This window comes from Paenibacillus xinjiangensis (assembly GCF_059686975.1).
On the sequence record NZ_JCAALS010000020.1, the window covers coordinates 1 to 57,671 of the forward strand.

Genomic DNA, 57,671 nt, shown 5'->3' on the forward strand with positions numbered 1-57,671 from the left:
TGAAACCCTACCTAGATTGGCGCAAAACCAAGGATAAGAAGCAAGTTTCCGTGACTTAACCGTCTAACCTTACTCATCGAGAATTTTACACACAAATTTGGACTTGACCCTCTTTCAGCTCATAATGCTGACCTTTGTGCAACATTATCGGTGTTCCAGTTCTCTTTCAGCTCATAATGCTGACCTTTCTGCAACATTACGTGGGTTCAAGCTCTCCTCCAGCTCATAATGCTGACCTTTCTGCAACATTACGTGGGTTCCAGTTCTCCTCCAGCTCCGATCCAATGATCTAACCTTGTTAATTCAAGGGGGTGATCGTTCTTACCTTGTAGCCAAGCTAGTGCTTGCATAACTAATGGAGAGCTATTGTCTGCGGATAACCGGTTCATATTGATCCATTCGGCTCTAGCAGAATCATTGCTTGGTGTGTCCGCGTAGTAGTTCAGTTCACCGCTTACATATTCAATTTCGTAGTATATGGCAATGTGGTGTATATGAGTCGTCCCACGTTTTTCTAACTCAAAGGGGACAACATAATCGAGAACTCCCAAATTGCGAATAATGGTAATTTGAATACATCGCTTAATAAGAGATTGAGTGAAATTGAGGAAGGAATGGGGATTAAAATAGGAGATAGCTGGAGATTATCTTTATTATTCATGCTAGGAAGAAGTTGAAATTGAGTAAGGCCGGAGGAACGGAGAGAGGTGGATGGATTCTGGAGAAGCGTAGCGTTCGCCTTTGCTCTGGATTTCTACATTTTCAAATGTAATCAGAGGAAATCTGGGGGCAACAGCGATCGGAAGAACCATCCACTTTCGCAGTGATGCAGGCACTAATTATTTTATTCTTTCTGCACATTCAACTCAGCAATAGCCTCCGCTCTCTCTGAGCTTGCAACGACAATCAACACAATGACGAGCGCAGCAAGCGCGATGCTTCCAATCATGGCTTTAGTCACCTCGTTACCTCATATTTTCATTAAGGTATGCAGGTTCTGCTAGTTTATGCTCAATGATCTCCTAGCTGAGGTGAGTCATACGGCTCTGAAGGCATAAAAAAACGAGCTCCATAAGAGCTCGTCCATTATTAAGCTTATTCCAAAAAGCCTTTAGCCGCTGGGGAAGTAGGAAGTGCGGCTTGACTAGCTGCAGAGCCGCCTTGAATGCCAAGACGCTGTCCAACCTGCTGATTGATTTGTGTCATTTTCTCCGTCTGCTGGGAGACGGTCTGGATAATCTGGCGGTTCGAGTTCTCGTATTTGTCCATCGCAGAGAAGAGATCCGTCATGGCCCGTTCAACCAGCTCCATGCTCATTGCAGGCTTAGTAAGCGCTTGGTTCGCCTTCTCGCTTGTCTCATTCAGCAGACGTGCATTCTCTGCGAATTGATTGCCGAGCATCTCATTCGTCGAGTTGACGGCTTCAATAGCCTTCATCTGATCATCAATAGCGCTGGCAATGAGAACGGATACCGACATAAGATGCTGCGTTTTGTCAATCGAGCTGTCGAGCGCATCCATCAGCTTATCGTTGGTATCATTAATAATGTCTGTAGCAGCAATTGCCTGCTGATACAGCATAATCATCTCTGTATACGTCTGAATCTTCGTGACAACCTTCCGAAGTCCGCGCTCCAGCTGTGTTTTTCTAAGCTCATTCTCAGGCTTAGCAATTTCATCCTCGAACATCTTCTTAAGGCGATTGCCATATTCGACAAGCAGCTGCAGATCATAGACATTGTCTAAGCTGCTGCGCTTCAAATTCCGCATATGCACGACGTTCTCTTCGAGATTGTCACGGCCATCGCGCAGTGACTTGACGATAACCTGCACATTCGTTTTGGCCGACTGATATTTATGAATATAAGCCTTCATCGGCGCTTTGCGAAGAAGCTTCTGCACAAGCGTCAGCTGTTTGCTTCGGCTAAGGTCCTCGACCTCGCTCCGCAGCTTGAGCATATTGCTCGCGACTTCGTTGCGCTTGCCGGACATCAGATCGGATAATGGCCTCTCGAGCATCGTAAGCGTCTGTCCGGAGCGCTCCAGCGTCTTCTGGCCTTTCTTCGTGATCTCGTCCATGAGCATATCGAGATTCATCACATCCGTAGTTGCTACCTTGTGCATCGTGCTCTGTACTTCTTGCTCCAGCTTCTGGAGATCTTCATTCTTTAACTGTACAAGCTGTTGAGCCATCGTTCATTCCTCCATTCATTAGTCGGTAAGACGATAACGCTGCTGCATTAATTCGGCCTTCGTGCGCAGCTCCATGAGGTCCTTCTGTTCAATCGTTTGCGTGTAAAAGGTAAGCTTAGAATCGACATCCTTAATGCCATCGAGCAGTAGTCGTCTGTTCTGACGCTTGGCTTCGCCGCTAAGGCGTAAGAACGGATTAATGGTCGAATTCAGATCTTTTCTGACCAAGCGGACGATATTGTGATTAATGCTGGTGTCTCCTAAAGCGACTAAATCTGGAATGAGTCGGTTGAGCCGGGATAGGAGAGCCAGCGTCTTCTGAACAATCTCATCATCGAGATTATTTTTCTCGCCTTCCAGCAGAACCATATCTTCAATAATACCAATATATTCCAGTGCAGAGGCAAGCTCGGGATCTTGAATGCTAGGTGTAACCACTGCAGGAGTAGATGGTGAGTCCACTTGAGCTGGTGCTGAAGGGAGTGGTGAACCAGTAGTTGATGGGTTAATCTGTGCAGGTGCTGGCTCCTGCTCTCTAGCTGCTATTGCCTGCTGCTGCTTCGTACGCTGATTCCACCATAGTGAGATGAGTAATCCGACTGTGGGTATAGCAATAGCTATATACGGGGAGGAGACCAAGTATAAAATAACGGAAACGACGTAACTGCTAACTGCGATGCTTAATGGTAATTTCATTGCATTCATTGCGGCACCTCCATTTTAACATGACCAATCTGAATGTCTGTGCTTGCCCATCTCTAGTTAATTATCCAGTTAGTGGTGTATAGAAGTCAAATGAAATTAAAAAGGAAAGAAAGACCAACATGTCCCTCTCTCCTCTTCAAGCAAACGTTTATTTCATAATAAGAGGCTGCTCCACGTAGCCTGCCTGTATGCCGAACTGCGGAGCAGGAGGGGTAATAGCCTTGCCCTGAAGTGCTTGTACGGCCATATATGGCATATTGACGCCGGAGAGACAAGTGATATAGAGGCCGCCGGACATCCGCGGATTGATCTCAAGAAGCTTAGGAATGCCGTTGTTATATCGCACTTGAATATTGAAAGCGTAAGGAATTCGCAAGCTCTTCGCGATGCGATTAGCAATGTCCAGCAGCTCCGTGGATTCCTCCAGCAGGTAGGTTCTTCCCGTTGATTTGCGGCGCGGTATGGCTGTCAGCATTTCTCCTTCAGCAGTTGCCACGCAGTCGATGCTGTATTCTACCCCGCCTAGCAGCTCCATGACCATAATAGGCTTGAAATGCTCCGTTAGAGCCAGTGTTTCATAGGCCTGCTGAAAGGTCGTCGACAGGGTCACATAGCCGTACAGGTCGCTGAGCGGATCACGCTCATTGTCGATAATTCGGAAGCCCATGCCACCCTCAGATATTGTAGGCTTGAAGCAAACCTTATGTCCAGCTGCTGTAAGCTCCTCATAAGCCTGCTTGAATTGCTCTGCCGTAGTCACGACACGGTAATCTGGAATCGTTACAAGCTCTTTATCCTGCAGCGCTTCATAGAACTTATCCTTCTCGATCATTGAATCCAGCAGCTCAATATCTCGACAGACCATCACCTTCGTGCCAATCTCATCGAAGAGATGGACATAGCGTGATATTTCCTCCATATGAAGCCGAGGAATAAAGATGTCGATCAGGTTTCTTTTGCAGAAGTCCACGCAGAACTCCACGTATTCCAGACCATGGACGTCCGGTTCAGTTTCAATATGATCGGATGCAAGCAAAGACATGTGGTTAATATCCGGATGTGTGCCGTAGAATTCGAATGGCTCGCCATTCGGATTGTTCCGAATCATATTGATATAATGATAAGCTACAGAAAACCAACGATTCATATACACACGAGTCATCTAAATACCTTCTTTCAAATAGTAGGAGGAATGGATGCAGCTAAGCTAAGTTAACCTAAGCGGTTATTTATTTGCGGATATGCGCAAGAATGGAATCTAGCAGCTCATCAGAGGCAAGCGCGCCTCTGGCCTTGGTGAATTGTATATGTGGATGAGAGCTATAAGAGCGGCCCAGCTCTCCATGTACTGGCGAGATCGCATAATCGGCAGCGAGCAGCAGGCTTTCATCGAGCAGGCTATCGCCTGCTGCATAGACATAATTGGAAGCGAGCTGCTCTTTGACATATTGGATAGCAGAGCCTTTGCTTACTTTTTCGGGAACTAGATAAATTTTGCGGCCCTGGAGAGAATAGCTCCATCCGAGAGGGGCAAGCTGAAGCTTCAGCTGCTCCAATTCCTCATGGGGTGCATACTCTCTATCTACAACAATGGAGTAGAACAGCTCATCACAGAGGTCATTCGATTTCACCCAATGGGTAGAGGAGATCGTAGAGAACAAATTAGCAATTTCCGTATGGTCAGCACAATGCTCTTGAACAGCCCTGCGGATGAAGCTGTTCCATTCCTGATCGACCTGTCCATTCCTAAGGATGGTACCGCCATTGCTGACGATGATGTACTCGGGATTGAATCTTTCTCTGATTCCGAATATACGATGGAACTGCTCCGGAATACGCGTCGTGACAGGCACGAATCGAACGATACTCGCCAGCTCCTGCAGCTTGGCTATAGCAGGCTTGGTCATATAGGATATATATCTGTCCTTATACAGCTCCACAGGAATCATATCTTCTAGGGCAGTCTCTCCGCGTGATCGATCTGAATAAATAAGTGTCTGGTCTAAGTCGCTTGCGAATATCATTCCTTATCTCCCTTCAAGGCTTGTATAATGCCGCAGCAGGAATAAGTCATGCTCGGATATTCCTCTGCCGGTACGCCGCGCTCCTTCGCCAGCAGGAGAATATGCTTGAGAGCGGGATTATCGAGCTTGTCGACAAGAATCTTCCAAGGTACTCTCCGCAGCAATACTCGCGTTGTCTCGCCGACGCCTGGTTTAATAAAGTTAATATCAGCAACATCGAACTCCCTTTGGATACGGATAATATCCTGCATGCCCTGCCAAGTAATCTGGTTACTAGCTGCATGGTCTAGTCTCTGCCTCGCCTCTAATTGGGAGTGGGGGGCTGTCTGCTCGAAATAGGCTGAGATCGTGTCGACGAATAGGCGGGAAAGATCGCTTGTCTCCCATTCCTTATAATATTTGGCGCCATGGAAGTCTTGTGGGCCAATGAGATCACTGCGCAGCACAGTACGGCTTAAAAGCCCCGAGACGGTGGAATTCAGGCAAGCATTCGGAATAAGGAAATCCGCTCTCGTCCCGAATATCCGTGTGCAATGGCCCGGATCTGCAAGCACAGCAAGCTCATTATCAAAGGAAAGTCCGTACTTATGCTTCATGGAGCTGCACGCCTCGATGAGCACCTTCTGAATAGCGCCTTTGCCCGTCCAGCCGTCCACGAACTGGATCTGCTTGCCCGGATGGTTCTGATGCATGTACAGCAGAGCATTCTCATCAATACCCTTGCCTCTTATGATGGAGAGGCTGTAGTGGGGCATGTCGATTCCATAGATCTGCTTCATGTATCTATGAATAAGAACGCCGATGGGGGTGCCTCCTCTTGCAAGTGATGCAAGCACCACGTTCGTTCCATGCTTATGAATGATCATCTCGGATACGGTTCCGACCGCAGTGGCAATCTGAACAGCCGTGTCGCTCAGCGTATCATGGAACAGCTGAATGTATTCAGCTGTTGGCTGACGCTCAATAGGCAGGCTCTCCGAATAATGCCCGCCCGTCTGCATAGCGGCCTCACGGTCCTCGGTTCGCTGCTCTAATGAAACATGGCTAAGATCCTTCAGCAGGAAGGTTACATCCTCTGGCTTATAGCTGCCTATAGGCGTAGGAGGGGAGAGCTGAGTTCGGCTGCAATAGACGATATGAATATGCGGAATTCCTAACGAGAGCAGAACCTGCCTGAATTCCTCTAATTGGGCGGCAGCTACCTCACGTTCCATGAATACAAACAGCTCATCATAATGGCCATGCGGAATGTTATAGACGAAATTCGCAACATCCTGATGCTCGGGTGAGGCGAATCGATAAGCGGAATGAACGGCGTACGGTGATTCCGGATAGGGGTGAATAGGACTGCGTGTACTCGATTGATAGGAGATGCCAGAACCCAGCTCTGCGGCTATCCGCATAGGGACGTACATGAACTCTCCTGTACCGAGACACAGCGTCCTGCTGCCAGGTGCTCTATGCTCTCTTAGAAAAGCGGCTGCCTCAGTCACTTCCGCATCAAGCACAAGGCTCTCCTGTGCGGTAAGCCCGAAGCGTCCTGTATGCTTGAGATAAGCCACATCCTGATTCAAAGCAGGGAAGCTGGAAAAATAATGATCAACATGTAGAAAATCGATGAATGGCTCATCTGAATGAAGAGGCTGCTCGACCTGCTGACTGGTGCTCTCAATCGGCTCGCCTTGAACGGTCATTCTTCCCGACACGAGCGATAGACAGTTAATGCTTACGCCAAGCTCCCGTTCGAGCTCGCTGAATCGATTAATATCCGCTTGTGAACGCCAATCAAGCAGGCTGGCGACGATATATTGTTTCTTGCCATAGCGCTTATGAAGGTCGTGAATAATGTTGACCGCCGTTTTGCCGCTCGTCATCTCATCATCAACTAGAACAATCGTGCCGGCGCGTTCGAATAGGGCTGGATCACTGGCATAGCAGCGATGCGTGGTCGCATGAGAATGCTCTTCCTCGAAATCGATGCGTGAGGACATGTAGCTGATGCTCTCCCTGGTCGTATGCAGGAAGCTGCAGCGGCCATCGAACATATCGAACATGCTATGTCCAAGCGCAGTCGCGGTCTCTGCGAACCCAATGAACAAGGTTTCTTCATTCAGTGTCATCTTGCTGCTCTTCATGAGTTGGTAGACGTCAGCAGCGTATTCAGGCTCCTCTAGTGCATGAAGCAGCTGCTCCATAGCAATAGGAAGCGGCTGGCCTCTGAACTGTTGATACAACAGCCCGAGAGCTGCACCTGACAGCAGGGACACATGTGGCTGCACAGGGATGTGCTTGCCAAGCACTTTGCTTACGAATAGGAAGCTGCGTTTCTTATTCATACGCGCAGCCATCTGGAACAGACGCTCCAGCGGGAGGTTAAAGGCGTTGCCGGTCACTTCAATCGTAACCTTCAAATCTCCGATAATATTATACGATTGCGGATTCTCGTTCTTCTGCGAGTAAGCAGGTGAAGTTCTGGTTTTCATTTAGCACCCCGTATATGTTCGATCTGATCAGCATTCGTTTGGCCCAAGTCATATGGGGCTTGAATTCATTCATTTTGTTCGCATAACGGCTCTTCATCACGCCCACATCACCATGGTTATTCTGTATGATATGGAGGGCATCCATGTATTCCTCATGAGTAACCGCAAGCATGGATTGCACGGGCTTAATGTGAGTAGGATGAATAATCGTTTTTCCAATAATGCCGTTTTCTTTGTCCATAGCTACTTCGCGAATGAGACCATCCACATATTTATTAATGTAGTCCATTCGCAATTGCCGTCCATGGCGACCCATGCTTTCCTCGAATGGCGTCTGGCGAAGCTGCGGCTTGAACACTCGATCACTCTTGAAATATTCCCATACCGGCCCAGAGATGACGTACTGATTATCCATTCTTCCGAAAATGTTCACGATATCCGCAATACAATCCCGAATTACGCCAATATCATAGATCGTATGGTCAGGGCTTCTCCGAAGACCGAACAGGCTGGAGAAATCCGTTGCGCCAATCCGAACATTGAGCACATAGCGTTTGTGTTCATTGAGCAGCTTAGAGAGACCCTGCAGCGTATCGACTCTAGTCTCCCGGAATATAACTTCTGCGCTCTCTAGAATAGGCATACCGTACAGCGTTGGACTTGATGGAGACGAGCGCTCGTTATATTCCGCGAGAAGCCGCAGATACTCGCCGCCGGTCTCCACGTTGAACTTGGGGAAGACAATGCCAGTAACGAATTCGATCTCCTCGCCGAAAAAAGAGAGTAATCGCTTTAATTGATCAACAGAGCGTACTCGGATGAATATAAGCGGGATATCGTCGCTGCGCAGCAAGCCTCTGGAGATGTAATAGCCAATCTTCAATAGGGAGGACTTCAGCGTATTCTCCGCATATTCGAGCTGATTGTCACCAACGGCATCCTCAAGGTCAAGTACCATCGATACGAGCCCCTCATGTTTATTCGCTGCGAGATCATCTGCAATTGTATCTTTGGTAGCAGGCATATACAGCGCTGCACCAATAGCGTGTGCTATCGTTTCTTTATCCGTATAGTTACTGAAATGTGTTGGAAGGGAATAAAACAAACTCTGCTCTTCTTCAGGTGTAAGATAGTTGAAATACCTCAAAGCAATCCCTCCTATAAGTGTTAATTAAAGAAACGTAGATTTAAAAAATATCCCTCGTAAGCGATTGAGGGATATTTCTTTGGTAGATTTATTCGTATGACTAGACTATACGGTATGGGATTCTCTTCTTTTGCGCCAAGCGCTGAATAATAAGGTTCCTCCGAATACAGCGACGATTAGACTGAAGAATAATGCATGCGATACATGGAAGTCGTATGCGCCTGCAATCATTTTGACAGCGATAACGATAATGAGAATAAAGGCCGCTTTCTCAAGCTCTGGGAACTTGTCGATAAGCTTGAGGAATACTTGAGCAACGCCACGCATCATAAGAACGCCGAGAATACCGCCTAGGAACAGAACCCACACTTCTTCGCTGACACCGAATGCCGCGAGAACACTGTCGATACTGAAGGCAATATCCATAATCTCTACAGCAAGCACCGTACGCCAGAAGCCATAGCCTTTATTCTGAACCTCAGCATCTTCTTCCTTGTTCTTCTTGCCGATGTACGGAATTAAAGGGATGCCGCCAACACGGGCAAGCTTGAATTCGAGATGGAATAGATTGCTTAAGGCAATCCACAATAGATACAAGCCGCCCGCGACCTTGATCCACGTAATCTTGACGAGATAGACACCCACGCCGATGGCGATAAAGCGGAAAATATAAGCGCCGATAATGCCATAGAACAGGGCTTTCTTCTGCTGCTCCTTCGGCAAATGCTTAACCATAACGGCTAATACGAGTGCATTATCCGCTGACAGTAAGCCTTCTAGCAGGACAAGCGTCGCAATGATCCCCCAGTTGGTAGGATTCGTGAACACCTCGGACAGATTGTCCCAGCTGAAGAAGGTACCGAAATTCGACAGCACATTCTGAATAAAATCAACCATGCGTGAAAACCTCCGGATTGTGCGTTATTTACTTCCTTTAACCCATCGAAGACCCCAGCGATAAGCTTCATCAAGCTCCCTATGCCCAGAGTAATATTGGACAAGCCGCTGTATGCTGAAGGTCTGATCATCTACGTTCTCAATCATCGCGATGGCACACATTCCTTTTCGATTGTTATGCTCGTCCATGCGCACTTCAATATCTGGTCCGCCTGCTTGCGCGATGGTAACTACGCCGGCAGCCTCAGCCCAGTTGGTTGCACCTGAATAGATATAAGCATAGATAACGATTCTCTTAATCTCAGATACTTTATTTCCATTGATTCTAAGGTTTTCTCCAGTCTTAATAGAGCCCGTGCGATCATCACCGTCCAGTGACACATAGGGTGCACTGGTTAAGCTGCCGAAGCTGTTGCCCAGTGCCTGCACAGTACCCTTCTGACCGTTCTTAAGCTCATACAGGCATCCAACATCAAGATCGACACCTCCGCTTGAGCGGCTGAAAAATCCAGTGGATGCTTTTTTCTGATTCCAATTCAGATTAATGACGATCTCACCTAGTGAGCCAGACTTCTTCTGTAGGTTAATCGTATCTCCATGCTTCTTAAGTGAGATCTTGCTGAGGCTAATGGATGAGACTTCTGCTGCAGGTGGTATGGGCTCCGGCGGCTTCGGCGGAATAACAGGGGCTTTCACTGGTGCAGCAGGAGCAGGAACTGGAGCCTTCACATCAGCATCAGCCTTCACTTCAATTCCAAAGCTGCTGCATAGTGAAGCCAGTCCGCCTGTATATCCAGATCCGATGGCATTGAATTTCCATTCGCCGTTATATCTATATAAATCTCCTACGACAATGGCAGTCTCGGAAGAGAAATTTTGTCCAATCTCATACCGCAGAATTTCGCGGCCTGTTCCTTGGTCAATAATACGTAAGTATGCATCTTTCACATTAGAGAAGTTCTGTTTTCTCGTTTCCCCATCATAGATAGTTAAGGTGAACGAAATACGTTCAATCGTTCGGGGTACATCGCTAATACGGATATTCACTTGCTCCTTATCAACGCTGCCTGCATAGTTCTGTTTGTGATCGCCTGCCAGCTTAATAGAGCTGCTAGCATCAGTAGGGTTACTGTAGAATATCAAATCATGATCACCAGAGGCTTTCCCATTGGCCTGCAATAGAAAGGCTGAGAAATCGACATCAATGCCTGGTGAGCTAGTCCAGCCCATCCCCACTACGAGGGTGTTCAAGGCAGAATTGTTTTTGGTGATATCTGCTTTTTGGCCTTTTGTTAATGCCAGCTCCATACGTATACCACCCTTCGCTAGTTAATATTATGGAAATTGAGGATCGGCGGACCTGCCACCTGGAATTACACAGTTAGTCCATAGTTGCGGCACAGTGCAGCTAGTCCGCCAGAGAAGCCGGACCCGACGGCTTGGAATTTCCAATCCGCTCCATGACGATACAGCTCGCAGAATACAATCGCTGTCTCGACAGAGAAGTCTTCACCCAGATCGTAGCGCAGCACCTCTTGTCCCGTTGACTCATCTACTAAACGGACGAATGCGTTGGAGATCTGTCCAAAGTTCTGATGCTTGGACTCGCCATCATGGATGGTAACGCTAATCCCAATTCGCTGAATGTGAGCAGGAACCTTAAGGAAATCAATCTTAATCTTCTCATCGTCCCCGTCTCCATCACCTGTGCGATTATCTCCTGTATGCTCAACGGCTCCGTTATAGGCAACTAAAGCGTTGTAGAATACGAAATCCTTCTCGTCCTTGGCTTTGCCATCCTGGTGAAGTAGAAATGCACTCGCATCGAGGTCAATTTCACCACCGCCTGTATACTTGTTCGTATCCCAGCCTAGACCGAGAACAACCTTGGTAAGGGCTGGATTCGTTTTAGTAAGATCAATTCGTTGCCCTTTGGATAGATTGATGGACATCGTATGCATCCTCCTTTTTCCTAGCAAGCTATTGATTCTGAAGAAAGGGCCGCCACAGGCGACCCTTACGGGTAAATAACGATATTAGCTAGCAGATAGACCGAAGTTGCGAGCAAGACCAGCTAGGCCGTCTTGGAAGCCGCTTCCGATTGCGCTGAATTTCCATTCGCCGGAATGACGATACAGCTCACCTACGATAACTGCCGTTTCAACAGAGAAATCTTCTCCAAGATCGTAACGGATCAGCTCAGTGCCGCTCTGCTCATCAACGATACGAACGAATGCGTTGGATACTTGTCCAAAGTTTTGGCTGCGCTCTTGTCCATCATAGATTGTGATGCAGAAGGAGATTTTGTCAGTTTCTGCAGGAACAGCAGCAAGATCAATTGCTACTTGCTCATCATCGCCTTCACCAGCGCCAGTACGGTTGTCGCCAGTGTGAACAACAGAGCTGTTGCCGTTCTTTGGATTGTTGTAGAAAATAAAATCAGACTCTGAGCCCGCTTTACCTTGTGCGTTCAAGCAGAAGATGGAAGCGTCAAGGTCGAAGTCTTTGCCGCCATCATATTTATTTGTATCCCAGCCAAGACCTACCGTAATCTTCGTTAGACCCGGATTGGTTTTGGTAAGGTCGATTTTTTGTCCTTTGGATAAGCTGATAGCCATTTAAGAAACCCTCATTTCGTTATAGATTATTGGTATTGACGTGCAAGAATATCGACGTGGGCAGCGTGAGCGCCTTCGCCAATTGCATTGAATTTCCATTCCCCATTGTGTCGGTAAAGCTCACCAACAACGAGTGCTGTTTTGCCAGCATAGCTATCTGTAAGGTTGAAACGAATCAGCTCTTGATTGTTAGCGGGATTCACGATGCGGATAAAAGCTGATTTGATCATGCCGAAATCTTGCTTTCTCGATTCGCATTCGTAGATGTTGACCACGCACAGGATTTTGTGGATATGCGATGGAACGCGGTCAAGCTGAACAATAATTTGCTCATCATCGCCTTCGCCAGCGCCTGTAATGTTATCCCCAGTATGAACGACGGAATTACAACCACTCTGCTTGTTGTAGAAGCAAACTAGATTTTTTTCACCGCTTAGCTTGCCATCAGCATCCAACAATAATGCGGATGCATCACAGTCCACGTTAGCAGCCTTTTTCATACCGAAGAAGCCGCCTTTAACTTCTGCTGGGTCCCAGCCGAGTCCTACAATAACTTTACTAAGTCCGGTGTTTCCCTTAGTTAAGTCTACCTTCTGACCTTTCACGAGAGAGATACTCATCGTATTTGCACCTCCTTTCCAAGAATGAGGTTCTAATGCTGTTCATCCATGAATGGAAGCAGCAATGTCATAACATACCCACCAATACGCCTATTCGACAATAAAGTTCCAAAAAAAAGTGGGATAAAACATAATTCTACACATCCTTAATAGTACCTCTTTATTATGACATTTAAATGTATGTAAAACTAGTTCTCTATATGGGCTGGTGCGATTAAGGGATGATTCCAAAAACCTACGTATTTACGAAAAAAGATGTAGAAAAAATAAACAAAAAACGAGATAATTAAAAGTAAGAAAATAAGTAAGCGCGAGGTGGTCGCATGGAAATTATAAAAAGGTACAAGAATACACTTATTGTTGCTGCCTTAATCCTCATTAATGGTCTCTTTCTACTATCACTCCTTCTTTCTAATGATTAATTTATTCTAGATACATACAGGCTCGTCAAAAAGCGATCAACCTCGGTTGATCGCTTATTTTGTGCGGTCTATGCCAATTAAGACTGAATCGCATATCGGCTGCGGAGCGTGCTGATCATCTCCGCAATCTGCTCTGGCGTTGGCATGACGAAGCGATTCGCCGCGGCTTCGAGCCCAGCGGCTGTCTGCCCGCGGCGAATCGTCCGCTTCACAGCCTCAGCGAAGACAGACGCGCCATTCTCTTTAAGCCCAGCTAGCTCAGCCAAGCTGGCAGTACTGCTGCTCTCGACCATAGGGTGATCTGAATCTATGGCGTCTGCAGCGGCAATGTCATAGAAGGAGCGGACCAGCTCAGCACGCTGCTGGCCTGATCCTTCCGCGATGACGAAGGCCTGAACGATGAAGGCATGGGCCTGCCTCCGCTGCGCGATGCCGCAGAACTTGAAGCCATCGATGCTGAGATCGAAATCTCCGGGGCAATAAGCCCCAGCAATCTCACCTTTATCGACGCTGTATCCTGTTTCGTACAGGGCATGCTGAATGAGACCATACATCCGTTCGAAATCCTGATGGAAATGGAAGTCCAGCGTGCTAGGCTTCGGCAGAATAAGCGACAAATTGACAACTCCAAGGTCAAGAGGTACGGCTGCACCTCCAGAGTTGCGAACTGCAGTAGCCCAGCCTTCAGCTTCAAGCTTGCGCTGTGCTGCAGGTGCACCAGGCAGCCGGCTGTCACGGAGACCCATGACGAAGGCTTGCGGATGCCGCCAAATATGGCATATAGCAGGTCCACCCTGTCCCGTATTTCTGCATAGCAGCTCATCTAATGCAAAAGGATAGAGTACATCCTCCTGCGACAGATCATTCATTCGATCAAGCAGCAATATATGGTCTAGTCCTAATTGTTCAATAGCATTCATGCCGCATCCTCACTCGTCGTTATGATTTGAATTAATCATAACGATCACTAGAGGCCATTACAAGATGCCAGCCTATGTTAAGGAGCGATGGTCTCATCTGTCATACCGTTCGTTGCAGCAGGGTCAGTAGTCGCAGCTGGCGGGTTATTCACATTATCGTTGACATTGTTATCCGTCGTGTTGTTGCATGCAGAAGCAGTGAGTAGAATAACGGCACTCATCGCAGCAACCGCGATCCATCTGGAGCTCATCTTAAGTGTTGTTTTCATTATAAATATCCCCTTTCGACGCTTGGTCGGTTTGTTGTAGACTTTCTATCCTTTAATTAACCATGGGGCGTGGAATGAATCACTTCTCTGCATGAGAAAACCTTAAGATTGGATGCAATGGAATCAGGGTAATAAGCAGGTTGCAAGCGGTTACAGAAATTGATTTACAACCCCTATATATTGTTGTAAAATCCAAGGTGATTTTCCAGTTTACAAATAATTGTAAGTAGTCTTCTGGTGGGACAATAGCCTCCTAATTGCACACGAATAGAAGCATGTGAAGGAATGAATGTGAGGGATAGAGGAGCTGAGAATATGAGAGATTCTGCTTCAATATTGACGGATCAGACAGGCCCCTCTCAGAGAAGTGAAGAGCTTCTCCGAGTAGCTGGGCTGAAGCGAACCTTCGGGCGCGGACCTAAGGCGGCAATCGTGCTGCAGGGCGTTCATTTATCAATCGCCCCGGGCAGACTTGTGGCGTTGAAGGGCAGATCAGGCTCCGGCAAGACGACACTGCTTAATTTAATAGGCGGGCTGGACTTGCCTACCGAAGGCACCATTACATTCGCAGGTGATGTGCTTAGTGAGCTGTCAGATAAGCAGAGAGGAGATAAACGGCGAACGGAGATGGGACTTATTTTTCAATCATTCGCTTTATTCCCGCTCATGTCTGCGTATGAGAATGTCGAGTTCGCCATGAGAATTGCGGGAGTGCCTTCCAATAGAAGGAAGGAGGCAGCCCTGCAGGCGCTTGATTATGTTGGGCTCACGCCGCGCATGCATCATCGTCCCTTCGAGATGTCAGGCGGGGAGCAGCAGAGAACGGCGATAGCCCGTGCCATTGCGCATAAGCCGAAGCTACTGCTGGCAGATGAGCCTACTGCGGAGCTGGACAGCCGTACGGGACTGCATATTTTAAGCGGGCTTCGCAGCCTCGTATCCGAGGAAGGAATGACCATTATTATGACGACTCACGATCCAGCCATTATGGAGATCGTCGATGAAGTATATGAATTGGAGGATGGAATCATTGTTGAAGCTTCCTCGACATAGGCTTGCTGCGGCGTCGTTGATCGTTATTTCTCTACTGTTAGGCTGTTCACTCATTCCCCCGGAGGAGGAGGCGATTAAGCCGCCGCTTGTGAAGCCTGCTGAACAGAATTATTCAACCGAGCTTGTGAAGAAGGATGTTATTCGCAGAGAGATAAAGGGAACAGGGGTATTCGAATCAACGGAGACGGAGCTGGCGCAATTCACAGCCAAGGGCGGCAGGCTGAAGAAGCTGCATGTTCAATCTGGGGATACGGTGAAGAAAGGCGATCTGCTGGCTGAGCTGACCGTTGATGGTCTGGATGTTCAGCTTCTGGAGCAGAAGCTTGTGCTTCAGCAGTCTGAATATGCCTTGAAGGAGCAGAAGCGAAGCTCGTCTGATGAGGAGCTGCTTCGCATGGCTGAGCTGAAGCTGGAGATCGAGCAGCTGAAGGCTGATAAGCTCGCTGAGGCACTGGAGACAAGTCAGCTCCGGGCAACAATGGATGGGCTTGTCGTATTCGTCGAGGACCTGAAGACGGGGGATCTCGTTGAGCCTTATCAGACGCTGGTTGGAGTAGCCAATCCGAATAAGCTGCGCTTCGCCTATCAGTCCTCGGATTCTGGACTAATTGCCGAAGCGGAGGTAGGCATGAAGGCCGAGGTTATGATCAAAGACAGCTTCAAGGGTATTGGTCTAGTCGTGCAGACACCCTCGTCGGCACCTGCAACGACGAATGAAGGCTTAGCAGGCAAGTATAAAAGCACACTGTATATTACACTGGATAAGCTGCCTGCCGAGCTGGCAATGGGTACAAGCGGCGATTTGGCTATTATATTAACCGAGCATACGGATGCACTTATCATTCCAAGAAGCGGCCTGCGATCCTATTTGGGCCGGACATTCGTCCGAGTATTGGAGGGCAGGGCGCTGCGGGAGATCGATGTGGAGGTCGGTATTCAATCCTCTACGAAGGTAGAGATTACTGCGGGTCTGGAGGAAGGTCAGGCTATCGTATTGAATTAGTGCCGGCATCATAAGATTTCCTTAAGGAGCGGAGGCTTACCTGTGGCATTATTGTCTATGATTATTCGCAAAATGACGCAAAACAAATGGCTCGAGCTCAGCCTGCTTATGGGCCTAATCATCACCGTTGGCCTTGTATCGAGTGTTCCAACCTATACAGAGGCAATCTTGTCCCGCATGCTAGTTAAGGAGCTTGAGACGAGTATGGGCAATCAATATCCAGGTGCTATCTATGCGAAGTTCGTCTATGCAGGCTCATCCGAGGGTGCTCAAAGACTGCACAAGCAAGCAAGTGATGATCGTTTTATTGCGGATGCTGTTATTAAGGCGCTGCCCGTACCGCTGCTCGCGCAGACATCGGAGATCCAGACGAATCTATTCCAGATGAAATCCGATCAGCTGTCCGAGACTAAGCCGAATACGGTCCTAAGAGCGAGGCTGAGCGGGATTACGGATGTGGAGCAGCACATTCGGCTTATCGATGGCCGGATGCCTGCTGACGCGCCGGTAGATGGGGTCTATGAGGTGCTGGTGACGGAAAAGGCCCTTAGCTTCTTTCACGCTGTTCTTGGCACTGTATTTACGATTGAGGACAAGAATGTAAAAGGCAGTGTTCAAGTCAAGCCAGTAGGGGTATTCACCAAAATAACGGATGACGACCTGTTCTTCCAGTCGAGTGATTTAAGCAGCTTCAGTAACGTCCTATTGATGAATCGGACTTTGCTGGAGACGGATTTGCTAGAGCCCTCTGTCATCCTTATTGGCTCTAATTCTTGGTATTTTGCCCCTGATTATTCGAAGCTTGAGCTAAGTAATGTTACAAGCTATATGCAGGCTGTGGAGCTCGTAAGAGAGAGAATGAGGTCGAATTATCAGGATACTCTGGAAGCGAAGTCCATGGATGTTATTCAGCAGTATTTTGACCGGGCGGGGAGCCTGCGTGTTCTGATGTGGTCCTTGAACGTGCCTGTGCTTGTCATGCTTGCCTTGTATGTCTTCATGGTGTCCAACTTGATTACGAATAGGCAAAAGACCGAGATTGCCGTGCTGCGAAGCCGCGGAGCCTCACGCCTGCAGATTGTATTGTCCTATATCGTGGAGTATAGCGTGCTCGGTGGCATAGCCGTCGCCGCTGGTCCCCCGCTTGGACTGTTCCTCACCAAGGTGCTGGGATCCTCCAATGGGTTCATGTCATTCGTACAGCGCTCTGGTATTCGCGTTCAGCTGAGTAGCGAGGTTTACTTGTATGCGAGTCTTGCGGCCTTAAGTACCCTGCTTATCATGCTTGCCCCAGTCATTGCTGCTACGAGAGCAACGATTGTCAGTCACAAGCAGCAAATGGCGAGAATGCACCATACACCGCTCTGGCACAAATTTTATCTCGATGGGATCGCATTGGGATTATCCTTGTATGGCCTATGGATCTTCCGCCGCAGGATGGAGACTCTGCAGAGCCTAGGGCTTGGGAATGAAGATCTGCGGATTGATCCGCTTCAATTCGCTGTTCCTGCATTATTCATCATAGGAGCTGGGATGCTGCTGCTTCGTGTCTACCCTTATTTGCTGCGGCTCATCTACTGGATGGGGCGGAAGTGGTGGCCTCCTTCTCTGTATGCGACCCTCATTCAGGTTGGCCGCTCCATCGCAAGCTACCAATTTCTAATGATTTTCCTAATGATGACGATTGCGACGGGTATGTTCAGTGCTAGTGCGGCAAGGACAATCAACAGCAATGTCGAGGATCGGATACGCTACAGCAATGGGGCGGATATCGTCGTGCAGACGGAGTGGCCCAATGATGCTCCACCGCCGTCCGTAACAGGCGGCCCACCTACGTCTTCTGAGCCGGAGCTGGCGGGATCGAAGCAGATTCATTACACCGAGCCTCCATTCGATCCCTATACCGAGCTTAAGGGCGTCGAGCATGCGGCCAAGGTATTCGTGAAGGAGACGGCAAGGTTCTCTGCTAATGAAACGAATGGGCTAGCGACCCTCATGGGTATCGATACAGATGATTTCGGCTATACATCATGGTTCCGTAATGGTCTGCTTCCCTATCCTTACTATGAATATTTGAATGTCATTGCTGGGGAGCCGAAGTCCGTTCTGATTTCAAGGACACTGGCGGAGAACAGCCAATTACAAGCTGGTGATACGATCTGGGTAGGCTGGGATGGGGTAGACCAGCAGCCATTCGTCGTGTTCGCTGTCATTGATTATTTTCCGACGTTTAATCCGAACCCACAATCAGCGCAATCACCTCCGCCTAACCTTATTGTCGGGCATCGCCAGCAGATCCAGACTTATTTGTCTCTGGAGCCTTATGAGGTATGGCTTAAGCTGAGGCCGGATGCATCGCTAAGTGAGCTTTACCGTGATATGGAGGATAGGAAGCTTGCTATTACCGCTATTAAAGATACGACGGAAGATTTGCGTATAGGGAAGACAGATCCCTTCCTCATGGCGGTCAATGGCACGCTGACGCTAGGTTTCCTAATTTCACTGGCTGTGAGCTTCACTGGCTTTCTCTTATACTGGATGCTCGTCCTGCGCGGAAGAACGCTGCAGAATGGCATTATGCGGGCAATGGGGCTATCGCTGCGCCAGCTGCTCGGGATGCTGACTGCCGAGCAGCTTCTGACTTCGGGAGCTTCCATTGTGATTGGTCTAATAACGGGATTTGCAACAAGCCGTCTATTCGTTCCGGTGTTCCAGAATGCCTTCGACGCGAAGACACTTGTGCCGCCATTCCGCGTCATTGTTGACCCAGCCGATTCCATCCGAATCTATCTCTTCGTTGGGATGACTATCGTCATTGGATTATGCATTCTTGGCTATATGCTGTCGCGATTGAAAATTCATCAGGCGATTAAGCTAGGGGAGGATTAACCGTTGATTCACTGTGAAGGCTTAGTCAAAATATACAAGGCTGCGGAGTTTGAAGTATTCGCGCTGCAGGGACTTGATCTGCATGTGGAGACAGGTGAGCTGATGGCGATTATCGGCAACAGCGGCAGCGGCAAGTCAACCCTGCTGAATATGCTGGGTGGGCTTGACCGTCCGACTGCAGGAGGACTATCTGTCGATGGCAAGGATCTCATGAAGTTCAAGGAACGTGATTTGGTTCGGTATAAGCGGGAGAGTGTCGGCTTCGTTTGGCAAAATAATGCCCGTAATCTTATTCCTTACCTAACGGCCCAGCAGAATGTGGAGCTGCCGATTCTGTTGAATGGCCGGCGCAAGCAGGAGCGGGCACGCGAGCTGCTGGAGGCAGTGGGCTTGAGCCACCGCGCACACAATAAGCTGCAGCAGCTGTCAGGAGGCGAGCAGCAGCGAGTTGCTATCGCTATTGCGCTTGCTAATCATCCCAGACTGCTGCTCGCCGATGAGCCGACGGGGTCAGTCGACTCGCGTATGGCCTCACAAATTCTGGAGCTGTTCAGAGAGCTTAATCGGACGCTTGGCTTGACGGTCGTTATTGTCACCCATGATCCTGAGCTCGCCCGCAAGGTGGATAGGGTTGTGGCTATTCGTGACGGCAAAATCTCCTCGGAGATGCTTCGCCGCAGATCGTACTTGGAGGAATTGGCAGAGCTCTCCGAGCATGAGGCAGCGGAGAGAGAATCGCATGTGGAATATGCTGTTCTAGACAAAGCCGGCCGCCTCCAAGTGCCATCTGGCTACTTGGAAACGGCCGGCTTCAAAGACAAGCGCAAAGTTCGGGTCGAGCTGGAGGGCGGCAGAATCGTATTGTCTCCACCAGATGAAAGCTAGCTTACAGCGGCTGCGGCAGAGGCAGGGGCAGAATGATCTCGACACAGGTTCCGCTGCCAAGCTCACTCTGGAAGCTCATGCTTCCTTTGTGATTGGCTATAATCTGCTGGCTGACCATAATACCTAGACCATTGCCCTCTTCCTTCGTGGTGAAGAAGGGTTCTCCTAATCGCCGCAAAGCTTCATCAGTAATGCCTGACCCGTGGTCCGTAATCCGAATAATGATCTTCTGTCCATCAGCTGTGCGGGTGAGCTGGACGCCCAGCTCACCGCCTGCTGGCATGGCTTCCATTCCATTCTTAATCATATTGACGAACACCTGCTTGAGCTGGTTCACTTCACATCGGAGCGGTGGAATGTGATCGTCGAATTGAGTGATGATCTGGATATTATTGAAGTTAGCCTCTGAATGGAGCAGCATCACGATATCATTCATAATCTCTTCCAGATTGGCAAGCTGATATTTGCTTGCCTGCGGCTTGGCGAATATGAGAAATTCACTAACGATGAAGTTAATGCGGTCAAGCTCAGACAGCATAATATTCAAGTAGCTTGGAGCGAGCTTCCCATCTCTCTGGAGCAGTTGAACGAAGCCGCGCAGCGTTGTCAGCGGGTTGCGCACCTCATGAGCGACGCCGGCAGCGAGCTGACCGACGACAGATAGCTTCTCTGAACGGCGAAGCACCTCCTCGGTCTGTTTGCGTGCTGTAATATTCCTCGAGATTGTAGCAATTGCGATAATTCTGCCGCTCTCGTCCCGGATCGAAGAAACGGTGATGCTGAGGTCTAGCAGCTTCCCTTCTTTATCGTAACGGACCGTCTCAAGGTCGGTCACTGAGCCGCCTTTCATAACTGTGCTCTGAATGTCGATCTGTTCATCTACATATTCCTCAGGAACATGATCAAGAGTGCTATTGAGCGCTTCTTGCTCGCTCCAGCCATACATCGTCTCGAACGCTTTGTTTACTTGAATGATGCGTCCGTCCAAATCCGATACATGAATGGCATCTGAAGTATGGTTGACGAAGGATTCCAAATATTGCTTCGTATGTCGCAGCTCCTCCGCAGCATCCGTTAATCTCGTCGTATAGCTATGGAGATTATGACTCATCGTGTTGACGCGAGAAGCCAGCAGTCCAAGCTCATCTCTGCTCCGCAAATGAATGCGGGCTCCGAAATTCCCTGCGGCAATTTCATTCACCTTAACCAGTATCTGATTAAGGGAACGCACCATAAAGCTGACAATGAAAGAGCTCGCAGCTACAGTAAGCGCAATCAAGCCAAGGGATATCGCGGATTGCGGAATAAGCTGACGAAGCAGCGAATGCTCAATCGTCGAATGGTCGAAGCTGACGCCAATAACGAATGGTTTGGCAGCTTGGATCGGGATAAAGCTCTTCATCAGCTTCTTGCCATTAATGGTTGTTTTCGTCGTCACGACTTCTCCGGTCTCGGAGGCCTTGTGAATGTTGGCTACATCATGGAGAGTATCTGTGAAGGTATACTGACCGAATATAACACTGCGGACGTCTAGATTGTAGACAGGCAGCCCTTGCTTGATCTTGATGAGCGGCTTCTGTCCGACGAACTGCGGATCGAAGCCAGTCACCTCGAGAATCTCTGGATTATCTCTTAGCACCTGTGAGGCGATGGCCTCGCTTCCGTTCGTCTGCTCGAAATCCAGAAATTCCTTCGCATTGACAAATGGATTAATAATATAGTTGGTCGTTCCGTCGTAGTAGCTGCCCCACTTATTAATCTGATTAGGGTCAGAGGTAGAGAAGTTAATCGGTCCTGACCAGAAGTTCGGCAGCTTCTGTCCTTCAGGAATCGTTACATTATAGTTATCGAACAGCTGATTGAATGCTGTGAACCAGTAGTCCCATGTTTTGGAGCTCAGGTTGATCTCTTTGGGATCGGATGATTTCAATACAACAATGTCGTCATTTATTCTTTTCCACAGCGTTATATGGTCGACACCAATCTCTTTGCTCAATTGGACGAGCTGCTCGTTCTTGACGTTGTCTATATTGGGATCAAGCTGGTTCTTGGCAGCTATGGCGGCGAGTCTAAGCCGTTCCCCTAACATATTCTCAATTAACAGCTTGGATTTCTGCGCAGATTCCATGGTCTCCCCAATTTGCTTGGCAATAACAATCATCTGCTGTTCAGCATTGTGCTGAAGCTGGGACTTAGAGGAGAAGTAATAGATCGATATGTTCAGTAAAAGGATAATAGCTACGGTCAATGAAATGAACCATGATAGTTTCGCTTTAATCGACAATATACTTGCCTCCCGTGATATTCTAAGCTGCATTAGTATGATTAGACATTCTGCTGTAGAATTCCTTGTTTATTCAAAATATTAGATTATGAAGTATATACGTACGTTGGTGTCTGCAACTATTATAATATGTCGAGTAGATAGCTCCAAATAACTCCTAACCAAAATAAGAAGAATAAAATATTCAAAATTATGGAAAAAAAGGACATATAAACATAGGCAGGTGGCCTATTGTTTATATGTCCTTTTATGAATGTAACGCTTATACGGCTGCAGATCATGCTAAGTGTCTATCGCGTAGTTAGCCTTCTTGTCGGCGCCTAACCAGAAAGAATGAACCAGCGGCAATCAATACGACGGCAAGGAATGGACGCAGTACCGTCATTTGATTGAAGAATGTGCCGATTGAGAAGACTGCGAAGAACAGCAGGGAGAGCACGGTTAGAATATTGATCGGAACGAGCAGCCATTTGTTGCGCTTGCCGAACCAATATAATTCAAATAGGCCTACGGCGGGTGCTAATACAAATCCAGGCCACATATATACCCAGTTGTCGAATAACATCGCGATCTGGGACACGATTCCTGCGGTGAGCAGCACGCCTCCGGGAACAAGGAGGCCGATTCCTTTTCTGCCGGTCATGGAGAAATACATCCAGTGGAAGAACAGGCCTAGTGGAATGACGAACAGGCTGGGCCAGAAATAACTGAAAATCGTGCCTGGACCGAATGTCTGCCCTTGATTCAGGAACAGGTAGACACCGAACAGGATGAGGACAGGACCAAGGATCGTTCGTTTAGTCATGTATCACAAACTCCTCTACTATAGTAATGGTTAATACCAGCATACATGGAAGTTCGTTCACTGTCCTCATTCTTGGGGGGATACACCTACTGGACTAAAGTCTAGTTAAGCAGGTTAATCATAATTCCGGATAGATTTCATAGGGATGAAGCTGGCACTAACGATGATGAGCATAGCGACGCCGCTAATTGTAATGATGATGGCAGGGCCGTAGATATCGGATAGGATCGAGAATACAGCAAGACCGATCGGAGGAGCGACACTCGTTAACGAGCCTAGCAGCCCGAATACTCTTCCTTGCAGTGAAGGCTCGATGGCTAGTCGCAGCAAGACGAATACCATTGTGGTGCTGAACGAGAACAGGAACCCGACGAGCAGAATGAATGGAAGCGCCACGAAGGCTGTGCTCGATTGGGCGATGATAATGAATAGTGGTCCCATGCCGAGCAGACTGCCCATAATCCATATGCCTTTCTTACGCAGCCGGGTGTCTAATCGGATAATGAGGAACGAGCCAACGACATAACCAAGAGGGATACAAGCCTCCAGCAAGCCGAACATGAAGGGGGTAGCCTTCCACACCTGTACAGCCATTACTTGAATGAGCATGAAGGTAGAGGTGAAGAAGAATATCGCTAACGGCAGCAGCAGAATAATAGACCTGACGAAGGTGTTGCTCCAAATGTAGCGAAAGCCGGATGTGAAATCCTCCTTGAAGGAGGTCTTGGTCGCTGCCTCTGCCTTTTCTGTCTGCTGTGACGAGTAGGGGAATTGGCCTGCGAAGAAGATGAGAACAGCGGATAGCAGGAATGCGACCGAATCAATGGCTATTGCGAATACGCCACCGAAAGCAGCTACTGCAATGCCGCCCAGCGCGAAGCCTCCTATGCGAATGAAGTTATCTGCGATGGTCATGAGGCCAACGGCCTTGGTGACATGATCCTTGCCAACAAGATTAATGAGAGAAGCTTGAAAGGCAGGGGTTCGGAAGGCAGATGCCAGTGAAACTAGACCGGTTAGCAGGACAATGACAATGAATGGGCTGCCAGGCAGGTACATCATTAGAGCGATCAGGGCTACCAGAACGAAGCGAACGAGATCCGTAGTCCACATAAGGGTTCGCCGGTCCACGCGATCAGCAATCGTTCCGGCGACTGATCCGAACAGCATGACGACGATGAGCTGCGTAATAAAGACGGTGGACATAAGCTTGGCGCTGCCGGTTGTCTGCAGTACCCATAGATTCAGTGCAATGCTGTGGAACGTATTGCCTAATAAAGAAATGCCATAGCTTGTGAATACGATCGTAAAGGGACGATTGCGCCAGATGGAAGTCTCGACTGCCTGTGCTTGTTGTGAACTTCCAGGCTGGGGGGATGGTTTAGCGAGCTCAAGCATGGTTTATCCTCCTTCAGATTGGGGCACGGTTAGTCTGTGGTGCTAGAAATCAACTGCCCTTCTATTTGTATATATTTATGGGTCGGAACGTAGGCTTCATGGCGAAGCATCTGCATAATGAGCTGGAAGGCCTCATCTGTCTTGCGGTCCCCAAAGGTTAGGCGTGCTGCAGGGAGAGGGAGGATATCCGGACAGTTAGAGGTGCAGATGACAAGCATACGAGCAGGGTCCGTGTATTTGGCAGCGGTCGTCCCTATGAACTCGTTCATGATCACACCGTTCCTACCTTGATTTTGTATCAAAAAAACGGCTAATTCTTCTTCATTTTGCATGGTGTGAATCGCGTCCTCCGCTAATCCGGTCCACCGCCGGACAGCCGCAGCAAGCTCCTCGTTATGGAAGGACTCTACAACGGCGTATTGATAGGGCTGCGCCAGATAGGCCGCTGCTGTAGCAAATGCATCTGCATAGTGATAATGAACTTTGTAAAATAATTCGTCATCGATGAGTGCATCCACAATGATCAGCGGTACGCCGAAGCTGAATAGATTGGCAATCTGATAAAAGACGTTCTGCTTCACATCAATTAGAACGACGGCGTCCAGCTTCCTCTCCATAATAATGTCGAGTCTTGGGTTATCAGGATCGATGCTGGACAGCACAACATGATAGCCGCTGTCTGTGAGCCGGCCTTCTAGCTGGCTGATGAAGCGTGCATAACGGAGCTGCTGCCATAATGCCTCGTGCCTGCTGCGATTGACTAGAATGCCTATTAGTCCAGAGGTAGGCTTCGCTAATGAGCGTGCGGCCAAGTTAGGCACATAGCCTAGCCGCTTCACCACACCGAGCACACGATTTTTGGTATCCTCGGGGATCGTCTGATTAGGGACATTGTTAAGGACATAGCTGACGGTTGCGATCGAGACACAGGCCTCCTTGGCGATATCCTTGAGAGTGGCTTTTTTCATACAAAAGGCAACCTCATCTCCACTTTTACTTAAACGGTTAAGTTATTATGTCATGCGAAATAGCGATTCGTCTAGAGGGTCGAAGGAACTAATGGAAAAATAAATAGAAATATCCCAAGAATCGACAATTTACACCTCTTGTTTACTTTTATGAAAGCGCTACAATTAAGATAGTTAATAGTAGGGAGGTGATAATATGAGTCATGAGGAGGAAGTTGTTCAAGCGACTGAAGAGCAAGCAGCGGAGGAGTCCGTAGAGATCGTTGCAGAGGAAGCTGCTGCAGAAGAAGCAGCCCAAGAAGAAGCTGAAGCAGAGGAAGAAGCCGCTGCTGAGGTGGAAGCGGAGGCTGCTGCAGAAGAAGCTGCTGTTGCAGAGGAAGCAAGCGCCACTGCAGAGGAAGCATCTGAAGGTGAGACGGAATAATGATTACGATCATTTTGAATTATAAATGGTAATGCCTATGAGAGTCCCTTCTGAATAGAAGGGGCTTTTTTGCTGATTTTTTTGGAAAAAGAGCAGGATTGGATTTGCAAGCAAGCTTGTCACTGAGGTATGCTGAGGTACAGTGACTTTCGTTAGCCCGTTAGAAATTTAGTGAAGAAGGAAGAAGGAGAAACAGATGATTGTGATTAAGACAGAGGCCGAGATTAACCGCATGCTTGAAGCGGGCAAAATATTGGCTGAATGCCATAGGCAGATTGCCGGTCTGATCGAGCCGGGTATTACCTCACTTGAAATCGACCGTTATGTAGAGAAGCTCATGAAGCAGATGGGCGCGACCCCTGAGCAGAAGGGCTATAAAGGCTATCCATTCGCAACCTGTGCTTCGGTTAACGACGTTATTTGCCACGGCTTCCCGCGCAATGAGAAATTAAACAGCGGCGATATCGTAACGATAGATATGGTTGTCAACTTGAATGGCTGGTTAGCCGATTCCGCATGGTCCTATGCCGTAGGAGAAGTGTCGGAGGAAGCAAGGCGGCTGCTGCAAGTGACGAAGGATTCCCTCTATAAAGGTATCGAGCAGGCGGTTGCAGGCAATCGCATCGGTGATGTATCCCATGCTATTCAAGCTTATGCGGAAGCTGAGGGCTTCTCGGTCGTGCGTGACTTCATTGGGCATGGCATTGGTCAGGATATGCATGAGGACCCGCAGGTTCCTCATTATGGACCGCCTAACAAAGGCCCCCGCATTAAAGAAGGTATGGTGTTCACTATTGAACCGATGCTGAACGTTGGGACGTATCAGACTAAGATTGATTCCGATGGTTGGACCGCTCGTACAAGAGATGGCAAGCTATCGGCACAGTATGAGCATACGATCGCCATCACAGCGAATGGACCAATCATTCTGACTGAGCAATAAAGCGAGTGCAGGAAGACCTTTCTATAGATGTCGTTCTTCTCTTATGAGAGTTGGATTGGCGCCCATGGAGAGGTCTTTTTGATATGCTTGCCTGCCGTATTGTTACATATGTTCACGCCTTCCATTGAACCTTTGAACTTCTTACATAATGTGTAATATTTTAACAAAATAATTGCGTGACAATTCAGTCTTCTTGACCTAGAATAATACAAATGATGCCAAGACAATACATAATTATGGATAAAATTGGTGCATCATCGGCTGATTATTCAGCACATTAAGGAGAGGTAGAGAGGGAGGAAATGACATTGGGTAAAGCAGGTAAGCATGGTTGGAGAGGCACGCTTTCGGTTGTTGTAGCAGTTGGCTTGACTGTCATGCCATTCTCCGCTTGGGCAGCAGCTGGAGAGGAAGGCACGGTGCAGCTCCGTATCATGGAAACGACGGATTTGCATGTCAACATGATGAATTATGATTATTTTGCGGACAAGCCTACCGATGAGTATGGTCTAGCCAAGACGGCGACGCTCATTAAGCAGGCCCGTGAAGAGGCGCCTAACAGTCTGCTATTCGACAACGGTGATCTGATTCAAGGGAATCCCCTAGGTGATTACGTTGCCACCATCGATGTCCTGCAGCAAGGCGAGGTGCATCCGGTCTATAAGGCGATGAACTTGCTGGACTATGATGCAGGCAATCTCGGCAATCATGAATTCAACTATGGCTTGGACTTCCTGAATGCTTCGCTTGCTGGCGCTAACTTCCCTTATGTGAACTCGAATATTTATGTGGATGATGGCGATGATGATGAGTCTAATGATGAGAATCTATTCACGCCTTATCTGATTCTAGATAAAGAGGTGAAGGATGAGAGCGGTAAGACGCATCAGCTTAAGGTTGGTGTAATCGGCTTCGTACCGCCGCAAATTACACAGTGGGACAAGGCCAAGCTGGAAGGCAAGGTCGTTGTGAAGGATATCGTTAAGACGGCAGAGAAATTCGTTCCTGAGATGAAGGCTGAGGGCGCTGACATTGTCATTGCTATTCCTCACTCTGGCTTCGAGGATATTCCGCAGACAGATCGCATGGAGAATTCTGTTCTGTACTTGAGCAAAGTGAAGGATATCAACGCAATTCTATTCGGACATGCTCATAAAATATTCCCTGACAAATCGTTCGAAGGCAAGCCGGGCGTTGATCTGGAGAAGGGCACCATCAACGGCGTCCCTGCTGTTGAACCGGGCTTCTGGGGCAACAATCTGGGTGTTATCGACCTGACGCTTGAGCTTACGGATGGCGAGTGGACGGTAGCCGATTCGAAAGTAACCGTTAAGCCGATCTATGATACGGTGAACAAACAGCCGCTTGTCGAAGCGGATCAGGAAATTGTCGATGCTGTAGCGGACGATCATCAGCATACACTGGATTATGTGCGCGGCCCAGTAGGGACGACAACCGCCCCAATTAACAGCTGGTTCGCACTTGTTCAGGATGATCCGTCTATTCAGATCGTAACGAACGCCCAGAAATGGTATGTAGAGCAGCATCTGCAGGGCACCGAATACGAGGGGATTCCTGTATTGTCGGCCGGTGCGCCGTTCAAGGCTGGCGGACGACAAGGCCCGAACTATTACACGAATATCCCGACTGGCAGCATTGCAATCAAGAACGTTGCTGACTTGTATCTGTATTCCAATACAGTGAATGCGGTACTCGTAACAGGCGCAGAGCTGAAGGAATGGCTGGAGTGGTCAGCGGGACAATTCAACACGATTGATGCGGCAAGTACAGAGAAGCAAGAGCTTGTTAACCTGGACTTCCCAACCTACAACTTCGACATAATTGACGGAGTGTCCTATCAGATTGATGTGTCCAAGCCGGCCAAATATGATGCGAAGGGCACATTGCTCAATGAAATGTCCAGCCGTATCGTGGTCCTGCAATATGAAGGAAAGCCGATTGATGCGAGCAAAAAGTTCGTCGTAGCCTCGAATAACTATCGTGCTTCATCGAGCAAATTCGCGAACCCCGATGGCAAGCGAATCATTCTAGCTTCGCCTGATGAGAACCGTCAGGTCATCATTGATTATATTCGCTCGTTCCAAACCATTGATCCAGCAGCGGACGGCAACTGGTCACTTGCTCCAATCAACGGGAAGGTCAACGTATCCTTCCTGACTTCTCCTGATGCCAAGGCGCTATCGGAGACGATTGATACGTTGTCCTACGTTGGAGATACAGCAGAGGGATATGCAGAGTTTAAGCTGGATCTATCCGTTCCAGCTGTAGTGAAGCCAGAGCCGAAGCCTGACCCGAAACCAGATCCGAAACCAGATCCGAAACCAGATCCAGAGCCGAAGCCAGAGCCGCCTGCTTCGACGGATATCGTGTACACGGTTAAGAAAGGCGATACGCTGTGGCATATTGCGATCAAGCACGGTACGACTTGGCAGAAGCTTGCCGCATATAACAAGCTGAGCAATCCGAACTTCCTGGCAATTGGTCAGAAAATCCTCATCCCTGCCAGCAAGTAAAATCAAGATAGCAGCAGAGAAAGGGCCCCAATGGGGCCCTTTCTCTATGGGTGTGCAGATATGGCGGCGTTGACGGGAGACTGCTGCCCGAGTAAGCTATTCGTAATGAAATGAAACCGCTATCCTAATAGGATTGAGACGATAGAACAGGAGAAATACGCTTATGGTACAGGGCAATGCGAATCGACGCAATGTGGGAATATTTGCTCATGTCGATGCAGGCAAGACGACAACGACCGAGCATATGCTATTCACAAGCGGCAGAACTCGCTCGCTTGGCAGTGTAGATGCAGGTACGGCGCTAACGGACTGGATGGATGTGGAGAAGGAACGAGGCATTTCGGTAAGGGCCGCTACGACTTCTTTTGTATGGAGAGATACGAATATCAATCTAGTGGACACGCCCGGACATGTCGACTTCCTGTCGGAGGTGGAGCGTTCTCTGCGGGTGATGGATGGCGCAGTGCTTATTGTGTCGGCTGTGGAGGGTGTTCAGGCGCAGACCGAGATGATCTGGAATGCTCTGCGCAAGCTGCGAATCCCAACTCTAATCTATATGAACAAAATGGATCGTGTCGGAGCAGACCACGAGGCTGTTCTACAAGATATCCGAAGCTATTTGTCTGAGGAACTTCTAGAGGTGCAGAGCCCGATAGGCATGGAGCAGCAGTTCGAAGGAGTTAATGACTTATGGGGACCTCAAGTGGCTGCGGATACACGGACGGCATTAATAGAGATGGTGGCTGAGCGGGATGAAGAGCTTCTGCAGAGTTATATTAGCGGAGAGCCGCTTACAACGCAGGAGTGGAAGCAGCATGCTGCACAGATGGCTAAGCAGGCGGAGCTGTATCCAGTGCTGTATGGCGCTTCAGGAAAAGGCATAGGTGTAACACAGCTGATGGACGCTATGATTGATTATTTGCCTGCCCCAAGCAATGATTCACATGCTCCGCTGTCAGGCATCGTATTCAAAATCGAGCGGTACAAAACGATGGGGAGAATGGCATTCGTTCGCCTATACGAGGGGTCGATACGCAATCGCGACGTGATTCGCAATTATTCGCAGAGCCTTGACGAGAAGGTGACGCAGATCCGCAAGGTTGAAGGGGGACGCTCGGAGGATCTCGGTATGCTGGAGGCGGGAGATATCGCTGCCGTATGCGGCATGTCCCATGTGCGCATTGGAGACATCTTGGGCGTCCCCGATGCGGTTCCAGAAGAGGTTCGGCTGGCTGTGCCTTTATTGACGGTGCAGGCTCATTGGACTGACCAGCAGCAGTATCCGGCGATCGTACAGGCGCTGCAGGAGCTGTCGGACGAAGACCCGCTGCTCGATATGCAATGGCTGCAGGAGGAACGAGAGCTGCATGTGAAGGTAATGGGGCCTATTCAGCTTGAAATATTGACCAATGTAATGGCAAGCAGATTCGGTCTGAATGTACAGTTCGGACAGCCATCTGTTATTTACAAGGAGACTCCGAAGCAAGCTGGTGAAGGCTATATTGCTTATACAATGCCGAAGCCTTGTTGGGCAATTCTGCGCTTCAAGATCGAACCTAGTCAGCGTGACAGCGGTCTAAGCTATGAGGCATTCGTCCGCTTTGAGGAGCTGCTGCCGCAATATCAGAATGAAGTAGCTCGCCGTGTTCCAGAAGCGCTGCAGCAGGGGCTATACGGCTGGGAGGTTGTTGATCTGAAGGTGACGCTAACCGAGGGTCAGCATCATGTGTGGCATACGCATCCACTCGATTTTGCCGTTGCGACGCCGATGGGCATTATGAACGGCTTGGCGGCTGTAGGCACTCAGCTGCTGGAGCCTGTTCTGCAGTTCCGAATCGTCGTCCCCGAAGAGAATGGAGGACGGGTCATGAATGATCTTGTGATGATGCGAGGGGTGTTCGAAGCGCCAGTGCTGCAAGGTGATCGCCTCATTAGGGTAGAGCTGCCTGATCGAACACAAGGCTTGCCATTCATCTATCCTACGATGATTGGCAAGCCTTGTGCGTTATAACCTATGGATTGGTTGGTGTATCTGCATTGATTGCAATGATTCCAACCTTCTGAGGATCATCGGTAGTGGCTCCGAACCACACTTGTCCGCTGCCTGCCATTACACCTTTATAATTGACGAATAGCGTCTGGGTGTCTTGGGAAGCGAGAGCTGTCTGGACATTGCTGGTCACTATGCTCTCGTACTGCTCTAAGAATTGCTCTTGGTTGTCAATGGTGACAGAGGCAGCCCCTTCATGGTTAACCGTGAGCGGATACAGGACATATTCGGCCAGAGCTTCTTGATCATTGGTTGCAACGGCTAGCTTCACAGCTTCGAACATCTTATTGAAGGCTGCAGGGTCGTTGATGCCGGCTGCTTCGTATGGATTGCCTTCCGTGACCGTTGCAGGTGTTGCTTCAGGCGGAGGATTAGTTGCAGTAGGGGTAGCTGTCTCACTCTGAGCAGGTGGAGCAGTAGGGCTGGAGTTTACATTGCCCTCTTCATTATTGGCGGTAGAGCATCCTGCTAAGGCAAGGCATACAGCTGCTGCGGCCGCGAAAAAAGTAATGGTGTGTGTCATACGTCTTTGCTTCATGAGGCTCATCCTTTCAAGACCAACTTGTGTAGAAATATATGCTGCTAATATAGTTGACGAGAAAAACGGTCAAATGTTGCAGGTAATGTGGTAGTCGTCCACTGAGCACTAAAACATAATGGCATACAGCAGTGTTGCGAGCGAAAGCAGGACGGATGACAATGTCATGGCTAATAGTGGACGAAGGGCTTTTGTACGAAGTGCCTTCAGGTTCACATTCAGACCAAGCCCAACCATGGCCATTGCGAGCAGGAATGAAGTCGATTGGGCGATCAGCTCCATTGCTTGTTCAGGGATTGCAAATGAAGTCCCTGCACTGAAGCTTCCGAAGCTGCTCATGGCAATGAAGCCAATAAGAAACCATGGGAATGCAATCTTCGTGCCCGGCTCTACTGCACCTCTGTGCTTCATTACGAACATAAGAAGGAAGCATAGCGGCACAAGCAGGAATACTCTGCTGAGCTTGGCTAACAAGGCAAGGGCGACAGCATCCTGCCCGCCCGGACCAGCTGCAAGAGCAACATGTGCAATCTCATGAAGACTGATTCCAGCCCAAATGCCATATTGCTCATCCGTCAATGGCAGGAGTGGGCGGATAGCGGTATAGCCAATCGCGAATATCGTACCGATTAGGGCGATAAGTCCAGCTCCGATTGCCGTATCCTCATCTCTTGCTTTCACAATCGGTGAGACAGCGGCAATGGCGGCCGCTCCGCATATGCCAGTCCCGATTCCGAGCAGCAGAGAAAGTGAGAAGTCGGCCTTAAGCTTGCGCGCCAGCCAGAGCGTCAGTCCTATGGCGACAAGAACGGTGACAGCCGCTTGAAGAAGAAGGCTCCAGCCTTCTTGGAGGATCGTTCCAATATTAAGCTTCAAGCCGAACAATATAATAGCGAGCCGCAGCAGCTGCTTCGACGAGAATTGGATGCCGGTCCGCAGCCGCTGGGGATAGCCCATTAGTTGCCTGTATATAACAGCGCCGATCAGTGCGACAGCCATCTGGCCAGCACGGTCCATGATAGGCAGCTGTGCGAGTAGATAAGCCGCCCCAGCGATCAAGGCAGTAAAGGTAATTCCGCCCAGCCAGCCTGTTAATTTGGTCGTATGTCGTCTATGGTCGTGGAGATAAGCGATAGCGTAATGAGTGAGAGCTCCCAAGTGGTATCACCTCGTTAGATTGTTCTAATGGAATTAGCATAATGGAATTGCGATGATAAGAAAAATAAATTGTTATAATGGATATGATAATGAATCACTTATGCAAGTCCTGTAATTGATCGAGAAAGAGAAGGAAGGTCACAGATAATGGATCAATCGCTGCTCGTATTCATGACTGTAGCAGAGAAGATGAGCTTCACACGTGCGGCTGAGGCGCTTCATATGACGCAGCCAGCTGTCAGCCAGCATATTCAGGCGCTCGAGAGTGCAATTGGGACGAAGCTGCTGGAGCGCAGTAATAAGTATGTGAGACTGAACAAAGCGGGAGAGATCGTCTATCGCCACAGTAAGGAAATAACTGGACTGTACACTCGAATGCAGTGTCTGGTTGATGACTTGATGCATACCGCTAGCGGAACGCTCGCAATCGGGGCCAGCTATACGTTCGGAGAATATGTGCTTCCCCATACGATTGCCTATTTGCAGACCCATTATCCGCTAATTAAGCCAACGATTACGATAGGCAATACGAAGGATATCTCAGCACTTGTAGCAGCTAGACAGCTGGATATTGGCATTGTTGAAGGGGAGCTCGAGCATGGCAAGCTGCATATCGAGTCTTTTGCCAAAGACCGTATGTATGTTGTTGCAGCAGCCACCCATAAATTCGGCGGCCTTAAGGATATTGATGCCGCAAGCCTCAATAAGGAGATATGGATTGTGCGGGAGGAGGGCTCCGGAACAAGAGAGGCAACAGATAGGATGTTCAAGAGCAAAGGGGTGCACCCTGAGCACCAGATGGAGTTCGGAAGCACCCAGATCATTAAAGAATCGGTGGAAGCAGGTCTAGGCATATCGTTATTATCCCATTGGGCGGTACGGAAGGAGATCTCACTTGGGACACTGAACAGGCTGACCATTGAAGGTCAGCCTGTTGAACGGGATTTCTTGCTGCTGACCTTGGAGGATCAGCTTCATACGAAGGCGGCAGAGCTATTCATAGATATTTTGCGCTCCCATAAGGGCCTGCCAGATAATCTCTATTACTAGAGTCGGTACAGTGCGAAGGGCTCTCCGCTGCGGAAAGGCTGGCTGATGACATCAAGCTCATGAAGGGTTGAGGAATCGAGCTTCAAGGAGATGCTCCTGCTGTTATGCTCAAGCTGCTCTACGCTGGATGCTCCGACAATAACAGTCGAGACGATGGGCTGCTGCATGAGCCATGCCAAAGACAGTATACTGGCCGAGCAATCGAGCTGCTGCGCGAGCTGTCCTACATCCTGGCCGAGCTTCAAGTTCGCCTCCGTGAAGAACCGGCTGAATTTCGGGTCTTTGTCGGCCCTTGACCCAGCGGGAGCTGATTGCTCTGCACGGTATTTGCCTGTTAGAACACCGCCAGCAAGCGGAAAATAAGGAATGATGCCGACCCCTTGATCGAGGCACAGCGGTACTAGCTCTCTCTCGGGTGTGCGGTCAGCAAGGGAATAGCTCGTCTGTGTCGATATGTAACGGCTCAGTCCAAGACGATCGCTTATGCCCAGAGCCTTCATCAGCTCCCAAGCTGCATAATTGGATGCGCCGATATAACGCACTTTACCGGAGCACACCATATTCTCCAGCGCGCGGAGCGTTTCTTCCAGAGGAGTGTCTGGATCGAAGGTATGAATCTGATATAGATCCACATAATCCGTCTGGAGTCTCTTAAGGCTGCCCTCTAGCTCTTGCTCCAAATGGTAACGCGAGGAGCCGCGGGAATTAGGGCCTTCTCCGCGGACGAGTCCTGCCTTAGTAGCGAGCACAACCTCGCTCCGTCTGCCAGCAATCGCTGCACCGATAATAGATTCGGATCTTGTGCCAGCATAAATATTAGCTGTATCGAGGAAGTTGATTCCGCTATCCAGTGCGTAATGAATGATTCGATCCGACGCGGCTTGATCTGCACGAGAGCCGAAGGAATTCGTGCCAAGTCCGAGTGCGGACACTTGAAGGCCGCTGTTGCCAAGTCGTCTATATTCCATAATGATTCACTCCTCTTGTCATAAGCCTAAGATATAGGGGAAGCAAGGATATGAATAATAGTATAGGTACTCTTAGCGCGTTTGGGAAGATTCGCGGAGTGCCTGCTTCTTCGGTTGGCTAGTGCCTTTGAGTAATACCTCGGTCTGGGAATAAATATGTTAATTAATGTAACATTGTCCAAACATTTTTATGCATTTTGGCGAATAGACAATTGTGATGCGATATGGGATCATTTTTAATGAGAACGTTTCTGTTTCTGAAGTGATGCTGAAGCGGAGAGGGACGGGAGAGCGAATGAGTATTGCACGTGTAATCATGCATGCGCAGCTGACAGAAGGTATGGAGCAGGAGGGACTTGCAGCTATAGATGAGGGACGGCATATACAGGCTTATCTGGATGCAGGTCAGCTCATGACCGCAGCTGCGTTCCTATGGAAGAGGAATGTATTTATATATTATGAGTGTATAGACGGGTTCGAGGTTCATCCGGAGGAGCTGCTGCACGGTCTCACTCTATACTTGGCGGACTGGCCTGGTCAGGATTCGCCTCGCAAATGGATTCCAATGATTGACGTCTTCCACTTCAATGAACCAGCAGGCCAGGAGCATTGGCGACGGAAGGAGCCGGTCGAGCGAAGAGTAGGAAGAGTTGCACATTTGAAGCCGGAGATGATGAGCAGCTATATCTACTATCATTACCAGCTGCAGGAAGAGCATGCTTTCTACGGGCCGAAGTATGAGATCATCGCGATGCATGAGAATCTGCTGTTCGGATATCAGGAGTTTCCTGCTGTTGTGGAGGAGCCAGTCGTTCCGAGAAAGCTGCAGACCACTGGGACACCCGTTAATTGGGGAGATTCGCGAATGGAGTTGCATTTTCAGCCGTGGGAGGACGGTCATCTCTATTTCAAGCCGGTTGAGACGTTGTTTGCTTTGTATGCAGATGAAGGATAGAACGCTACTTGAGTCGAAAGGATAAAGCTATTTTGGTTAGGAGAGCATTATCCACTTCATCGCTCTGAAAATAAAAGGCATAAGAACGCTCTAGTTCTTCTATAGATATCAAAAGATGGGTCTGCTGATCTGTCCATTCAGAATCTGAATCGGCTACGGTTAGTATATATTATGGGAAATACACTAGACAACGTAAATGAATACAGTATTAACCTGATTACGATCTGTGTGGTAAAATAGGTATTATAATTGCAGTTAATCATTAAAATTTAAGGGGCTTTTAAGATTATCGGATTATACTAGTGGTATAGCTGATCGATTGAATCGATTTAATCGGAGGGGACCATGATGCTTGAACCAATTACCTATTCCGTGATCATTCCTGTCTATAACGAGGAGAAAGTGCTCTATGACGCCTACAAGCGGATAAAGCGAATTGTAGCGCCAATTGGTGAAGGGTACGAGCTTATCTTTGTCGACAACAACAGCTCTGACCGATCGGTGGACATGCTTCCGGTGTTCTGTGCAGCTGATATTCGGGCCAAAGCGATCTATTTGTCCGAATGCTTCGGGTATACAGCAGCAGTAAGGGCAGGTGCGGATCATGCATCGGGTTCACAGGTAATAATCATGGACATTTCCATGCGCTCCTTGGTATGGGAGCAGAGTAGAGCAGGGGAAGAGCGTTATATCATCCGCAGATTAGATGGCTTTACTCATTCCCCCTTGTGGGACTACGTGCCTGAAATGCCTGCTGTTTCATAAAGCTGCTGCCGCAATTGTTCAGAGACAGAGGTAAGCGGCAAGCGAAGCGTATCGGAGGAAAGGATGCCTTGCGCTGCCAGCAGCGCTTTAAGCGGGGCAGGGTTCGGCTCTTGGAAGAGCAGGCGAATAAGCGGGACAAGCTTGTTGAAGGCCGTTCTGCTGTCGCTCAGCCGCCCTTGCTGGAACAGGTCGAACACCTCCAGATAGGCTGGGGTGTTAATAGCGGCAGATGCCAGCATCCCCCCAGCAGCTCCATAACATAGCATCGCATAGAAATAAGCATCATCCCCGCACAGAATGGGCTTGGTATCATAGAGAGACAGCTCAGCAAGGAGATCGATTCCTCCTGAGCTGTCTTTCATACCGATGACCCCGTCGATGGACAGAATGGTACGAACGGTATCGACGGTTAGCTTCACACCTGTGCGGGAGGGAATCTCATAAGCGATAATGGGAACACCAGTCTCAGCTGCTTGTCTGAAGTGGGCAATGATGCCAGCTTGAGAGGGCTTGCTGTAATAGGGAACAACGACGAGCGCCGCATCCGCTCCAAGCTGACCAGCGAGCTCTGTTCGTCTGACGGTGGAACGGGTATCGTTAGTTCCTGTACCAACTACGATCGGGGTATGCTGCTTCGCTCCAGCCTTTACAGCAGCACTTGTCAACGCACGAAGCTCTCCCACCTCGATAGTAGGACATTCCCCTGTCGTTCCGTTGACGACTAGACCGTGAACGCCATCGTTTAACAACCGCTCAATATGCCTCCCGAAGGATTCCAAATCAATTGTACCGTCCCCATGAAAAGGGGTAACAGCTGGCACATATATACCTCGCACATTGTGTTCCTGCAGCATATCGCCATCTCCTCTACTGTTGGATAGCTCTAATATTAGCATGCATTTATTATTGCAATTATCTATAATAATTGATCATAGACATTAATAATATTGATACTTCAGAGGAGTGGTCAGCGTGGATCTTGTTTATCTGCATACCTTTCGGGAGGTAGCCAGAAGACGCAGTATTACAAGGGCTGCTGAAGAGCTTGGTTATGCGCAGTCTAGTGTGACCATTCAGATTCAGAAGCTGGAGAAGGAGTATGGGGCTACGCTGCTTGAACGCTACGGCCGTCAGATGAGGCTGACGCCATCAGGAGAAGCGCTGCTGCATATTGCGGTTCAGATGCTCGACTTGTATGAGCAATCCAAGGAAACAGTAGCCGGGTATGCGGGAGGGACACTTGTCATTGGGGCCATCGATTCGTTGGCAGCGTATTTCTTGCCGCCTTATCTGAAGCAGCTAAGACAGCAATTCCCTGAGCTGAACATTCAGCTGCATCCAGAGCGGGAATCCCAGATCATTAGCAAGGTGAAGGAGGGGGAGTTCGATATTGGGCTGCTCCTGGATGTCAAGCCAGCAGATAGCGCGCTGCGCTGCGCAGCTATAAGGGAAGAACCGCTAGTACTCGTTGCTCCAACGGAGCATCCGCTCGCAGCTAAGTCCCAAGTGCAGCTTGCGGATCTGGGCGGCGCTCAGTTGATCATTTCCGAGGAAAGCTGTATCTATCGCGGCATGTTCGAGAAGGTGCTTAAGGAGCATGACATTCCTTACACGATTGGCTTCGAGCTGGGCAATCCGGAGGCGATTAAGCAATGCGTTATTAATGGGCTGGGCATTGCTCTTCTGCCGCAGATTGTCGTTGCCTCCGATATTAGCCAAGGACGACTGGCGATGCTTCCTTTTAGCCATCCTGATATTCGGTTCGATCTGCAATACGTTATTCATCCGCGCAAGTGGATGTCTCGTCCACTTGCCGCTTTGCTCGATATGCTGGGCGCTGCTAATGTCGGTTCTTAAGCTCTACGCCGACTAAGCTCAGCTTGGAGCTGCGATTGACATAAGCCATCCAGACTCCTATTGCGACCAGCAGCAGGATAGCAAGCGGAATTACAAAGTGCATTAATCGCGGCTGCACAGTTGTAGATAATGACAAATAGAAGGCAGCTAGGGAGCTAAGTGTGGTCAGATGAAAAGGAACAATGAAGCCAGGATGTGTCACTCGAAACCGCAGGCGCGCATTCAAAGGCCGATCTGAGCGGCGTCCCGTGGAGATTATAATTCTTCTTAATCTAGGTAAGGATGATAACCAGAGCATAAGAAGCGGGATAAGGATAATTGGCATGAACAACAGGCGGTTCGTCCAGTCGGCAGGCTCATTGGAGGTAATCAGTATGATTGCAATTCCAGCTATCACACCTAGTGTGGGCAGCGTCGTATATAGAATCCAAGGTGTCAATTCACCTGCTGCGATATGCAATTTTTTTTCTGACCCGGAATATAGAAGAGCTGCCGCTTTTCTACCTGCAATCCACGATAATAGGATCATCAGGAATAAAGAACCACGAGCCAATTCGATCCCTAAGTTATACAAACAGATAACCCTCCCCGTATAATAGACTTAGATTATTGTACTATTGCCTGCCACTCCACAATAACCGTCCAAAGAATGGAATGTTACTGGACCTCAGGCGGGGATGAAACCACTGCTTAACAGGCAGCGTACTACTGTGAATATAATAATGACAAGGAGGTGAATGCATTGTTTGTTGAGCTTCATGATCTAATCCCTTACTTATTCTCTATCAGTATTATCTGTACCTTTGCTTATGCCTCTTATTTCACATATCAGGCTGTTAACGAAGGGCAGGGCAGGGCGCTGGAACGCTTTTCTTTAGTTCCGCTCATTGCTCCTACAGAGCAAGTATGTGATCGGGAACAGATTCACCACTGGCTGGCTAGGAAGATCAAGAGAAAAGAGTCGCCGGATGGAGATTCAGCTGATTGTAGCTCCTCGTTTGCAGATGATTATCGCAATCGAAACCAACGAGGAGGATTTACATGGGGCAAACGAATGCATTCACCTTTCTTAAACGATATCGGATAATAGCAATAATCGCGGTGCTGATCGTGATCAGCGGCTGTGGCGCACCGAATGGAACCATTGACTCCGCAACACCGGGGTTTTTCAACCACTACGTAGTGTTCCCCTTCTCTTATTTGATCCAGCATATAGCTTCTTTCTTTGGCGGGAGCTACGGTGCAGCTATTATTGCCATGACGCTGCTTGTTCGTCTGGTGCTTCTACCGCTTATGCTCAGGCAGTCCAAGAGCCAGCAGGTAATGAAGCAGAAGATGAACCTGATGCAGCCTGAGCTGGAAGAGCTGAAGGAGAGGTACAAGGTTAAGACGCCGGATTCACAGGCTAAGATGCAGAAGGAAATGCTGGAGCTCTATGGGAAGCATCAATACAATCCACTAGCGATTGGCTGTCTTCCGATGCTTTTCCAGCTCCCCATTCTAACGGGCTTGTATTATGCAATCAAGATGACGCCTGAGCTGGCAGAGCATTCGTTCTTATGGTTTCAGCTCGGAGCGCCGGATATGGTTCTTCCCTTCCTGGCCGCAGGCATCTATTATGTCCAATTTAGAGTGTCCCAGATTGGCATAGATCCTGCACAGCAGAAGCAAATGGCTATAATGGGGTTCATTTCTCCCCTTATGATGGCGGTCTTCTCCTTCACGGCGCCAGCGGCGGTTCCGCTCTACTGGGTGGTTGGGGGCATATTCATGATTCTCCAGACGATGCTTGCGAAGCGGCTATACCCTGTTGTGAGCATGGATAAGCAAATTGCTGAGCTGTCGACCAAATAAAGATTACCAGCACACGGTCAGGATTCATTACAGAATCCTGACCGTTATTGCTTTTCTCCATCATTGCTTCCCGTCTTCAGTCATCCATTAAAGTAAGGTAAAGGCCTATTGGCCTACATCGATAGGTGATATACTGAAGAGTGTGTAGTTCACATCTAACACAGTTATTCGCAGTTTTCTCGGGTGGCCTGTAACCCTCTCCGCAACCAAGTCGTCTTCGTTCACTTCTGTTTTTTGCTCGTCCGTTCTGTATCCATAGTTCCGTAATTCCTTCCTTTGCCGGATAGAATCCCATTATTGCGACCGATGTAGAAGCCAGCAGCGCTATAAAGAGCGTGTTTGGTGAAACGAAGTGTATCTTTTGTATAGGGTTGATGTGTTACAATATAACTATGTGAGAAGGTGCGGATTCTGTAACAAGGAACCACTCGAACAAGAGGAGGAATTTCGATGATCAAGCGTTACCCCGCAAATGAACGGAATACAACCGAGCTGGATTGGCTGAGAAGTGCGCGAAGCTTCTCCTTCGGTGACTATTTCGATCCCGATAATTCACGCTTCGGAGTTATGCGTGTATGCAATGATGATGACATTGCTCCAGGCAGAGGCTTCGGCGCTCATCCTCATAGCGACATGGAGATCGTCACTATCCCACTTACAGGAAGTCTGAAGCATGAGGATAATCTGGGCAACACAGAGGTTACCTCCGCAGGGGAAGTGCAGCGGATGTCTGCCGGCTCAGGTATTATTCACGCCGAGTACAATAACTCAGAGACAGAAAGCGGCAGCTTTCTCCAGCTCTGGTTCATGCCCCAAGAGAAGGGTATCCAGCCTTCTTATGAGACGAGCAAATATGATGAGGCTAAGCTAATCAATACGCTGCTGCCTGTCGTAACCCCTGACGGGGCGAACGGAACGGCTCGTATTCACCAAGATATGACCATCTATCTCAGCCGTATTACGAAGGGGAAGAAAGTTTATTATCATCAGCCGTCAGGACGACGTGCTTTTGCAATGGTCATTGAAGGCCGGCTGCTATTGAATAATATTGAGCTTAGCCGCAGAGATACGCTTCGAGCAGAGTTCGAACCTGATCTTAAGATGGAAGCGCCTGATGAAGATGCCTTTGTGATGTTAATTGATCTGCCCTAAATGTTGAAGGCTTGTGTAGAAGGAGGAAGATTTAAATGAACGAGACCTTGTTGATCAAGCATGCTATTGGCGGACGGACCTTTATCGACTCCAGTAAGCAAACGGTAACTTACCGAGTAGAGCCGGCAGGCAGCGGATGGACTTTCACGGTTCATACACCATTATCGCCTCAGGTTGATGAGCTGATCAAGTGGAAGGAAGAGCTGAATGTATTCCTTTTCCAACATTTCGATGATGGTCAGCCTGTCAAAAAGCTCTGGTTCTATGTAGATGGAAGCACGGTGAAATATGATCATTCCCTGCTGGGACTCGTGTTCTCTGCGAAGTCCAGCATCACATATATTCCTCAGGAATTCGGTTATACCTTGTAGCTTAGATGGAGCCGGCCAAATTTATTTATTGAAAAGATAACTAATATTGGCCTTAACTGCATATATATAGTAAAGAGTGTGCACGAAGTGCATAGGAGTGACACTCGAGGCGAGCAGCTTCCCCCTAAGCCTCGCCGCGTGCTGCCATTCCGAGCTGCTGGAAGAGGATTGTTCCTGTACAAAGCCTATTAAGCTAGAGCTACATACCTCACTCTTCTTACAGAAGAAGAGCTCTCTGCTTCGCCGATGAAGCAGGGGGCTTTTCCCGCAGAAAGCGCCTATACAAGCCCTATTCCCATGATTCGAAAAATCATGAATGGAAAATTTACAGAAATCGAACGATAATTTGACAAGATGGGGTATAATTGAAGGGGAGTCCTAATCAAGGAGGCGTTTACGATCTATAGTCGAAAAAAATTCCAAGAGGACATTCCGGAGGTCAGCACAAAAATATGGTCTTGCGAAAGCGAAGACTGTAATGGCTGGATGCGTGCGAACTTTGCGTTCGAACAAGCTCCGACTTGCCTCATATGCCACTCTCCGATGGTTACCAGCGAGAAAATGCTGCCGCTACTCGTAAACTCAAATGATAATTTGAAGCTTAAAAACAGCGTAGCTGCAACTGAGTAACAGTTGTCCGACACAGGGTACCCGAATGGGTATCCTCTTTTTTTTTGCCCTTCAATGGGGGAGGCTACGTAAATACGGCTGCTGCAGAAAAGTCCATTGACAGGACTTGCCAGCGTTCTTATACTTGTACAACTATCTGGATGTTTGTCTTGGCGAAATAAAAAGGATGGAGTGTTAGGAATGAAACAAGCTAGCAGTCAGCTGGCAGCTGTACAGCAGAAGCCCTCCTCGCTGCTTAGGCTGTGGATGGCTTTTCTCTTAGGAGCATTAGCTGCATTCGCGCCATTGTCTATCGATATGTATCTGCCCGCGTTGCCTGAGCTGGCAAGTGATTTCAACGCCGGGACATCGATGTCCCAGTTAAGCTTGACGGCCTGTCTGCTCGGTATTTCAATCGGTCAGCTTCTCATTGGCCCGCTCAGTGATATTCGCGGCCGGAAGAAGCCGCTCTTAATCGGCCTTATTATCTATGTGGCAGCATCTATTCTCTGTGTCGTTGTGCCCTCTATTGAGACCTTCGTGCTCCTGCGCTTCGTCCAAGGGATGGGTGGGGCAGCAGGCATCGTCATCTCCCGGGCGATTGTTCGTGATTTGTATGATGGGCCGGAGATGACGAAGTTCTTCTCCCTGCTTATGCTCGTCAATGGGGTCGCACCGATAGCCGCTCCAATTGCCGGAGGACAGATTCTGAACTGGACATCCTGGCGCGGCGTATTCATCGTCCTTGCAGGAATCGGCGCCTTGATGTTCGTTGCCGTCATGTTCGGGATGAAGGAGACGCTGCGCGTGCAGAATCGTTCCGCGGGCGGTGTTGGGAGTACACTCCGTACGTTCCGCGTCCTGCTCACAGATCGCGTGTTCATGGGCTACGCCTTGGCTCAAGGGCTAGTGGTAGCGGCTATGTTCGCTTATATCTCAGGTTCACCGTTCGTGCTTCAAGATCTGTTCGGTGTGTCACCACAGATGTATAGCCTGTTCTTCGCTGTCAACGGTCTCGGGATCATTATCGCAAGCCAGACTGCTGGCAGGCTTGCCAGTAGAGTGAGTGCTGCGACATTGCTGGTAACGGGACTTGGGATGGCATCGATAGGCGGCATTCTGCTGCTCGTAATGATCCTGCTTGATACGGGCTTGTATGGTGTTCTGATTCCCTTGTTCTTCGTCGTATCGAGTGTTGGTATTGTGCAGACCGCCAGCTTCTCGCTCGCGATGCAGAACCAAGGTAAGTCGGCTGGCAGTGCTTCGGCACTGATTGGGCTTATGGCATTCGTATTCGGCGGCTTCATGGCCCCGCTCGTTGGGCTTGGCGGCAGCGGCACTGCCTTGCCAATGGGTATCATTATTGCGGCTGTTAACGTATTAGCCGTTCTTAGCTATATTCTGCTCGTACGCCGCGCTCCGAAACCATAAGCGTGCAAGGAACGATCATCGGATGGAAGCTGCTATCTGATGGTCGTTTTATTTTTCCCGCTATACTTGGAATCATATAGAGCCTGATCGGCTTTCTGGAAGCTGGAGGCCTTCGTATCCCCGTACACTAGCGCATGAATGCCAATGCTGATCGTTACGGATAGTCCACCCATCTCCGCAATCGGGGAAGAGGCGATGTCCTTCCTTAGATCCTCTACAATCTGGTAAGCGGACTCTACACTATCCTCGCGAAAAAGAATAATGAACTCTTCTCCCCCATAGCGGGCTGCGAATACATCGGGTCCTATGCGGCTGCTGATGGCTGCTGCTACCCGTTTCAGTGCAATATCCCCCACCCAGTGGCCGTAGGTATCGTTAACCTTCTTGAAATTATCAATATCCATAATTGCCAGCTGCAGCGGGAAAGTATTCAGCTTCTGATATTCGAGCACCATCTCGGCATGTTCGTGGAAGGTTTTGTGATTGTACAGCTCGGTCAGCGGATCGATCTTGGACATGCGGTCCATTATAGCGTTCTGGATCATCAGCTCTTGCTCGGATTTCATCGTTGTCGTTAGTACGCTTGCGAGCTCCTGGCCTCTGCTGATAACGCCCAGTCCAGTGACTGCGATCGCGATAATAAGGCCCCCTATGACGATGAAATCAATGGCGCCGGAATGCTGATTGTGCGGCGTGTAGTGAAATAAATAGATAATATAAGTGACGGAGATGACTAAGGAGACGATTAAAAAAGCCGATCGGAAGAAAAGGGTGGCCACCAATATAGGGAAAATCATAAGGACAGGGGCTACAACAATTCGTTCATTTATGAAGTACAGAATGACCATCATCATGACGTGGGAGCCGATAAGGATCGAGGTCTCGGCTATGTCAATTCTCCAGCGGATTATGGCTTCCAATAACAGAAGAAGGGAAAGTAATATAGCGTCTGGAGTAATAATCTCTTGAATAATGTAAGGGACTGCTGAGAAGGAAGGGGGGCTGGATTCGATTATTATTGAATAAATCATCAATTGACTAATCAGAACGACCACAGACAGTATCCAAAATATATTAAGCATGATCCGATTCCATTTGTTCGTCTTGTAGGGTTCGATTTCTAAGGTGTTGTTGATGTGCATAGGCTCCTCGATTGTGAATGGCATAGTTATCAGGTTGAAAAGTTTTCGACAAGCTGCATACATTTCCTCCTTTTTTCGACAGTTATTATTGGACAATTTGAAGTCGCCTGCCTAGCTATGTTCAAAACCCAAAAAGCCTGCGGCTTCGCAGCAGACGATAGTGTCTGTAGCTTGGCGGCAGGCTAGCTGGGATTTGAGCGTATTACTCCAAGCAATTAGCTTGCAGCAGTGCGCGTCTGACTGGAGTAAGGTTGAATTCTTGCTCAAGAAAGGCTTCAGTATTCCCGTATTTCTCATCAATAGCATGGAGTACGGCTTCTATGAATTCGCGACGAAGCTCGAACATCGCACTGGCTACAGACAGCTCCTCCGGGGTAAGTATGTCTGCAAGCTGTTCTCTCATCTTGTCATGTAGTGGTGTTAATGTCTGATTAGAGATCAGATAGTCAGCTATGATGGTCTCTCTTGGCACTCCCAGAGCGAGCAGGATGAAGGCGCCGCCTACTCCTGTGCGATCTCTGCCGGCCGCACAGTGGTGCAGGAGGCCAAGGCTCTCTGGCTGTTGAACCAGCTCCATCAGCTGCCTGTAGGAAGGGCTGTCGAATGCCATGTCAACATACATTTTGCCGAAAGCCTCAGGAGTCATGTGCTTGAAAAAGTCGGATTTCACGAGCTCGCGAATATCAGCAGGTACATTATTCTGATTCATGGCGCTAATTCGTATGTTCGTTATGTGGTCATATACAGGATCGGGCTGTCGAGCTGCTTCTGCCTCGTCACGATAGTCGAATATGGTTCGAATGCCTAGGGAGTGGAACAGCTCCACATCCTCCTCGGTCATTCCGCTAAGCTCAGCAGAACGGAACAGAATGCCGTATTTCACCTTGCGGCCGTCCGTTGTTTCATAGCCCCCCATGTCACGGAAATTGAGTACACCTTGGAATGGAATAACGCGGTTGTCAGGGCCTGCAGTAAATGTTGGCATCATATGAAACTCCTTTCAAGATCGAGGACTTGGGATGAACGAGTCTTACTTGTACACCACTAGAATACTAGTTGTATGTAAAGTTGGTATTAGAGAGGAATGAACAATTTGTAAAGGCTATGAGGCAGGAGCTGGAGGAACGAAGAATAGCCTGAAGCGGCTTCAGGCACATTCCTCCTCAAGTCACTTCAGGCTATACATGCATGGCTAATTTAAGGGCGTGTCGTCTGAACCAAAGGCACGTCCACGGAGCTGCCTAGCATCAAATTGCACCAGTTCTGGTACAGCTCCCAGGCGGCTTTGTTGTCGAGCAGGGATTTGGCTGTATATAACCCTTCCTCTACGGAGTCTACACGCTCGGCTAGCTTTAACCTTACGGCTGCATTGAGCAGCACCTGATTAACGAAGGCTAGATGGGCCTCGCCCTTCAGCACCTCTTCGGTCACTCTCAATTGCTCATCGGCAGACCAATTCATCTGGTCGGGCAGCGAGGTTTCTAAGCCGAAGCTCTCCGGATCAATGATATGGAGCTGTGCTTCGCCGTTCTCGACGATATAGGTTCTAGTAGGCCGCTCAATGAATAGATCCTCGGACCCTTCCGCACCTTGCACGATCAGAGCTTTGCGATAGCCAAGATGAACGAGCAGTCTGGCCATCCGGTCGAATACGGTATTGTGATAGACGCCATACACGAGATACGGCGAATGCGAATAATCGATGAGCTTCTCAGCGGTATTCAGCACCGTACGCATGCCCAGCTCTTCTCGGATGGAGCGAAGCTCGCCTAGAGGAGGGCACCACTGCTCTGATGGGACGAACAATACACCCGTAGATGTGGCAACCTGGGTCAACTGCTCGCGGGATAGCTTCTCGGGATGAATACCAATCTTCGCTAGTAGATCAGGGAGAGTCACCCCCCATTTGGGCGGTAAGGATGCTGAGCCGTGTAAGGTAACTGGTAGACCTGCTGCAGCCAGCAGGAAGGCGGTAGCGAATGTGGCGAAAAAGGATTTTTTGCGGCCATCATAGGGGCCGGCACAGTCGATTCCTTGCTGGATAGGCGAGCGGTACGCCTTGCTGCGGGATTCGACTACGAACGCCTCCAGCTCTTCGACACTCTCCATTTTGATTCGCTCTGCGATGAAAAAGGCACCTATCTGAGCAGGGGTAGCTTTTCCGTTCATGACCCAGTCAGCTGCCTGTTGCGCTTCCTCATAGGTTAGATCACGGGCACCTCGCTTACCTCTACCGACTTCCTTCAACAGTTGTGTAAACATTGCTAGTGACCTCCTTATTTTTGCTCTTGGAGCAGCTGATAGACCTTCACGATTGAGGTGGCAACATCGACCATTCGTTTGCGCTCATTCATCGCCTGCTTGCGAAGCAGGTCATAGGCCTCAGCTTCCGATACATTTTTGATTTTGCACAAAATCCCTTTTGCCATGTCAATCCATTTGCGCTCTTCTAAACGGGCTTCCAGCTGCTTGCGCTCGTTGGCCCATTGCTGCCGCTCAAAGGATTGCTTCGAACCGAAGTGGAGCGCCCAGTGCAGCTCCTGCTCACTCATAGAGGGAGTCAGTATACCGTCTATAGGAACATCGTTCTCGCAGAAGGCTGCAGATAAAGAAGCCGTAGAGGCGCTGCACCACCAGAGCAGAGGCAATCTCTTGGTCTGGAGCAGCTTATTGCTCCAAGCAAAAACATCATTAAGCGGCATATGCAGAATAATCGCGTCGGCGTCGGGTATTTGCTTCTTGGCCCGTTCCTCGCTGCCGGTCTGCATGACACGATAACCATTTGATTGAAGGATATATTCAGGTTGATGGGAGGCGGAATTCGGCTTAGCTGCTGCCGAGGTCGCAGGATTATCGATAATTAACAAAGAACGCATGGAGAAGCGCTCCTTCCTCTTCGACTATTGGACGATACAAGGCCTGATTCTGTTTAGTTGTGATTATATATAACATAAAAAAGGGGAGGCTGTCGATATTCTTTCCTATCATTTTTTTAATGTCAGATATCTTGACATAAGAAGGCGTCACAGTGTATATTATCGTTAACAACTACCTCATATCATTCGCGAATACAATGATGTATTCGATTGAAGCGGCAATGAAGCCTGTTTCGTTAAACATAGGGAGCGCATATGCGTATCCTGTGGGACGGAATGGGCTTTTTCTATTTTTTTTACCTGAAGGAAGGGGAGATTCATAATGAGTAACGCAAAACAATTAGTTCTTATCGGTAACGGTATGGCGGGGGTTCGAGCTGTTGAGCATCTGCTGAAGCTGACACCGGATACCTATGAGATTACGATATTCGGTGCGGAACCGCATCCTAACTATAACCGGATCATGCTCTCATCCGTTCTCGCAGGTGGAGCAGATCTGAATGAAATTGTCATTAACGATTGGGACTGGTATAAGGATAACAACATTAAGCTATATACGGGCCATACCGTAACGAAGATTGATACCGAGAACAAAAAAGTCATCACCCACCTAGGTGTTGAGGTTAAGTATGATTCCGTCATTATTGCAACAGGCTCTAATCCATTCATGCTTCCTATTCCAGGCGCTGACAAGGAAGGTGTCATTGCCTTCCGGGATATCGCCGATTGCGAGACGATGATAGACACTTCCAAGAAACATAAAAAAGCGGTCGTCATCGGTGGAGGGCTGTTGGGGCTTGAGGCGGCGAGAGGGCTGCTGCATCTAGGGATGGAAGTATCCGTTGTTCATATCCATCCGTATCTGATGGAGCGTCAGCTCGATGAAGCAGCTTCACGGATGCTGCAGCGCGAGCTGGAGGCACAGGGCATGAAGTTTCTGTTGTCGAAGCATTCCGCGTCCATTACGGGAAGACGCCGGGTGAAGGCACTGAACTTTGTCGATGGCAGTGAGGCGGAAGCTGACCTTATTGTAATGGCAGTGGGTATACGTCCGAATGTAGCGCTTGCGAAGGCATCCGGAGTTGAAGTGAACCGAGGCATTATCGTAGATGATTTCATGCAGACCAATATTCCAGATGTGTACGCAGTCGGGGAATGTGCCGAGCATCGTGGCATTGCCTATGGACTGGTTGCCCCGTTGTACGAGCAAGGAGCGGTGCTCGCTAAGCGGTTAGCGGGTGTGGAGACGGCAGGCTATGAAGGGTCGGTAACCTCAACGAAGCTGAAGGTCTCAGGGGTTGATGTATTCTCCGCAGGACGCTTCGCTGAGCTGCCAGGGACTCGAGCTCTGAAGATTCAGGACGATCTGGACGGAACCTATAAGAAAATCGTTATTGAAGACGGGAAGCTTGTCGGTGCAGTCTTGTTCGGTGACACTTCCGATGGCGCTGAGTTATTCTCTTATATTAAAAAAGGAGAATCCATTGCCGGCCGTGAGAAGGAGCTGCTGCTCGGCATCTCATCGGATATGCTGGGTCAATCCTCAGGAGGCAACCGACTTGAGGGCATGGCGGATGATGAGATCGTATGCGGCTGTAACGGTGTCTCCAAGGGAGCGATTGCTGAGGCGATTCAATCGAAGGGCTGTGCATCCGTAGGTGAGATCAAGGCTTGTACGAAAGCATCAGCATCCTGTGGGGGCTGTAAGCCGCTTGTAGAGGGGCTGCTGAAGCTGTATGCAGGCGACGCTGCCTTGGAGCCAGTGAAGGAAGGGATTTGCAGCTGTACATCGCTTGACCGTGATGAGATTGTTGGTGAGATCAAGCGGATGCAGCTCATGACCGTCAAAGAGGTCATGAATGTACTTGAGTGGAAGGTTGAGGAAGGCTGCTCCAAATGCCGGCCATCGCTTAACTACTATCTCGGTATGCTATGGCCAGAGGAGTATATCGATGAGAAGGAATCACGGATTACGAATGAACGTTATCATGCCAATATTCAGAAGGATGGAACATACTCGGTTGTACCGCGGATTTATGGCGGAGTTACCTCTCCTGCTGATCTGAAAAAAATAGCAGAGGTGGCTGAGAAATTCGATGTGCCGATGGTGAAATTCACAGGCGGACAACGACTCGATCTTCTAGGTGTGAAGAAAGAGGATCTTCCGAAAATCTGGGAAGAGCTCGATATGCCGTCCGGCCATGCTTATGGTAAGACACTTCGAACGGTCAAAACCTGCGTAGGCTCGACCTTCTGCCGCTTCGGTACACAGGATGCGATCGGTATGGGGATACGATTGGAGAAAGCGTTCGAGCGTCTCAATACGCCTGCGAAGGTGAAGCTTGCAGTATCCGGCTGTCCCCGCAACTGTGCGGAGGCTACCATTAAAGATCTCGGTGTCGTCGCTATTGATGGCGGCTGGGAGCTCCATGTTGGGGGCAATGGCGGCGTGAAGGTTAGAGCAACGGATCTGCTATGCATTGTGAAGACAGAGGACGAAGTAATGGAGTGGTCCTCCGCTTACTTGCAGTATTACCGTGAGAGTGCGACATGGAATGAGAGAACCGCCCAATGGCTGGAGCGTGTAGGGCTTGCTTCTATTAAGAAAGCTTTGGAGAAACGTGAAGATCGTCTTGCCCTTGTCGAGCGAATTGAGAAAGCGCTGAGCTTAACAACGGATCCGTGGAAGCAAATCGTAGAAGATAAGCAATTGCGCAAAAATTTCGAGCAGCTGTCCGGCCCGCAGCCGGTTCAGCAATAGGGGGCATAATCGTATGACGAAGAAGCTGTTAGTTGCCAAGCTGTCGGAGATAGATGTGAAGGGCTCACGGACGATTCGAGTAGAGGATACCGAAATTGCAGTATTCCGTCTCAGCGATGACAGCGTGCTTGCTGTCGAGAATCGCTGCCCACATAAGGGTGGACTTCTATCGGAAGGGATGGTGTGCGGGACTTCCGTGCACTGTCCCCTGCATGATTGGAAGATTGATCTGCGCAGCGGCCGGGTGCATGAGCCGGATGATGGCTGTATTACAACCTTTGAGACTGAGATTGACAGTGAGAGCGGCTCAATCTATGTAACGATATAACAGCAGACGCTGCTGGGTGCTGACGTCAGTGAACGAACGCTGTTCATCAAAAGGAAAGGGGCTTAATCTCTATGGTGACAGGTACAGTGTATATTGTCGGAGCCGGTCCAGGTGATCCGGAATTAATAACTGTGAAGGGATTACGCCGTATTCAAGCGGCTGACGTTATTTTGTACGACCGGTTATCTAGCGAGGAGCTGCTGGATGAAGCCCGTGATGATGCTGAGCTTATCTATTGCGGCAAAGCGCCCGGTGCGCATGCCATGCCGCAGGAGCGCATTAATCAGCTGCTCATTGATTATGCGCTAGAGGGGAAGTCGGTCGTTCGCTTGAAGGGCGGCGACCCTTTCGTCTTCGGACGTGGAGGCGAGGAAGTTCTAGCGCTGGCATCGTGCGGCATAAGCTATGAAATCATACCAGGAATCACATCGGCTATAGGTGCTGCCGCGGCGGCAGGCATTCCGGTTACGCATCGTGATCATGCATCATCCTTCGCATGTGTGACGGGGAGCCGCTGTCATGGGGATAAAGCTCCGGTGCGCTGGGACCTGCTGGCGCATGGAGTAGATACACTGGCTATCTATATGGGAGTAAGCCAGCTTCCTTACATTCGTGAGCAACTGCTCAAGCATGGCAAAGCCTCAAGTACGCCCGTTGCCTTAATTGAACGGGGGACAACGTCGAGGCAACGCACGATTATCGGTACATTAGCGGATATACACAAATTAGCGAATTCGATGAAGCTGACCAATCCTGCATTAATTATTGTAGGTGAGGTCATTCGCGTGAGAGAACAGCTGCTGCAAGCGGAGCGACAGGCTTCTGCAATGATTGGATAATATTAGAATAAATGTATTGACAGCCTTTTCATTCGATGTTAGAGTAACAAATAGATTTCATAAATCGAAAGGAGGATTACGACTTATGTATAACCAAATGATTGAGTTTAACGTTGCAAATCACTGGAATGTACACACTAATTTAATGAGCGTAATCCATCCGCGAGTCAACTCTCTTTGATATTAAGGGTATTCCCATAAATCAAAGGCGCATGGTTACGTCTACCGTAATCATGCGCCTTTTTATTCACACTCGGCCTTTTTTGTGCCGCTCTTGTGAGAAGAAGGAAGCGCATCGTATTTGACGGTGCGCTTCCTTCTTTTTTATGGGAAATTTGACAGAAGGATGGATAATGGAGGTGTCAAAGGAAAGCTATGTTTATTGTACTTAAGAAGCTTCAATGGTTTTTTGTATTGAATTGGAAAAGATATGCGGTAGCTGGCGTACTGCTCATACTGGCTGGTGTGCTGGACGTTATTCCGCCTTGGCTGGTGGGCTATACGATTGACGGCATAACCCAGGGTAATCTGGGAACGTCCGAATATTACCAAGTCATCATCGGATGGTCGCTAGTCGTCGTTGTTGGCTATCTCATCTCTTACGTCTGGCATTATCAATTGTTCGGCGGGGCATTCGCCTTGGAGCGGCTGCTGCGTTCACGCTTAATGCGGCATTTCCTGAAGATGACGCCGACTTTCTATGAGCGTAATCGAACGGGAGATCTAATGGCGCGCTCGACGAACGATCTGAACGCTGTTGCTACGACAGCCGGCTTCGGCATTCTGACCTTAATCGACTCGACCTTCTTCATGGTTACGATTCTCATTATGATGGCTGGTCTTATCAGCTTGAAGCTCACCATCGCGGCGCTATTGCCCCTGCCGTTCATTGCGCTTGCGATGAAGCACTTCGGCAAGAAGATCCATGAGAAGTTCATGCAATCGCAGGATGCCTTCGGTGAGCTTAATGATCAGGTGCTGGAGTCGGTATCTGGCGTTCGCGTCATTCGTGCTTTCGTGCAGGAGGAAGCGAGTGCAGAGCAGTTCAGAGAGAAGACGAATGAAGTGTTCAGCAAAAATATTGAAGTAGCGAAGATCGATGCGCTCTTCGAGCCAACAATGAAAATATTGGTCGGCTTAAGCTACTTAATTGGCTTATGCTACGGTGGTTATCTCGTATTTCACAGTGAAATTACGCTAGGTGAGCTGGTTACCTTCAATGTGTACTTAGGGATGCTGATCTGGCCGATGTTCGCCATCGGTGAGCTGATCAACATTATGCAGCGTGGTAATGCTTCTCTTGACCGGGTGGATGAAACGCTGGGCTATAAGGCGGATGTAGTAGATGGGCCGGATCTGCTTGAGCCGGATGAGCCAGAGACGGTAAGCTTCAAGCAAGTGACCTTCCGTTACCCGTCCTCCTCTACAGATAATTTGAAGGATGTATCCTTCACACTGCGTCAAGGACAGACGCTCGGGATTGTTGGGCGTACTGGAAGTGGGAAGACGACATTGCTGAAGCAGCTGCTACGGGAGTACCCGCTCGGCAATGGCGAAATTGCTGTATCGGGAGTGCCACTTAACAAGCTGAGAGTGGATCGACTGCTCAGCTGGATTGGTTATGTGCCACAGCAGCCTATTCTGTTCTCGAAGACGATTCGGGACAATATTTTCTTAGGGATGAAGGAGCGCGGTACAGATGAGGACTTGCAGCGTGCGCTGGCAAGAGCGTCATTCGCGAAGGACATTCAATTCTTGCCGGATGGTCTTGAGACGATGGTCGGCGAGAAGGGTGTGGCACTCTCCGGTGGCCAGAAGCAGCGTGTCAGTATTGCGCGTGCGTTGATCGCAGACCCGGAAATTCTGCTGCTGGATGATGCTTTATCGGCAGTCGATGGACGGACGGAAGCGGAGATTATCGATGGCATTCGGACCGAACGTGCAGGCAAAACAACACTAATCACGACACATCGCCTGTCAGCCGTACAGCATGCCGATCACATCCTTGTGCTTGATGAAGGCAGGATTGTTCAAGAGGGCAGTCATGAACAGCTGCTGAAGCAAGGCGGCTGGTACAAAGAGCAGTATGAGCGGCAGCAGCTGGAATCGCTTATTGAGTCCTAATTAGGTGGATGATAGGTTAGTTGAATATGAAAATAGGTAATCGTAATGGTTAGGGAGGCGTCCAGAGCAATGGGTCAAACAGGAAAACGATTGTTTCAATACGCCATGCTTTATAAGAAACCAATTCTGTTGGCGCTCCTGCTGCTCGTGCTTGCTGTAAGTGCTGAGCTGGCAGGACCGTTCATTGCGAAGCGGATGATCGATCAGAATATTCTCGGAATCGAGAAGAAATGGCATGTGGTAGCGGGAGAAGAGCGTTATTCGGTCAATTATAAAGATAAATGGTATAAGCGGGAAGATCATTTTGCCCCCGGAGAAGTGAAGGGTCAGGAAGTTCGAGTGCTTCAAGTGGGGCGTAAGTTTTATTGGCTGGAGGGATCTCTAGCTGTCGAAGGCGGTAAAGAGACTGTAGAAGGTGGAGAGCTCACAGTAACCAATCCCGAGACGGGCGAGAGTGCGGTATATCCCGTTACCTTATTGTCAGCGGGCGAGTTATATGAATTTTATAAGCCGGAGATCCCTAGTCTAATGAAGCTGGCGGCTATTTATTTTGGCTTGCTCCTGCTTGTAGGTGTATTCACATATGGGCAGAGGCTGATGCTGCAAACCTCGGCTAACAAAATTGTGCAAAAGATGCGCAATGATATATTTGCTCATACACAGCGTCTGCCTGTCGGCTACTTCGACACCTTGGCGGCAGGGCAGGTTGTATCTCGGATTACGAATGATACGGAGGCGGTTCGGGAGCTGTATGTATCGGTGCTTGCGAACTTCTTCTCGGCTATCGTCTATATGGGGGCGATCTATGGAGCGTTGTTCCTGCTCGATGCAAGGCTGGCGCTGCTCGCTCTGCCGCTCGTCCCGATCCTGATCATCTGGATCAAGCTGTATCGGAGATTCGCTTCGCGTTATAATCGAATCATTCGTGCCAAGCTTAGTGAGATCAACGGTATGATTAATGAATCGATTCAAGGGATGGCCATTATTCAGGCATTCCTTCGTCAGAAAGAGACGATGCAGGAATTCGATGAGCTTAATGATTATTACTTCAAATATCAGAATAAGCTGCTTAATCTGAACTCCATTACATCTCATAATCTGGTCAACGTCATTCGGAATGTCATGTTCTTAATCGTGATTATGATGTTCTGGGGCGATTGGCTGGGTGCGGCTGTTGGTGTTGGTGTGCTCTATGCGTTCATCGACTTAATGAATCGGATGTTCCAGCCGATTGTCGGCGTCGTTAACCAACTGTCCAACCTGGAGACGGCAAGGGTATCCGCTGAACGGGTATTCACCCTGATGGATCAAGAGGGCATAGAGGTTGCACTTGGGTCGATAGAGCGGTATAAAGGTGAAGTGAAATTCGAGGATGTCTCTTTTGCATACAAGAAAGAAGAGTATGTGCTTAAGCATATTTCGTTCGCTGCACGCCAAGGTGAGACGGTAGCTCTAGTCGGTCACACGGGTTCAGGGAAAAGCTCCATTCTCAATCTGCTGTTCCGGTTCTATGATACGAATCATGGCCGGATTTCGATTGATGGTACAGACGTCTTAGATATTCCGAAGCAGCATTTGCGCCAGCATATGGGCATTGTTCTGCAAGATCCCTTCTTGTTCACTGGAACGATTGCTTCGAATGTGAGCTTGAACAATCCGGCTATTAGTCGGGAGAAGGTTGAGCAAGCGCTGCGGGATGTTGGCGCGTACGACATGTTCGCGCAGCTGCCAGGCGGCATTGACGCACCGGTCAATGAGAAGGGCAGTACGTTCTCTGCTGGGCAGCGTCAGCTGATCTCCTTCGCTCGGGCGCTTGCTTATGATCCGGCTATTCTTATTCTGGATGAAGCGACAGCAAGCATTGATACAGAGACGGAGGCGATTATCCAGCAGGCGCTGGATGTGCTGAAGAAAGGCCGTACAACATTCGTCATTGCTCATAGGCTGTCAACGATAAGGCAGGCGGATCTGATTCTCGTGCTGGATCGCGGACAGATTGTGGAACGTGGGAACCATGATGAGCTATTGGATGAGCGCGGCAAATATTATGCGATGTATCAGCTGCAGCAAGGGACGGCTGTAACGGCCTAGTGTATAGAAGAGAAGAGAACCTTCAGCTCCACGTATTGTGGAATTGAAGGTTCTCTTGCTATATGGACGGGAACTATTCGGTTTTGAACTTGCTGATGGCTTGATTGAGTGTGGATGCTAAATCATTCAGTTGGACGGAGGAGCTGGCAACCTCTTGCATCGATGCGAGCTGTTCCTCTGAAGCCGCTGCTACCCGTTGTGCATGCCCTGCGGATTCGGAAGCGATGCTCTCGAGCTGATCGAGTGAGGCAGCGATCTGCTGGCTGCCTGCCGACATTTGCTCAGAGGCTGCGGATACTTCCTCTACCTGTGCAGACACACGGCGAATGGCTTCCAGAATGGAGCGGAACGATTGGCCGGCTTGCTGCGATACGTCTGAGCCTTGCTTCGCTTCCACTACCGCCTGCTCCATCGCTTGTACGGCTTCACCTGTGCGGCTGCTAATTCCGTTCAATATTGCACCGATCTGCTCGGAAGAATCCTTCGAGCGTTCAGCCAGCTTGCGAATCTCATTAGCGACGACTGCGAAGCCCTTGCCATGCTCTCCTGCTCTTGCTGCTTCTATAGAAGCATTCAAGGCAAGCAGGTTCGTCTGGTTAGCGACTTCTCCAATCATGGCGAGAATATCGCCAATTTGTCCGCTCATTTGCTCTAGCTCATGAAGCGCCTCTACTGTGCCGGTCATTTTGTCGGATACGGCTTGCATATGAACGACTGTCTCAGTAATAACCTCTTCCCCGCTGATGGCAAGATCAGTTGTATCTCCCGCCATCTCCGATACGGCAGAGGAGGATTCGGCGATACGCTGAATGCCGATCGTCATCTCGGTCATCGCACGCTGGCATTCTTGCAGGCTCTGCAGCTGAGTGTCGGTTCCCATTGCAACCTCTTGAATGGATTCAGCAACCTCTTGTGTTGCTTGAGCTGTCTGTTCGGCACTCTCCTGCATGCTTGAGGAGGATGCTGTTACTTCACTAGATGTGGATCGAATATTATGGGTCAGATGTCTTAGGCTGACAATCATCTCATTGAAGGCCGCAGATACTCTTCCGATCTCATTGTTATTGTTAACGGGTACGGTAATGGTTAGATTGCCTTCTGCCGCAAGGGCGGACACCTCTGCAAGTTTTTTGAGCGGCTTCAGGGCCAATCGAATGAGCCATACGACTAATGCAATGGCGATAAGCATGAGCAATAAAGCGCCGAATGAGCTTTCGAGCAGCATTCGATTGATTTTGGCATTAACCGCATTATAATCGAAGTCTGCT

50 protein-coding genes and 1 pseudogene (1 of these 51 running past the window's edge) are annotated in these 57,671 nt (G+C 49.1%); 23 read left to right on the plus strand and 28 right to left on the minus strand.

Annotated features, from left to right (window positions below; translation table 11 throughout):
• Positions 1 to 1,095: 1,095 nt before the first annotated feature.
• From AC6ESP_RS19280 to AC6ESP_RS19345, 14 genes and pseudogenes are all read right to left on the minus strand, one after another.
• Positions 1,096 to 2,193 (minus strand): toxic anion resistance protein, encoded by a 1,098-nt coding sequence (locus tag AC6ESP_RS19280; protein WP_497098363.1) that lies wholly within the window; start codon positions 2,191 to 2,193, stop codon positions 1,096 to 1,098.
• 18 nt (positions 2,194 to 2,211) lie between these two features.
• Positions 2,212 to 2,898, minus strand: coding sequence for a hypothetical protein (locus tag AC6ESP_RS19285; protein ID WP_497098364.1), 687 nt, complete (start codon positions 2,896 to 2,898; stop codon positions 2,212 to 2,214).
• A gap of 148 nt (positions 2,899 to 3,046) precedes the next feature.
• Positions 3,047 to 4,060 carry an ATP-grasp domain-containing protein gene (locus AC6ESP_RS19290; RefSeq protein ID WP_497098365.1) on the minus strand — a complete coding sequence of 338 codons (1,014 nt, stop codon included), beginning with the start codon at positions 4,058 to 4,060 and terminating at the stop codon, positions 3,047 to 3,049.
• A 67-nt stretch (positions 4,061 to 4,127) separates the two neighbouring features.
• Positions 4,128 to 4,922, minus strand: coding sequence for an HAD family hydrolase (locus tag AC6ESP_RS19295; protein WP_497098366.1), 795 nt, complete (start codon positions 4,920 to 4,922; stop codon positions 4,128 to 4,130).
• Complete coding sequence (locus AC6ESP_RS19300) at positions 4,919 to 6,073, minus strand: cysteine protease StiP family protein (RefSeq protein WP_497098463.1); 1,155 nt, start codon at positions 6,071 to 6,073, stop codon at positions 4,919 to 4,921. Before AC6ESP_RS19300 ends, AC6ESP_RS19295 begins: the two co-directional genes overlap by 4 nt.
• 27 nt (positions 6,074 to 6,100) lie before the next feature.
• A pseudogene (locus tag AC6ESP_RS19305) lies at positions 6,101 to 7,405 on the minus strand (phosphoribosyltransferase family protein); the annotation flags it as partial.
• Entirely contained in the window at positions 7,347 to 8,552 is a 1,206-nt protein-coding gene (locus AC6ESP_RS19310; RefSeq protein ID WP_497098367.1) for an HpcH/HpaI aldolase/citrate lyase family protein, read from the minus strand. The pseudogene AC6ESP_RS19305 and the gene AC6ESP_RS19310, both read right to left, overlap by 59 nt.
• 105 nt (positions 8,553 to 8,657) lie before the next feature.
• Positions 8,658 to 9,449, minus strand: a complete 792-nt coding sequence (locus tag AC6ESP_RS19315) for a TerC family protein (protein WP_497098368.1) — start codon at positions 9,447 to 9,449, stop codon at positions 8,658 to 8,660.
• Positions 9,450 to 9,473: 24 nt separating this feature from the next.
• Positions 9,474 to 10,757 (minus strand): TerD family protein, encoded by a 1,284-nt coding sequence (locus AC6ESP_RS19320; protein ID WP_497098369.1) that lies wholly within the window; start codon positions 10,755 to 10,757, stop codon positions 9,474 to 9,476.
• A gap of 65 nt (positions 10,758 to 10,822) precedes the next feature.
• Complete coding sequence (locus tag AC6ESP_RS19325; protein WP_497098370.1) at positions 10,823 to 11,401, minus strand: TerD family protein; 579 nt, start codon at positions 11,399 to 11,401, stop codon at positions 10,823 to 10,825.
• Between the two features lie 84 nt (positions 11,402 to 11,485).
• Positions 11,486 to 12,067 (minus strand): TerD family protein, encoded by a 582-nt coding sequence (locus tag AC6ESP_RS19330; RefSeq protein WP_497098371.1) that lies wholly within the window; start codon positions 12,065 to 12,067, stop codon positions 11,486 to 11,488.
• A 26-nt stretch (positions 12,068 to 12,093) separates the two neighbouring features.
• Positions 12,094 to 12,687 (minus strand): TerD family protein, encoded by a 594-nt coding sequence (locus AC6ESP_RS19335; RefSeq protein WP_497098372.1) that lies wholly within the window; start codon positions 12,685 to 12,687, stop codon positions 12,094 to 12,096.
• A gap of 499 nt (positions 12,688 to 13,186) precedes the next feature.
• Positions 13,187 to 14,029, minus strand: coding sequence for a lipoyl protein ligase domain-containing protein (locus tag AC6ESP_RS19340; protein ID WP_497098373.1), 843 nt, complete (start codon positions 14,027 to 14,029; stop codon positions 13,187 to 13,189).
• A 77-nt stretch (positions 14,030 to 14,106) separates the two neighbouring features.
• Positions 14,107 to 14,298, minus strand: a complete 192-nt coding sequence (locus AC6ESP_RS19345; protein ID WP_497098374.1) for a hypothetical protein — start codon at positions 14,296 to 14,298, stop codon at positions 14,107 to 14,109.
• A 315-nt stretch (positions 14,299 to 14,613) separates the two neighbouring features.
• Between AC6ESP_RS19345 and AC6ESP_RS19350 the strand changes: the two genes are divergently transcribed.
• Genes AC6ESP_RS19350 through AC6ESP_RS19365 form a run of 4 tightly spaced genes read left to right on the plus strand, consistent with a single transcriptional unit; the run spans position 14,614 to position 20,128 of the window.
• Entirely contained in the window at positions 14,614 to 15,351 is a 738-nt protein-coding gene (locus tag AC6ESP_RS19350) for an ABC transporter ATP-binding protein (protein ID WP_497098375.1), read from the plus strand.
• Positions 15,329 to 16,354: an efflux RND transporter periplasmic adaptor subunit gene (locus AC6ESP_RS19355; RefSeq protein WP_497098376.1), complete on the plus strand. Its 1,026-nt coding sequence runs from the start codon at positions 15,329 to 15,331 to the stop codon at positions 16,352 to 16,354. Before AC6ESP_RS19350 ends, AC6ESP_RS19355 begins: the two co-directional genes overlap by 23 nt.
• A gap of 42 nt (positions 16,355 to 16,396) precedes the next feature.
• Positions 16,397 to 19,243, plus strand: a complete 2,847-nt coding sequence (locus tag AC6ESP_RS19360) for an ABC transporter permease (protein ID WP_497098377.1) — start codon at positions 16,397 to 16,399, stop codon at positions 19,241 to 19,243.
• Between the two features lie 3 nt (positions 19,244 to 19,246).
• Positions 19,247 to 20,128, plus strand: coding sequence for an ABC transporter ATP-binding protein (locus AC6ESP_RS19365; protein ID WP_497098378.1), 882 nt, complete (start codon positions 19,247 to 19,249; stop codon positions 20,126 to 20,128).
• Between the two features lies 1 nt (position 20,129).
• Here the strand turns inward: AC6ESP_RS19365 and AC6ESP_RS19370 are convergent, their stop codons facing one another.
• The 4 genes from AC6ESP_RS19370 to AC6ESP_RS19385 form a co-directional block, all read right to left on the minus strand.
• Entirely contained in the window at positions 20,130 to 22,412 is a 2,283-nt protein-coding gene (locus AC6ESP_RS19370; RefSeq protein ID WP_497098379.1) for an ATP-binding protein, read from the minus strand.
• A gap of 301 nt (positions 22,413 to 22,713) precedes the next feature.
• Positions 22,714 to 23,217 (minus strand): hypothetical protein, encoded by a 504-nt coding sequence (locus AC6ESP_RS19375; RefSeq protein WP_497098380.1) that lies wholly within the window; start codon positions 23,215 to 23,217, stop codon positions 22,714 to 22,716.
• Positions 23,218 to 23,331: 114 nt separating this feature from the next.
• Positions 23,332 to 24,615 carry an MFS transporter gene (locus AC6ESP_RS19380; protein ID WP_497098381.1) on the minus strand — a complete coding sequence of 428 codons (1,284 nt, stop codon included), beginning with the start codon at positions 24,613 to 24,615 and terminating at the stop codon, positions 23,332 to 23,334.
• A gap of 29 nt (positions 24,616 to 24,644) precedes the next feature.
• Positions 24,645 to 25,583 carry a LacI family DNA-binding transcriptional regulator gene (locus AC6ESP_RS19385; protein ID WP_497098382.1) on the minus strand — a complete coding sequence of 313 codons (939 nt, stop codon included), beginning with the start codon at positions 25,581 to 25,583 and terminating at the stop codon, positions 24,645 to 24,647.
• 196 nt (positions 25,584 to 25,779) lie between these two features.
• Between AC6ESP_RS19385 and AC6ESP_RS19390 the strand changes: the two genes are divergently transcribed.
• The 4 genes from AC6ESP_RS19390 to AC6ESP_RS19405 all read left to right on the plus strand — a co-directional run bounded on the left by AC6ESP_RS19390 (position 25,780) and on the right by AC6ESP_RS19405 (position 31,495).
• Complete coding sequence (locus AC6ESP_RS19390) at positions 25,780 to 26,007, plus strand: hypothetical protein (protein ID WP_497098383.1); 228 nt, start codon at positions 25,780 to 25,782, stop codon at positions 26,005 to 26,007.
• A 196-nt stretch (positions 26,008 to 26,203) separates the two neighbouring features.
• Positions 26,204 to 26,950: a type I methionyl aminopeptidase gene (gene map, locus AC6ESP_RS19395; RefSeq protein WP_497098384.1), complete on the plus strand. Its 747-nt coding sequence runs from the start codon at positions 26,204 to 26,206 to the stop codon at positions 26,948 to 26,950.
• A gap of 377 nt (positions 26,951 to 27,327) precedes the next feature.
• Positions 27,328 to 29,484: a bifunctional 2',3'-cyclic-nucleotide 2'-phosphodiesterase/3'-nucleotidase gene (locus tag AC6ESP_RS19400; protein ID WP_497098464.1), complete on the plus strand. Its 2,157-nt coding sequence runs from the start codon at positions 27,328 to 27,330 to the stop codon at positions 29,482 to 29,484.
• 163 nt (positions 29,485 to 29,647) lie between these two features.
• Positions 29,648 to 31,495, plus strand: coding sequence for a GTP-binding protein (locus tag AC6ESP_RS19405; protein WP_497098385.1), 1,848 nt, complete (start codon positions 29,648 to 29,650; stop codon positions 31,493 to 31,495).
• A gap of 1 nt (position 31,496) precedes the next feature.
• Here the strand turns inward: AC6ESP_RS19405 and AC6ESP_RS19410 are convergent, their stop codons facing one another.
• Positions 31,497 to 32,072, minus strand: coding sequence for a hypothetical protein (locus AC6ESP_RS19410; RefSeq protein WP_497098386.1), 576 nt, complete (start codon positions 32,070 to 32,072; stop codon positions 31,497 to 31,499).
• A gap of 108 nt (positions 32,073 to 32,180) precedes the next feature.
• The gene (locus AC6ESP_RS19415) at positions 32,181 to 33,206 is read right to left on the minus strand and encodes a YeiH family protein (RefSeq protein WP_497098465.1); all 1,026 of its coding nucleotides are present in this window, start codon (positions 33,204 to 33,206) and stop codon (positions 32,181 to 32,183) included.
• Positions 33,207 to 33,377: 171 nt separating this feature from the next.
• Here AC6ESP_RS19415 and AC6ESP_RS19420 point away from each other — a divergent pair, with 171 nt between their 5' ends.
• Positions 33,378 to 34,280 (plus strand): LysR family transcriptional regulator, encoded by a 903-nt coding sequence (locus tag AC6ESP_RS19420; RefSeq protein WP_497098387.1) that lies wholly within the window; start codon positions 33,378 to 33,380, stop codon positions 34,278 to 34,280.
• Here the strand turns inward: AC6ESP_RS19420 and AC6ESP_RS19425 are convergent.
• Complete coding sequence (locus AC6ESP_RS19425; protein WP_497098388.1) at positions 34,277 to 35,248, minus strand: aldo/keto reductase; 972 nt, start codon at positions 35,246 to 35,248, stop codon at positions 34,277 to 34,279. The genes AC6ESP_RS19420 and AC6ESP_RS19425 overlap by 4 nt on opposite strands.
• 295 nt (positions 35,249 to 35,543) lie before the next feature.
• Between AC6ESP_RS19425 and AC6ESP_RS19430 the strand changes: the two genes are divergently transcribed.
• Both AC6ESP_RS19430 and AC6ESP_RS19435 read left to right on the plus strand, forming a co-directional pair.
• Positions 35,544 to 36,203: a hypothetical protein gene (locus AC6ESP_RS19430; RefSeq protein WP_497098389.1), complete on the plus strand. Its 660-nt coding sequence runs from the start codon at positions 35,544 to 35,546 to the stop codon at positions 36,201 to 36,203.
• Between the two features lie 348 nt (positions 36,204 to 36,551).
• Entirely contained in the window at positions 36,552 to 36,968 is a 417-nt protein-coding gene (locus AC6ESP_RS19435) for a glycosyltransferase (protein ID WP_497098390.1), read from the plus strand.
• On the opposite strand, the gene dapA is transcribed toward AC6ESP_RS19435, so the two are convergent.
• Positions 36,938 to 37,822 carry a 4-hydroxy-tetrahydrodipicolinate synthase gene (gene dapA / locus AC6ESP_RS19440; protein ID WP_497098391.1) on the minus strand — a complete coding sequence of 295 codons (885 nt, stop codon included), beginning with the start codon at positions 37,820 to 37,822 and terminating at the stop codon, positions 36,938 to 36,940. The genes AC6ESP_RS19435 and dapA overlap by 31 nt on opposite strands.
• A 118-nt stretch (positions 37,823 to 37,940) precedes the next feature.
• Here dapA and AC6ESP_RS19445 point away from each other — a divergent pair, with 118 nt between their 5' ends.
• Positions 37,941 to 38,825 carry a LysR family transcriptional regulator gene (locus AC6ESP_RS19445; RefSeq protein ID WP_497098392.1) on the plus strand — a complete coding sequence of 295 codons (885 nt, stop codon included), beginning with the start codon at positions 37,941 to 37,943 and terminating at the stop codon, positions 38,823 to 38,825.
• Here the strand turns inward: AC6ESP_RS19445 and AC6ESP_RS19450 are convergent.
• Positions 38,809 to 39,399, minus strand: coding sequence for a hypothetical protein (locus AC6ESP_RS19450; RefSeq protein WP_497098393.1), 591 nt, complete (start codon positions 39,397 to 39,399; stop codon positions 38,809 to 38,811). The two genes, AC6ESP_RS19445 and AC6ESP_RS19450, sit on opposite strands and share 17 nt — an antisense overlap.
• A gap of 168 nt (positions 39,400 to 39,567) precedes the next feature.
• Between AC6ESP_RS19450 and AC6ESP_RS19455 the strand changes: the two genes are divergently transcribed.
• From AC6ESP_RS19455 to AC6ESP_RS19480, 6 genes are all read left to right on the plus strand, one after another.
• Entirely contained in the window at positions 39,568 to 39,912 is a 345-nt protein-coding gene (locus AC6ESP_RS19455; protein ID WP_497098394.1) for a hypothetical protein, read from the plus strand.
• Positions 39,867 to 40,679 carry a membrane protein insertase YidC gene (yidC, locus tag AC6ESP_RS19460; protein ID WP_497098395.1) on the plus strand — a complete coding sequence of 271 codons (813 nt, stop codon included), beginning with the start codon at positions 39,867 to 39,869 and terminating at the stop codon, positions 40,677 to 40,679. The genes AC6ESP_RS19455 and yidC overlap by 46 nt, the downstream gene beginning before the upstream one ends.
• 450 nt (positions 40,680 to 41,129) lie before the next feature.
• Positions 41,130 to 41,831, plus strand: coding sequence for a pirin family protein (locus AC6ESP_RS19465; RefSeq protein ID WP_497098396.1), 702 nt, complete (start codon positions 41,130 to 41,132; stop codon positions 41,829 to 41,831).
• 35 nt (positions 41,832 to 41,866) lie between these two features.
• Positions 41,867 to 42,202 (plus strand): hypothetical protein, encoded by a 336-nt coding sequence (locus AC6ESP_RS19470; protein ID WP_497098397.1) that lies wholly within the window; start codon positions 41,867 to 41,869, stop codon positions 42,200 to 42,202.
• Between the two features lie 399 nt (positions 42,203 to 42,601).
• Entirely contained in the window at positions 42,602 to 42,832 is a 231-nt protein-coding gene (locus AC6ESP_RS19475; protein WP_497098466.1) for a cold-shock protein, read from the plus strand.
• 180 nt (positions 42,833 to 43,012) lie between these two features.
• Complete coding sequence (locus AC6ESP_RS19480; protein WP_497098398.1) at positions 43,013 to 44,242, plus strand: multidrug effflux MFS transporter; 1,230 nt, start codon at positions 43,013 to 43,015, stop codon at positions 44,240 to 44,242.
• 32 nt (positions 44,243 to 44,274) lie between these two features.
• Here the strand turns inward: AC6ESP_RS19480 and AC6ESP_RS19485 are convergent, their stop codons facing one another.
• From AC6ESP_RS19485 to AC6ESP_RS19500, 4 genes are all read right to left on the minus strand, one after another.
• A complete protein-coding gene (locus AC6ESP_RS19485) occupies positions 44,275 to 45,384 on the minus strand; it encodes a GGDEF domain-containing protein (protein ID WP_497098399.1) in 1,110 nt (369 codons plus the stop codon).
• A 202-nt stretch (positions 45,385 to 45,586) separates the two neighbouring features.
• Positions 45,587 to 46,369 carry a tyrosine-protein phosphatase gene (locus tag AC6ESP_RS19490; RefSeq protein ID WP_497098400.1) on the minus strand — a complete coding sequence of 261 codons (783 nt, stop codon included), beginning with the start codon at positions 46,367 to 46,369 and terminating at the stop codon, positions 45,587 to 45,589.
• 212 nt (positions 46,370 to 46,581) lie between these two features.
• The gene (locus AC6ESP_RS19495) at positions 46,582 to 47,646 is read right to left on the minus strand and encodes an anthranilate phosphoribosyltransferase (protein ID WP_497098401.1); all 1,065 of its coding nucleotides are present in this window, start codon (positions 47,644 to 47,646) and stop codon (positions 46,582 to 46,584) included.
• A 14-nt stretch (positions 47,647 to 47,660) separates the two neighbouring features.
• Entirely contained in the window at positions 47,661 to 48,260 is a 600-nt protein-coding gene (locus AC6ESP_RS19500) for an ANTAR domain-containing response regulator (RefSeq protein WP_497098402.1), read from the minus strand.
• Positions 48,261 to 48,582: 322 nt separating this feature from the next.
• Between AC6ESP_RS19500 and nirB the strand changes: the two genes are divergently transcribed.
• From nirB to AC6ESP_RS19525, 5 genes are all read left to right on the plus strand, one after another.
• Positions 48,583 to 51,021, plus strand: a complete 2,439-nt coding sequence (nirB, locus tag AC6ESP_RS19505) for a nitrite reductase large subunit NirB (protein WP_497098403.1) — start codon at positions 48,583 to 48,585, stop codon at positions 51,019 to 51,021.
• Between the two features lie 13 nt (positions 51,022 to 51,034).
• Positions 51,035 to 51,349, plus strand: coding sequence for a nitrite reductase small subunit NirD (gene nirD / locus AC6ESP_RS19510; protein WP_497098404.1), 315 nt, complete (start codon positions 51,035 to 51,037; stop codon positions 51,347 to 51,349).
• Between the two features lie 74 nt (positions 51,350 to 51,423).
• A complete protein-coding gene (cobA, locus tag AC6ESP_RS19515) occupies positions 51,424 to 52,188 on the plus strand; it encodes a uroporphyrinogen-III C-methyltransferase (protein WP_497098467.1) in 765 nt (254 codons plus the stop codon).
• Between the two features lie 375 nt (positions 52,189 to 52,563).
• Complete coding sequence (locus AC6ESP_RS19520; RefSeq protein ID WP_497098405.1) at positions 52,564 to 54,312, plus strand: ABC transporter ATP-binding protein; 1,749 nt, start codon at positions 52,564 to 52,566, stop codon at positions 54,310 to 54,312.
• 69 nt (positions 54,313 to 54,381) lie between these two features.
• Positions 54,382 to 56,403 (plus strand): ABC transporter ATP-binding protein, encoded by a 2,022-nt coding sequence (locus AC6ESP_RS19525; RefSeq protein ID WP_497098406.1) that lies wholly within the window; start codon positions 54,382 to 54,384, stop codon positions 56,401 to 56,403.
• Positions 56,404 to 56,476: 73 nt separating this feature from the next.
• On the opposite strand, the gene AC6ESP_RS19530 is transcribed toward AC6ESP_RS19525, so the two are convergent.
• Positions 56,477 to 57,671, minus strand: partial view of a methyl-accepting chemotaxis protein gene (locus AC6ESP_RS19530; protein ID WP_497098407.1) — the 3' portion only. 542 nt of this gene lie beyond the right edge of the window; only the last 1,195 of its 1,737 coding nucleotides appear in the window; its start codon lies beyond the right edge, outside the window; the stop codon is at positions 56,477 to 56,479.

Excerpts from the sequence above, each read along its gene's own strand:
- AC6ESP_RS19280 (WP_497098363.1), bottom strand. The coding sequence starts at position 2,193 with ATGGCTCAACAGCTTGTACAGTTAAAGAATGAAGATCTCCAGAAGCTG.
- AC6ESP_RS19285 (WP_497098364.1), bottom strand. The coding sequence starts at position 2,898 with ATGAATGCAATGAAATTACCATTAAGCATCGCAGTTAGCAGTTACGTC.
- AC6ESP_RS19290 (WP_497098365.1), bottom strand. The coding sequence starts at position 4,060 with ATGACTCGTGTGTATATGAATCGTTGGTTTTCTGTAGCTTATCATTAT.
- AC6ESP_RS19295 (WP_497098366.1), bottom strand. The coding sequence starts at position 4,922 with ATGATATTCGCAAGCGACTTAGACCAGACACTTATTTATTCAGATCGA.
- AC6ESP_RS19315 (WP_497098368.1), bottom strand. The coding sequence starts at position 9,449 with ATGGTTGATTTTATTCAGAATGTGCTGTCGAATTTCGGTACCTTCTTC.
- AC6ESP_RS19320 (WP_497098369.1), bottom strand. The coding sequence starts at position 10,757 with ATGGAGCTGGCATTAACAAAAGGCCAAAAAGCAGATATCACCAAAAAC.
- AC6ESP_RS19325 (WP_497098370.1), bottom strand. The coding sequence starts at position 11,401 with ATGTCCATCAATCTATCCAAAGGGCAACGAATTGATCTTACTAAAACG.
- AC6ESP_RS19330 (WP_497098371.1), bottom strand. The coding sequence starts at position 12,067 with ATGGCTATCAGCTTATCCAAAGGACAAAAAATCGACCTTACCAAAACC.
- AC6ESP_RS19335 (WP_497098372.1), bottom strand. The coding sequence starts at position 12,687 with ATGAGTATCTCTCTCGTGAAAGGTCAGAAGGTAGACTTAACTAAGGGA.
- AC6ESP_RS19340 (WP_497098373.1), bottom strand. The coding sequence starts at position 14,029 with ATGAATGCTATTGAACAATTAGGACTAGACCATATATTGCTGCTTGAT.
- AC6ESP_RS19345 (WP_497098374.1), bottom strand. The coding sequence starts at position 14,298 with ATGAAAACAACACTTAAGATGAGCTCCAGATGGATCGCGGTTGCTGCG.
- AC6ESP_RS19350 (WP_497098375.1), top strand. The coding sequence starts at position 14,614 with ATGAGAGATTCTGCTTCAATATTGACGGATCAGACAGGCCCCTCTCAG.
- AC6ESP_RS19375 (WP_497098380.1), bottom strand. The coding sequence starts at position 23,217 with ATGACTAAACGAACGATCCTTGGTCCTGTCCTCATCCTGTTCGGTGTC.
- AC6ESP_RS19380 (WP_497098381.1), bottom strand. The coding sequence starts at position 24,615 with ATGCTTGAGCTCGCTAAACCATCCCCCCAGCCTGGAAGTTCACAACAA.
- AC6ESP_RS19385 (WP_497098382.1), bottom strand. The coding sequence starts at position 25,583 with ATGAAAAAAGCCACTCTCAAGGATATCGCCAAGGAGGCCTGTGTCTCG.
- AC6ESP_RS19390 (WP_497098383.1), top strand. The coding sequence starts at position 25,780 with ATGAGTCATGAGGAGGAAGTTGTTCAAGCGACTGAAGAGCAAGCAGCG.
- map (WP_497098384.1), top strand. The coding sequence starts at position 26,204 with ATGATTGTGATTAAGACAGAGGCCGAGATTAACCGCATGCTTGAAGCG.
- AC6ESP_RS19400 (WP_497098464.1), top strand. The coding sequence starts at position 27,328 with ATGCCATTCTCCGCTTGGGCAGCAGCTGGAGAGGAAGGCACGGTGCAG.
- AC6ESP_RS19405 (WP_497098385.1), top strand. The coding sequence starts at position 29,648 with ATGGTACAGGGCAATGCGAATCGACGCAATGTGGGAATATTTGCTCAT.
- AC6ESP_RS19410 (WP_497098386.1), bottom strand. The coding sequence starts at position 32,072 with ATGAAGCAAAGACGTATGACACACACCATTACTTTTTTCGCGGCCGCA.
- AC6ESP_RS19420 (WP_497098387.1), top strand. The coding sequence starts at position 33,378 with ATGGATCAATCGCTGCTCGTATTCATGACTGTAGCAGAGAAGATGAGC.
- AC6ESP_RS19425 (WP_497098388.1), bottom strand. The coding sequence starts at position 35,248 with ATGGAATATAGACGACTTGGCAACAGCGGCCTTCAAGTGTCCGCACTC.
- AC6ESP_RS19430 (WP_497098389.1), top strand. The coding sequence starts at position 35,544 with ATGAGTATTGCACGTGTAATCATGCATGCGCAGCTGACAGAAGGTATG.
- AC6ESP_RS19435 (WP_497098390.1), top strand. The coding sequence starts at position 36,552 with ATGCTTGAACCAATTACCTATTCCGTGATCATTCCTGTCTATAACGAG.
- dapA (WP_497098391.1), bottom strand. The coding sequence starts at position 37,822 with ATGCTGCAGGAACACAATGTGCGAGGTATATATGTGCCAGCTGTTACC.
- yidC (WP_497098395.1), top strand. The coding sequence starts at position 39,867 with ATGGGGCAAACGAATGCATTCACCTTTCTTAAACGATATCGGATAATA.
- AC6ESP_RS19465 (WP_497098396.1), top strand. The coding sequence starts at position 41,130 with ATGATCAAGCGTTACCCCGCAAATGAACGGAATACAACCGAGCTGGAT.
- AC6ESP_RS19470 (WP_497098397.1), top strand. The coding sequence starts at position 41,867 with ATGAACGAGACCTTGTTGATCAAGCATGCTATTGGCGGACGGACCTTT.
- AC6ESP_RS19480 (WP_497098398.1), top strand. The coding sequence starts at position 43,013 with ATGAAACAAGCTAGCAGTCAGCTGGCAGCTGTACAGCAGAAGCCCTCC.
- AC6ESP_RS19485 (WP_497098399.1), bottom strand. The coding sequence starts at position 45,384 with ATGCACATCAACAACACCTTAGAAATCGAACCCTACAAGACGAACAAA.
- AC6ESP_RS19490 (WP_497098400.1), bottom strand. The coding sequence starts at position 46,369 with ATGCCAACATTTACTGCAGGCCCTGACAACCGCGTTATTCCATTCCAA.
- AC6ESP_RS19495 (WP_497098401.1), bottom strand. The coding sequence starts at position 47,646 with ATGTTTACACAACTGTTGAAGGAAGTCGGTAGAGGTAAGCGAGGTGCC.
- AC6ESP_RS19500 (WP_497098402.1), bottom strand. The coding sequence starts at position 48,260 with ATGCGTTCTTTGTTAATTATCGATAATCCTGCGACCTCGGCAGCAGCT.
- nirB (WP_497098403.1), top strand. The coding sequence starts at position 48,583 with ATGAGTAACGCAAAACAATTAGTTCTTATCGGTAACGGTATGGCGGGG.
- nirD (WP_497098404.1), top strand. The coding sequence starts at position 51,035 with ATGACGAAGAAGCTGTTAGTTGCCAAGCTGTCGGAGATAGATGTGAAG.
- AC6ESP_RS19520 (WP_497098405.1), top strand. The coding sequence starts at position 52,564 with ATGTTTATTGTACTTAAGAAGCTTCAATGGTTTTTTGTATTGAATTGG.
- AC6ESP_RS19525 (WP_497098406.1), top strand. The coding sequence starts at position 54,382 with ATGGGTCAAACAGGAAAACGATTGTTTCAATACGCCATGCTTTATAAG.